The 55,653-nt window shown below is 55.4% G+C and carries 63 protein-coding genes and 1 pseudogene (2 of these 64 only partly in view); 21 read left to right on the forward strand and 43 right to left on the reverse strand.

Translation table 11 applies throughout. From position 1 onward, the window contains the following. Positions 1–296: the 3' portion of a hypothetical protein gene (locus AC1RKC_RS11270; protein ID WP_020831834.1), read on the forward strand. 184 nt of this gene lie to the left of the window's left edge; 296 of the gene's 480 nt are visible here — the last part of the coding sequence; its start codon lies off the left edge, out of view; its stop codon occupies positions 294–296. A gap of 66 nt (positions 297–362) precedes the next feature. On the opposite strand, the gene sspB is transcribed toward AC1RKC_RS11270, so the two are convergent. The 5 genes from sspB to zapE all read right to left on the reverse strand — a co-directional run bounded on the left by sspB (position 363) and on the right by zapE (position 4,084). Further along, positions 363–860 (reverse strand): ClpXP protease specificity-enhancing factor, encoded by a 498-nt coding sequence (sspB, locus tag AC1RKC_RS11275; RefSeq protein ID WP_046372555.1) that lies wholly within the window; start codon positions 858–860, stop codon positions 363–365. Between the two features lie 5 nt (positions 861–865). Further along, positions 866–1,507, reverse strand: coding sequence for a stringent starvation protein SspA (sspA, locus tag AC1RKC_RS11280; protein ID WP_012147043.1), 642 nt, complete (start codon positions 1,505–1,507; stop codon positions 866–868). A gap of 337 nt (positions 1,508–1,844) precedes the next feature. Then, positions 1,845–2,237: a 30S ribosomal protein S9 gene (gene rpsI, locus AC1RKC_RS11285; protein WP_020831838.1), complete on the reverse strand. Its 393-nt coding sequence runs from the start codon at positions 2,235–2,237 to the stop codon at positions 1,845–1,847. Positions 2,238–2,252: 15 nt separating this feature from the next. Further along, complete coding sequence (gene rplM, locus AC1RKC_RS11290; RefSeq protein WP_020831840.1) at positions 2,253–2,681, reverse strand: 50S ribosomal protein L13; 429 nt, start codon at positions 2,679–2,681, stop codon at positions 2,253–2,255. A 275-nt stretch (positions 2,682–2,956) separates the two neighbouring features. Next, positions 2,957–4,084: a cell division protein ZapE gene (gene zapE, locus AC1RKC_RS11295; RefSeq protein WP_493092474.1), complete on the reverse strand. Its 1,128-nt coding sequence runs from the start codon at positions 4,082–4,084 to the stop codon at positions 2,957–2,959. Positions 4,085–4,315: 231 nt separating this feature from the next. Here zapE and zapG point away from each other — a divergent pair, with 231 nt between their 5' ends. The 3 genes from zapG (at position 4,316) to degS (ending at position 7,438) form a co-directional block, all read left to right on the forward strand. Further along, positions 4,316–4,717, forward strand: coding sequence for a Z-ring associated protein ZapG (gene zapG, locus AC1RKC_RS11300; protein ID WP_020831844.1), 402 nt, complete (start codon positions 4,316–4,318; stop codon positions 4,715–4,717). 195 nt (positions 4,718–4,912) lie between these two features. After that, the gene (degQ, locus tag AC1RKC_RS11305) at positions 4,913–6,283 is read left to right on the forward strand and encodes a serine endoprotease DegQ (RefSeq protein ID WP_493092475.1); all 1,371 of its coding nucleotides are present in this window, start codon (positions 4,913–4,915) and stop codon (positions 6,281–6,283) included. Positions 6,284–6,379: 96 nt separating this feature from the next. Continuing rightward, positions 6,380–7,438 (forward strand): outer membrane-stress sensor serine endopeptidase DegS, encoded by a 1,059-nt coding sequence (gene degS / locus AC1RKC_RS11310; protein ID WP_020831847.1) that lies wholly within the window; start codon positions 6,380–6,382, stop codon positions 7,436–7,438. A 722-nt stretch (positions 7,439–8,160) separates the two neighbouring features. Here the strand turns inward: degS and murA are convergent. From murA to mlaF, 7 genes are all read right to left on the reverse strand, one after another. Then, positions 8,161–9,420: a UDP-N-acetylglucosamine 1-carboxyvinyltransferase gene (murA, locus tag AC1RKC_RS11315; protein ID WP_020831849.1), complete on the reverse strand. Its 1,260-nt coding sequence runs from the start codon at positions 9,418–9,420 to the stop codon at positions 8,161–8,163. A 55-nt stretch (positions 9,421–9,475) separates the two neighbouring features. Then, a complete protein-coding gene (gene ibaG, locus AC1RKC_RS11320; protein ID WP_020831850.1) occupies positions 9,476–9,730 on the reverse strand; it encodes a BolA family iron metabolism protein IbaG in 255 nt (84 codons plus the stop codon). 140 nt (positions 9,731–9,870) lie between these two features. After that, complete coding sequence (gene mlaB, locus AC1RKC_RS11325; RefSeq protein ID WP_493092476.1) at positions 9,871–10,173, reverse strand: lipid asymmetry maintenance protein MlaB; 303 nt, start codon at positions 10,171–10,173, stop codon at positions 9,871–9,873. Next, positions 10,173–10,802 (reverse strand): phospholipid-binding protein MlaC, encoded by a 630-nt coding sequence (gene mlaC / locus AC1RKC_RS11330; protein ID WP_044553666.1) that lies wholly within the window; start codon positions 10,800–10,802, stop codon positions 10,173–10,175. Before mlaC ends, mlaB begins: the two co-directional genes overlap by 1 nt. A gap of 14 nt (positions 10,803–10,816) precedes the next feature. Continuing rightward, on the reverse strand, positions 10,817–11,368 hold the full coding sequence (mlaD, locus tag AC1RKC_RS11335; RefSeq protein WP_041415008.1) for an outer membrane lipid asymmetry maintenance protein MlaD: 552 nt from the start codon (positions 11,366–11,368) through the stop codon (positions 10,817–10,819). A gap of 4 nt (positions 11,369–11,372) precedes the next feature. Continuing rightward, positions 11,373–12,155, reverse strand: a complete 783-nt coding sequence (gene mlaE, locus AC1RKC_RS11340; RefSeq protein ID WP_020831857.1) for a lipid asymmetry maintenance ABC transporter permease subunit MlaE — start codon at positions 12,153–12,155, stop codon at positions 11,373–11,375. Positions 12,156–12,159: 4 nt separating this feature from the next. Next, positions 12,160–12,975 carry a phospholipid ABC transporter ATP-binding protein MlaF gene (gene mlaF, locus AC1RKC_RS11345; protein WP_020831858.1) on the reverse strand — a complete coding sequence of 272 codons (816 nt, stop codon included), beginning with the start codon at positions 12,973–12,975 and terminating at the stop codon, positions 12,160–12,162. On the opposite strand from mlaF, the gene AC1RKC_RS11350 reads away from it, so the two are divergent. The 12 genes from AC1RKC_RS11350 to npr all read left to right on the forward strand — a co-directional run bounded on the left by AC1RKC_RS11350 (position 12,974) and on the right by npr (position 21,439). After that, positions 12,974–13,258 (forward strand): hypothetical protein, encoded by a 285-nt coding sequence (locus tag AC1RKC_RS11350; RefSeq protein WP_153263146.1) that lies wholly within the window; start codon positions 12,974–12,976, stop codon positions 13,256–13,258. The genes mlaF and AC1RKC_RS11350 overlap by 2 nt on opposite strands. Before the next feature lie 20 nt (positions 13,259–13,278). Continuing rightward, positions 13,279–14,265 (forward strand): calcium/sodium antiporter, encoded by a 987-nt coding sequence (locus AC1RKC_RS11355; RefSeq protein ID WP_020831860.1) that lies wholly within the window; start codon positions 13,279–13,281, stop codon positions 14,263–14,265. Between the two features lie 130 nt (positions 14,266–14,395). Continuing rightward, positions 14,396–15,382, forward strand: a complete 987-nt coding sequence (kdsD, locus tag AC1RKC_RS11360; protein WP_020831861.1) for an arabinose-5-phosphate isomerase KdsD — start codon at positions 14,396–14,398, stop codon at positions 15,380–15,382. Between the two features lie 17 nt (positions 15,383–15,399). Next, entirely contained in the window at positions 15,400–15,954 is a 555-nt protein-coding gene (gene kdsC / locus AC1RKC_RS11365; RefSeq protein ID WP_020831862.1) for a 3-deoxy-manno-octulosonate-8-phosphatase KdsC, read from the forward strand. Next, positions 15,951–16,529, forward strand: a complete 579-nt coding sequence (lptC, locus tag AC1RKC_RS11370) for an LPS export ABC transporter periplasmic protein LptC (protein ID WP_020831863.1) — start codon at positions 15,951–15,953, stop codon at positions 16,527–16,529. The genes kdsC and lptC overlap by 4 nt, the downstream gene beginning before the upstream one ends. Further along, a complete protein-coding gene (gene lptA, locus AC1RKC_RS11375; RefSeq protein WP_020831865.1) occupies positions 16,498–17,037 on the forward strand; it encodes a lipopolysaccharide ABC transporter substrate-binding protein LptA in 540 nt (179 codons plus the stop codon). The genes lptC and lptA overlap by 32 nt, the downstream gene beginning before the upstream one ends. 6 nt (positions 17,038–17,043) lie before the next feature. After that, on the forward strand, positions 17,044–17,769 hold the full coding sequence (lptB, locus tag AC1RKC_RS11380) for an LPS export ABC transporter ATP-binding protein (RefSeq protein ID WP_020831867.1): 726 nt from the start codon (positions 17,044–17,046) through the stop codon (positions 17,767–17,769). A 50-nt stretch (positions 17,770–17,819) separates the two neighbouring features. Continuing rightward, on the forward strand, positions 17,820–19,253 hold the full coding sequence (gene rpoN, locus AC1RKC_RS11385; protein WP_020831868.1) for an RNA polymerase factor sigma-54: 1,434 nt from the start codon (positions 17,820–17,822) through the stop codon (positions 19,251–19,253). Between the two features lie 23 nt (positions 19,254–19,276). After that, a complete protein-coding gene (gene hpf, locus AC1RKC_RS11390) occupies positions 19,277–19,564 on the forward strand; it encodes a ribosome hibernation promoting factor (protein ID WP_004948547.1) in 288 nt (95 codons plus the stop codon). 158 nt (positions 19,565–19,722) lie between these two features. Further along, positions 19,723–20,184 (forward strand): PTS IIA-like nitrogen regulatory protein PtsN, encoded by a 462-nt coding sequence (ptsN, locus tag AC1RKC_RS11395; protein ID WP_115060613.1) that lies wholly within the window; start codon positions 19,723–19,725, stop codon positions 20,182–20,184. Positions 20,185–20,315: 131 nt separating this feature from the next. Continuing rightward, positions 20,316–21,170: an RNase adapter RapZ gene (rapZ, locus tag AC1RKC_RS11400; protein WP_012147065.1), complete on the forward strand. Its 855-nt coding sequence runs from the start codon at positions 20,316–20,318 to the stop codon at positions 21,168–21,170. Next, on the forward strand, positions 21,167–21,439 hold the full coding sequence (gene npr / locus AC1RKC_RS11405) for a PTS phosphocarrier protein NPr (protein ID WP_020831874.1): 273 nt from the start codon (positions 21,167–21,169) through the stop codon (positions 21,437–21,439). The genes rapZ and npr overlap by 4 nt, the downstream gene beginning before the upstream one ends. 51 nt (positions 21,440–21,490) lie before the next feature. Here npr and AC1RKC_RS11410 read toward each other — a convergent pair whose 3' ends face one another. The 10 genes from AC1RKC_RS11410 to AC1RKC_RS11455 form a co-directional block, all read right to left on the reverse strand. Then, positions 21,491–23,407 (reverse strand): BglG family transcription antiterminator, encoded by a 1,917-nt coding sequence (locus tag AC1RKC_RS11410; protein WP_493092477.1) that lies wholly within the window; start codon positions 23,405–23,407, stop codon positions 21,491–21,493. Between the two features lie 51 nt (positions 23,408–23,458). Continuing rightward, a complete protein-coding gene (locus AC1RKC_RS11415) occupies positions 23,459–24,676 on the reverse strand; it encodes a lactonase family protein (RefSeq protein ID WP_046372551.1) in 1,218 nt (405 codons plus the stop codon). A gap of 151 nt (positions 24,677–24,827) precedes the next feature. Then, positions 24,828–25,568, reverse strand: a complete 741-nt coding sequence (dagF, locus tag AC1RKC_RS11420) for a 2-dehydro-3-deoxy-phosphogluconate aldolase (protein WP_044553680.1) — start codon at positions 25,566–25,568, stop codon at positions 24,828–24,830. Beyond that, positions 25,565–26,683 (reverse strand): DgaE family pyridoxal phosphate-dependent ammonia lyase, encoded by a 1,119-nt coding sequence (locus AC1RKC_RS11425; RefSeq protein WP_020831886.1) that lies wholly within the window; start codon positions 26,681–26,683, stop codon positions 25,565–25,567. The genes dagF and AC1RKC_RS11425 overlap by 4 nt, the downstream gene beginning before the upstream one ends. After that, the gene (locus tag AC1RKC_RS11430) at positions 26,667–27,806 is read right to left on the reverse strand and encodes an amidohydrolase/deacetylase family metallohydrolase (protein WP_020831888.1); all 1,140 of its coding nucleotides are present in this window, start codon (positions 27,804–27,806) and stop codon (positions 26,667–26,669) included. Before AC1RKC_RS11430 ends, AC1RKC_RS11425 begins: the two co-directional genes overlap by 17 nt. 66 nt (positions 27,807–27,872) lie before the next feature. Next, positions 27,873–28,523 carry a DUF4310 family protein gene (locus AC1RKC_RS11435; protein WP_017894152.1) on the reverse strand — a complete coding sequence of 217 codons (651 nt, stop codon included), beginning with the start codon at positions 28,521–28,523 and terminating at the stop codon, positions 27,873–27,875. Between the two features lie 11 nt (positions 28,524–28,534). Further along, positions 28,535–29,311 carry a DUF4311 domain-containing protein gene (locus tag AC1RKC_RS11440; protein WP_265555896.1) on the reverse strand — a complete coding sequence of 259 codons (777 nt, stop codon included), beginning with the start codon at positions 29,309–29,311 and terminating at the stop codon, positions 28,535–28,537. A gap of 30 nt (positions 29,312–29,341) precedes the next feature. Beyond that, a complete protein-coding gene (locus tag AC1RKC_RS11445) occupies positions 29,342–29,638 on the reverse strand; it encodes a DUF4312 family protein (RefSeq protein ID WP_020831890.1) in 297 nt (98 codons plus the stop codon). Then, entirely contained in the window at positions 29,638–30,003 is a 366-nt protein-coding gene (locus AC1RKC_RS11450) for a glycine-rich SFCGS family protein (RefSeq protein ID WP_012147075.1), read from the reverse strand. Before AC1RKC_RS11450 ends, AC1RKC_RS11445 begins: the two co-directional genes overlap by 1 nt. A 35-nt stretch (positions 30,004–30,038) precedes the next feature. Further along, positions 30,039–30,386, reverse strand: coding sequence for a glycine dehydrogenase (locus tag AC1RKC_RS11455; RefSeq protein WP_490635783.1), 348 nt, complete (start codon positions 30,384–30,386; stop codon positions 30,039–30,041). Positions 30,387–30,811: 425 nt separating this feature from the next. Between AC1RKC_RS11455 and rnk the strand changes: the two genes are divergently transcribed. Beyond that, positions 30,812–31,222, forward strand: a complete 411-nt coding sequence (gene rnk, locus AC1RKC_RS11460; protein WP_020831894.1) for a nucleoside diphosphate kinase regulator — start codon at positions 30,812–30,814, stop codon at positions 31,220–31,222. Between the two features lie 39 nt (positions 31,223–31,261). On the opposite strand, the gene AC1RKC_RS11465 is transcribed toward rnk, so the two are convergent. Further along, positions 31,262–32,050 (reverse strand): sulfite exporter TauE/SafE family protein, encoded by a 789-nt coding sequence (locus tag AC1RKC_RS11465; RefSeq protein WP_493092478.1) that lies wholly within the window; start codon positions 32,048–32,050, stop codon positions 31,262–31,264. Positions 32,051–32,170: 120 nt separating this feature from the next. Between AC1RKC_RS11465 and AC1RKC_RS11470 the strand changes: the two genes are divergently transcribed. After that, complete coding sequence (locus tag AC1RKC_RS11470) at positions 32,171–32,956, forward strand: AraC family transcriptional regulator (RefSeq protein WP_142816306.1); 786 nt, start codon at positions 32,171–32,173, stop codon at positions 32,954–32,956. On the opposite strand, the gene cybC is transcribed toward AC1RKC_RS11470, so the two are convergent. From cybC to AC1RKC_RS11490, 4 genes are all read right to left on the reverse strand, one after another. Beyond that, positions 32,953–33,339, reverse strand: a complete 387-nt coding sequence (gene cybC, locus AC1RKC_RS11475; RefSeq protein ID WP_115060628.1) for a cytochrome b562 — start codon at positions 33,337–33,339, stop codon at positions 32,953–32,955. The two genes, AC1RKC_RS11470 and cybC, sit on opposite strands and share 4 nt — an antisense overlap. 192 nt (positions 33,340–33,531) lie before the next feature. Next, complete coding sequence (gene pmbA / locus AC1RKC_RS11480; RefSeq protein WP_020831900.1) at positions 33,532–34,872, reverse strand: metalloprotease PmbA; 1,341 nt, start codon at positions 34,870–34,872, stop codon at positions 33,532–33,534. A gap of 176 nt (positions 34,873–35,048) precedes the next feature. Further along, on the reverse strand, positions 35,049–35,387 hold the full coding sequence (locus tag AC1RKC_RS11485) for a helix-turn-helix domain-containing protein (protein WP_261136036.1): 339 nt from the start codon (positions 35,385–35,387) through the stop codon (positions 35,049–35,051). After that, positions 35,384–35,734, reverse strand: coding sequence for a type II toxin-antitoxin system RelE/ParE family toxin (locus AC1RKC_RS11490; protein WP_122080305.1), 351 nt, complete (start codon positions 35,732–35,734; stop codon positions 35,384–35,386). The genes AC1RKC_RS11485 and AC1RKC_RS11490 overlap by 4 nt, the downstream gene beginning before the upstream one ends. A 189-nt stretch (positions 35,735–35,923) precedes the next feature. On the opposite strand from AC1RKC_RS11490, the gene yjgA reads away from it, so the two are divergent. Further along, positions 35,924–36,472: a ribosome biogenesis factor YjgA gene (gene yjgA, locus AC1RKC_RS11495; RefSeq protein WP_020831901.1), complete on the forward strand. Its 549-nt coding sequence runs from the start codon at positions 35,924–35,926 to the stop codon at positions 36,470–36,472. Between the two features lie 30 nt (positions 36,473–36,502). On the opposite strand, the gene AC1RKC_RS11500 is transcribed toward yjgA, so the two are convergent. From AC1RKC_RS11500 to aaeX, 5 genes are all read right to left on the reverse strand, one after another. Continuing rightward, positions 36,503–36,802, reverse strand: coding sequence for a barstar family protein (locus AC1RKC_RS11500; RefSeq protein ID WP_020831902.1), 300 nt, complete (start codon positions 36,800–36,802; stop codon positions 36,503–36,505). Between the two features lie 5 nt (positions 36,803–36,807). After that, positions 36,808–37,257, reverse strand: coding sequence for a ribonuclease (locus AC1RKC_RS11505; RefSeq protein WP_020831903.1), 450 nt, complete (start codon positions 37,255–37,257; stop codon positions 36,808–36,810). Positions 37,258–37,500: 243 nt separating this feature from the next. Further along, positions 37,501–39,468 carry a p-hydroxybenzoic acid efflux pump subunit AaeB gene (gene aaeB, locus AC1RKC_RS11510; RefSeq protein ID WP_020831904.1) on the reverse strand — a complete coding sequence of 656 codons (1,968 nt, stop codon included), beginning with the start codon at positions 39,466–39,468 and terminating at the stop codon, positions 37,501–37,503. Beyond that, positions 39,468–40,403, reverse strand: coding sequence for a p-hydroxybenzoic acid efflux pump subunit AaeA (aaeA, locus tag AC1RKC_RS11515; protein WP_020831905.1), 936 nt, complete (start codon positions 40,401–40,403; stop codon positions 39,468–39,470). Before aaeA ends, aaeB begins: the two co-directional genes overlap by 1 nt. 7 nt (positions 40,404–40,410) lie before the next feature. Further along, positions 40,411–40,614 (reverse strand): p-hydroxybenzoic acid efflux pump operon protein AaeX, encoded by a 204-nt coding sequence (aaeX, locus tag AC1RKC_RS11520; protein WP_004936952.1) that lies wholly within the window; start codon positions 40,612–40,614, stop codon positions 40,411–40,413. A gap of 440 nt (positions 40,615–41,054) precedes the next feature. Between aaeX and aaeR the strand changes: the two genes are divergently transcribed. Further along, positions 41,055–41,966 carry an HTH-type transcriptional activator AaeR gene (gene aaeR / locus AC1RKC_RS11525; protein ID WP_048759905.1) on the forward strand — a complete coding sequence of 304 codons (912 nt, stop codon included), beginning with the start codon at positions 41,055–41,057 and terminating at the stop codon, positions 41,964–41,966. Here the strand turns inward: aaeR and AC1RKC_RS11530 are convergent. Together AC1RKC_RS11530 and AC1RKC_RS11535 are read right to left on the reverse strand one after the other, a co-directional pair. Continuing rightward, entirely contained in the window at positions 41,929–42,306 is a 378-nt protein-coding gene (locus AC1RKC_RS11530) for a hypothetical protein (protein WP_258090348.1), read from the reverse strand. The genes aaeR and AC1RKC_RS11530 overlap by 38 nt on opposite strands. Further along, positions 42,303–42,590, reverse strand: a complete 288-nt coding sequence (locus AC1RKC_RS11535) for a zinc ribbon domain-containing protein (protein WP_071888887.1) — start codon at positions 42,588–42,590, stop codon at positions 42,303–42,305. The genes AC1RKC_RS11530 and AC1RKC_RS11535 overlap by 4 nt, the downstream gene beginning before the upstream one ends. A 208-nt stretch (positions 42,591–42,798) precedes the next feature. On the opposite strand from AC1RKC_RS11535, the gene uriH reads away from it, so the two are divergent. After that, complete coding sequence (gene uriH, locus AC1RKC_RS11540) at positions 42,799–43,743, forward strand: uridine-preferring nucleoside hydrolase UriH (RefSeq protein WP_493092479.1); 945 nt, start codon at positions 42,799–42,801, stop codon at positions 43,741–43,743. A 140-nt stretch (positions 43,744–43,883) separates the two neighbouring features. On the opposite strand, the gene AC1RKC_RS11545 is transcribed toward uriH, so the two are convergent. The 9 genes and pseudogenes from AC1RKC_RS11545 to AC1RKC_RS11585 form a co-directional block, all read right to left on the reverse strand. Continuing rightward, positions 43,884–44,180 (reverse strand): immunity protein CdiI family protein, encoded by a 297-nt coding sequence (locus tag AC1RKC_RS11545; protein ID WP_493092480.1) that lies wholly within the window; start codon positions 44,178–44,180, stop codon positions 43,884–43,886. 384 nt (positions 44,181–44,564) lie between these two features. Next, positions 44,565–45,017, reverse strand: a pseudogene (locus tag AC1RKC_RS11550) (VENN motif pre-toxin domain-containing protein); the annotation flags it as partial. A 262-nt stretch (positions 45,018–45,279) separates the two neighbouring features. Then, positions 45,280–45,471, reverse strand: coding sequence for a DUF4926 domain-containing protein (locus AC1RKC_RS11555; protein WP_071888886.1), 192 nt, complete (start codon positions 45,469–45,471; stop codon positions 45,280–45,282). Positions 45,472–45,490: 19 nt separating this feature from the next. After that, the gene (locus AC1RKC_RS11560) at positions 45,491–45,961 is read right to left on the reverse strand and encodes a DUF6883 domain-containing protein (protein ID WP_493092481.1); all 471 of its coding nucleotides are present in this window, start codon (positions 45,959–45,961) and stop codon (positions 45,491–45,493) included. A gap of 95 nt (positions 45,962–46,056) precedes the next feature. Further along, entirely contained in the window at positions 46,057–46,407 is a 351-nt protein-coding gene (locus tag AC1RKC_RS11565; RefSeq protein WP_493092482.1) for a hypothetical protein, read from the reverse strand. Positions 46,408–46,571: 164 nt separating this feature from the next. Further along, positions 46,572–46,931: a hypothetical protein gene (locus AC1RKC_RS11570; protein WP_493092483.1), complete on the reverse strand. Its 360-nt coding sequence runs from the start codon at positions 46,929–46,931 to the stop codon at positions 46,572–46,574. Beyond that, positions 46,928–53,158 carry a hemagglutinin repeat-containing protein gene (locus AC1RKC_RS11575; protein ID WP_493137995.1) on the reverse strand — a complete coding sequence of 2,077 codons (6,231 nt, stop codon included), beginning with the start codon at positions 53,156–53,158 and terminating at the stop codon, positions 46,928–46,930. The genes AC1RKC_RS11570 and AC1RKC_RS11575 overlap by 4 nt, the downstream gene beginning before the upstream one ends. A gap of 54 nt (positions 53,159–53,212) precedes the next feature. Continuing rightward, positions 53,213–55,597: a hypothetical protein gene (locus AC1RKC_RS11580; RefSeq protein ID WP_493137997.1), complete on the reverse strand. Its 2,385-nt coding sequence runs from the start codon at positions 55,595–55,597 to the stop codon at positions 53,213–53,215. Continuing rightward, positions 55,480–55,653: the 3' end of a POTRA domain-containing protein gene (locus AC1RKC_RS11585; protein WP_493137999.1), read on the reverse strand. It continues 396 nt past the right edge of the window; only the last 174 of its 570 coding nucleotides appear in the window; its start codon lies beyond the right edge, outside the window; the stop codon is at positions 55,480–55,482. Before AC1RKC_RS11585 ends, AC1RKC_RS11580 begins: the two co-directional genes overlap by 118 nt.

A 55,653-nucleotide genomic window follows, 5' to 3' on the forward strand; every position in this document is an offset into this window, starting at 1 on the left:
ACGATAACTGGATCGCGCTGGCCCCTAAACTGGCCAATGGCGGTAACGCCTCATTTACCGCCGGCGTGAAGTCAGCCCTGTCTTCCGCGTTGGTCTATAACCCCGCGGCGGTGCTGCATGCCCTCGACAAAGGCAATAACTTACCGATCAACGATATCTGTACCGCGCCGCCGGAAGTGCAAGGTGATACCGCTATCACCACGTTCAAGCAGCGCGCCACCCATGCACTCACCACCGTCCGTATCGGCGATCTCAGTGCACCGCGTGACGCCTGTATCGCCTCATTGAAAAGCTAAGCCAAGCTGGATCGCAGGCAATAAAAAAGGTCGCCGAAGCGACCTTTGGTGTTCACTACCGCGAGGTTATTTCACCACGCGCAGTGCCGGGCGGCCACCACGTGGCGGCGGAGGCGGTTCATCGTCCGAATCGTTATCTTCACTCAGATCCGGCCGATCGCCATCAATCACCGACATCAGGCTTTCCGATGGGATCGTCTCATTGTCCAGGCCTTCAAACGCGCCTTCCGCTTCATAAGCGGCTTCCGGTTCGAACATGGTGCCTGCACCGTTCTCACGCGCATAGATCGCCAGCACGGCTGCCATTGGCACAGAAACCTGACGCGGCACACCGCCGAAACGTGCGTTGAAATGCACTTCGTCGTTGCCCAGTTCCAGATTGCCCACCGCACGCGGCGCAATGTTCAGAACAATCTGTCCATCGCGGGCGAATTCCATCGGCACTTGCACATCAGGACGCGTCACATCTACCACCAGATGCGGTGTTAGCTGATTGTCCAGCAACCAGTCATAGAACGCCCGTAGCAAATACGGACGGCGTGGTGTCATCTGAGACATATCCATAACGCTTAGCCCCGAGTCTGCAGGCGCATTTCGCGCTCGGCTTCGGTCAAGGAGGCCAGGAAGGCATCGCGTTCGAACACGCGGGTCATGTAGCCTTTCAGCTCTTTGGAGCCAGCACCGCTCAGCTCAATGCCTAACTGCGGCAAACGCCACAGCAGCGGCGCCAGGTAGCAATCCACCAGGCTGAACTCTTCGCTCATGAAATACGGCGTCTGACCAAAGATAGGGGCAATCGCCAGCAGCTCTTCGCGCAGTTGACGGCGAGCTGATTCAGCTTCCTGACCGTTGCTCTGCTCGATTTTGTACATCAGCGAATACCAGTTTTTCTCGATACGCAGCATCATCAGGCGGCTCTCGCCACGCGCGACCGGATAAACCGGCATCAACGGCGGGTGCGGGAAGCGCTCATCAAGGTATTCCATGATGATACGGGATTCATACAGGGTCAGTTCGCGATCGACCAGCGTAGGCACCGTCTGGTACGGGTTGAGGTCAATCAGATCCTGCGGCAGGTTATCCAACTCAACCTGCTCAATCTCGACGCTGACACCTTTCTCCGCCAGTACGATACGTACTTGATGGCTAAAAATGTCGGTCGGGCCAGAGAACAGCGTCATTACCGAACGTTTGTTGGCAGCGACAGCCATGAAAACCTCCAAGTTATCTAGAAAATACTGCGAATAGCCCACTGACAGGCTGCTATCCTGAATGATCTTGACCGCAGGCCAGCAACTCGCAGCTAAACCTTAGGTCTTAAAAACCGGCCTCGGAGGTAAACTGATAACTGCTGCATGGCGAACAGGCGCAAAAGTGGATGATAGTTTACCAGATTTTGCTTGTTTTGTGGGGGCTGTGCGGCGAATTCGTATTGAATTGTCTGATATACCAAAGATTTTAGTAGCAGCGACGTGATTTTCAGGCATAAAAAAACCCGGTGAAGCACCGGGTTTTTTGCGTAAATTCCACTGCCGAAGCAGTAAAAAATTAACGCTTGGAGAACTGCGGACGGCGACGTGCTTTACGCAGACCGACTTTCTTACGTTCAACCTGACGGGCGTCACGAGTGACGAAGCCAGCTTTACGCAATTCTGCACGCAGAGTCTCGTCGTACTCCATCAGTGCACGGGTGATACCGTGACGGATAGCACCAGCTTGACCAGAGATACCACCACCTTTAACGGTGATGTACAGGTCAAATTTACCAACCATGTCAGTCAGTTCCAGCGGTTGACGAACTACCATGCGGGCAGTTTCGCGACCGAAGTACTGTTCCAGGCTGCGCTGGTTAATTACGATGTTACCACTGCCCGGCTTGATGAAAACGCGAGCGGCGGAGCTTTTGCGGCGACCAGTGCCGTAGTATTGATTTTCAGCCATTGCCTATAATCCCGATTAGATGTCAAGAACTTGCGGTTGCTGTGCCGCATGAGTGTGCTCGTTGCCCGCGTAAACTTTCAGTTTACGGAACATTGCACGACCCAACGGACCCTTTGGCAGCATGCCTTTAACCGCGATTTCAATCACGCGCTCAGGACGGCGGGCAATCATCTCTTCAAAGGTCGCTTGCTTGATACCACCGATGTGGCCGGTGTGGTGGTAATACACCTTGTCTGTACGCTTGTTGCCGGTTACAGCAACTTTTTCTGCGTTCAGAACGATGATGTAGTCACCGGTATCAACGTGCGGGGTGTATTCCGCTTTATGCTTGCCGCGCAGACGACGAGCCAGTTCAGTAGCGAGACGGCCTAAAGTTTTACCATCTGCATCAACAACGTACCAGTCGCGTTGAACGCTCTCTGGTTTAGCTGTAAAAGTTTTCATTAGAAAGCTTACCCAATAATTAGTTACACGTTGGTGAACACCCAAACGCTCGAAAACAGTTGAGGCTCACACGACCATACAAGTCCAGCAAACCTACCCCTTCGAATAGCCATTGCCGGCACTATAAAGTTTTTGGGAAAAAAAACTTTGTTGTAACGTGGGGTCGCAAGATTATAGAGAAGTCGCTCACAAAGATCGAACGCTTTTTGAATGGAAACGCAATTAATCACCAGCAGCAGAAAATCGGGGACACCGGCGGTGGCGCCCCCGGGCAATCAAGGCAGATGCGGCAACTTGAGATACTCCTCGCTTTGCATCTCCTGCAGCCGCGACAGGCAGCGCTGGTACTCAAACTTCAGCCGCTCGCCCTGGTAAATCTCGAACATCGAGGCTTCGGCAGCGATCACCAACTTGACGTGACGCTCGTAAAATTCATCCACCAACGCCAGGAAGCGGCGTGCGGTATTTTCCTTCAACGGCCCCATCACGCGCACATTATACAGGATAACGCTGTGGTAGAGGCGCGATAAGGCGATGTAATCGAGCTGGCTGCGTGCTTCCTCGCACAAGGTATGAAAATCAACGGCCAGCACGCCGTCTACCGCGTGGATAACCTGCAGCGGCCGGTGATTGATCTGCAATACCGGTGCCGCCTCGCCTTTCTTGCCGGCCAGTTTCACGAACATCTGATCCATGGTCTGCCGGGTTTGTTCATCCAGCGGCGTCAGATACAGGTGCGCCTGAGTCAGGGTGCGCAGACGATAATCAATGCCGGCGTCAACGTTCATCACATCGCAATACTCGTTAATCAGGTCGATCGCCGGCAGGAAGCGCGCGCGCTGCAGACCGTTGCGATACAGATCGTCCGGCGGAATATTGGAGGTGGCGACCAGCGTGATGCCACGGGCAAACAGCGCTTGCAACAGCGTCGCCAGCAGCATGGCGTCGGTGATATCGGAAACAAAGAACTCGTCGAAACACAGCACGTCGGTTTGCGCCTTGAAACCATCAGCGATGATTTCCAGCGGATTTTCCTGCCCCTGCAATTCGGTCAGCTCTTCGTGCACCCGCAGCATGAAGCGGTGGAAATGCAGCCGTAGCTTGCGGTCACCCGGCAGGCTGTGGAAAAACATATCCATCAGCCAGGTTTTGCCACGCCCGACCCCGCCCCACATATATAAGCCCTGCACCGGCCGCTGTTTTGCCGTTTCGCTGCTTTTGCCCAGCAAACGGCTCAGCTTGCCGCGCAGACCGCCGGCAGGTGCACTGACGGCCGGTATTTGCTGCAAGGTCTGATAGATATGATCCAGTTGAGTGACGGCCTGGCGTTGAACCTCATCGGCCTGGTATTCCCCCGCAGCAAGCAGCCGCTGGTAGCGTGATAACGGTGATTGTGCCTGCATCTGTTCGATGTTCCCTAAGAACGCTTAGAAATTATTTAGCCCATTTTCGCGACATATTACGGCTGGTTAGCACTCATATCGCCACAAATGCCCACTCTGAGCGGCGCTGAAAACCCTGTAAAAATCAGGTCAAAGCTCATCAGGATTCCACTCGGACAAGGTTAACGGTTATAGTGGATATTATTAAGTGAAAAATCCCTGCGGAACAACGAAGTCAAAATAGGAGTCATCATGACCTGGGAGTATGCGCTGATTGGTTTGGTGGTCGGTATCGTCATTGGTGCGGTAGCGATGCGTTTTGGTAACCGTAAATTACGTCAACAACAAGTTTTGCAGAACGAGTTGGATAAGAGCAAAACCGAGCTGGAAGAGTATCGTCAGGAGTTGGTCGGTCATTTTGCCCGCAGCGCCGAGCTGCTGGACAACATGGCACGCGATTATCGCCAGCTGTATCAGCATATGGCGAAAAGCTCAAACAACCTGCTGCCGGATCTGCCGATGCAGGAAAATCCGTTCCGCTATCGCCTGACCGAAGCCGAAGCGGATAACGATCAGGCGCCGGTAGAAATGCCGCGCGACTACTCCGAAGGCGCATCAGGCCTGCTGCGTGGCGAACGCCCACGTCGCGACTAAACGCCGTTCTTCGCCCGTGGGCCAGTCCCACGGGTTTTTGATCCTCCTCATACTTCTTCCCCCACGCTGAGCTATCCTTAACGCAGACGTTTGAGTGAACTTTTCACGCAAATTCACGGTCTTACCCTTCACTATGGTATTGCTGCTGCTTTATCATCACTATTCCACCGGCAGGTATTGAGAGAGCTATTATCAATGAAGAAAAAGTCGTTAATTCTTAGTGCATTGGCAATGAGTATTGGCCTCACACTGACCTCCGTACCGGCTGCCACCGCCGCGATGCCCGTCGCCGTTCAAGGGCAACCGCTGCCAAGCCTGGCGCCGATGCTGGAGAAGGTCTTGCCCGCAGTGGTCAGCGTGCATGTTGAAGGAACCCAGGTACAGCGCCAGCAAGTTCCGGAGGAGTTCAGACGCTTCTTTGGCCCTGGTGGCCCTGGGCAACAGCAAAGCTCACGCCCGTTTGAAGGCTTGGGTTCCGGCGTCATCATCGACGCCGCCAAGGGCTATGTGCTGACCAACAACCACGTGATCAACAACGCCGATAAAATCAGCGTACAGTTGAACGATGGCCGTGAAGTGGATGCCAAGCTGGTAGGCCGTGACGAACAGTCCGATATCGCCCTGCTGCAGCTCAACGACGTGAAAAATCTGACCGCTATAAAAATGGCGGACTCCGATAAACTGCGGGTCGGTGATTTCGCCGTGGCCGTCGGCAACCCGTTTGGCCTTGGCCAGACCGCCACTTCCGGTATTATTTCCGCGTTGGGCCGTAGCGGCCTGAACCTGGAAGGGTTGGAAAACTTTATCCAGACCGATGCATCCATCAACCGCGGCAACTCCGGTGGCGCGCTGGTTAACCTTAACGGTGAGCTGATCGGCATCAACACCGCCATTTTGGCGCCAAGCGGCGGCAACGTGGGGATCGGTTTTGCCATTCCGAGCAACATGGCGCAGAACCTCAGCCAGCAGTTGATCGAGTTTGGCGAAGTGAAACGCGGGCTACTGGGCATTAAAGGCAGTGAAATGACCGCCGATATGGCCAAGGCCTTTAATACCGACGCGCAACGCGGCGCGTTCGTCAGCGAAGTGCTGCCGAAATCCGCCGCTGCCAAGGCGGGCATCAAGGCCGGCGATATCCTGATTTCGGTGGACGGCAAGCCTGTCAGCAGTTTCGCCGAGCTGCGCGCCAAGGTCGGTACGACCGCACCGGGCAAAACCATCAAGGTTGGCCTGCTGCGCGACGGTAAACCGCAGGAAGTTTCCGTTACGCTGGATAACAGCGAAAGCGCCTCAACCAATGCCGAAACGCTTTCCCCAGCTCTGCAGGGGGTTTCACTCAGCAACGGGGCAATCCCAAGCGGTGAAAAAGGCGTGAAGATCGATAAAGTGGACAAAGGCTCTGCGGCGGCACAAATCGGGCTGCAGAAAGACGATGTGATCATCGGCGTCAACCGCCAGCGTATTGAGAACATCACTGCACTGCGCAAAGTGCTGGAAGCCAAACCACCGGTCATGGCGCTGAATATCGTGCGCGGCGGCGAAACCATTTATCTGCTGTTGCGCTGATCGTATATTTGTTTAAAAACCGGGCGCGGTGACATACTGCGCTCGGTATTCTCATGTTATCCTCCCGGTATCTTTCACCTCACGTACTAAAACTCCATGTTTGCTAAGCTTTTGCGCTCTGTCGTTATTGGTCTAATCGTTGCTGGCCTACTGCTGGTTGCGTTGCCTGTGCTACGTTCTTCCAATGCCTTGTTCGCAGACAAACATGACAATACCCGTGATGAAACGCCCGTCAGTTACAATAAGGCGGTGCGTCGTGCCGCGCCTGCCGTAGTCAATATCTACAACCGCAACATGAACGGCACCGCCAACGTGCTGTCGCTGGGTTCTGGCGTGATCATGAATGAACGCGGCTATATCCTGACCAATCGACACGTGATCAAGGATGCGCAACAAATTACCGTGGTCGTCCAGGACGGCCGCCGCTATGAGGCGCTGTTGGTCGGCTCCGACAGCCTGACCGATCTGGCAGTGCTGAAAATAGATCAGGGCAACCTGCCGGTGATCCCAATTAATAACGCGCGCACCGCGCACGTAGGTGACGTCGTGCTGGCGATTGGCAACCCTTATAACCTCGGCCAGACCGTGACTCAGGGGATCCTCAGCGCCACCGGCCGTATCAGTATGAGCACCACCGGGCGTCAGACCTTCCTGCAGACCGATGCCTCGATTAACCGCGGCAACTCCGGCGGCGCGTTGGTCAACTCCCTGGGCGAATTAATCGGTATCAATACCCTGACCTACGACAAAATCACCGACGGTGAAACGCCGGAAGGCCTGGGTTTCGCCATTCCTATCGAGCTGGCCACCAAGATTATGGACAAACTGATCCGCGACGGCCGCGTCATTCGGGGTTATTTCGGCATTCAGGGCAAAGAGATTATTCCGTTGCGCTCGTCCAATTCCGGCATCGATCGCCTGCAGGGCATTATCGTGACTGAAATTACTCAGGGCGGGCCGGCAGGCAACGCCGGGTTCCATATTAACGACGTGATCATCAACGTGGACAACAAGCCTGCGGTATCGGTGCTGGAAACCATGGACCAGGTAGCAGAAATCCGACCGGGTACAGAAATTCCGGTGGTGGTCCTGCGCGAAGGCAAACGCATCACGCTGAAGATGACGGTGGGCGAATTCCCGGAAGATAACAATTAAAAAGACCCGGCAATGCCGAGCCCTCAATACTAATGCCGTTCACTTAAGGTGTTTTTTAGGCCAGTTCAATGTTCTTTTCGGTCGATAAACGGGCAAAGCTCCATGAGGTTCTGAAGCTCCGACCGAGCAAGGGTCCGTAGGCGCGGCCCCTTGCAACCCGCGCCTTTGCCCTATCAGACGGTTGGCTGCGCCAACGACTCTCACTTCATCACGCCGCATCACTGCCGGCTACGACAGGCGTCCCTGCCTGTCTCGCCTGAAACCGCCGTCCATGGCGGTTTCGCCTATGCGCCGCTCCTGCGTTCGACGTCTTCAAGGGCACCCAACAACGTGCTCATTTCACCATTTTCACCGTCTTTCATCACTCAACGTCAAACTCAGGGGATAAGTTGCCCGGTGGCTGCTGATGCGGGTGTTGACCTTGGCGCGCATCACCCTCTGCCGAGCAAGGCGGCGTTGTCAGGGGCAACCGGCCAGGGAAGGCCGGTTGAGGCGAGACTAACAGGGAGGTTTGTCGTAGCCGACCCGCCCGACAACGCGGGTGCAGCGAGGGTATCCGCGCAGCGGACAGAGGGTGTTAAGCGAGAGCGCGGGTGGAGGGGCCGCGCCTACGGCCCCTCCAATTGCCGTTCATTGCGGTGGCAGAGAAATGCGGGATATTGACGGCAATTCTGCCTGCACTGAGCCTTCAGGGACCGAATAAAAAATGCCCGTCAGACAAATTACTCGCCTTTCACACGCTCGATATTAGCACCCAGCGCGCGCAGCTTGTCTTCGATACGCTCATAACCACGGTCGATGTGATAGATACGATCGACGACGGTCACGCCATCGGCGATGCAACCGGCCAATACCAGGCTGGCTGAAGCACGCAGATCGGTCGCCATCACCTGAGCCCCTGACAGTTGCTCAACGCCGTGGCAAATCACGGTGTTGCTCTCGATCTCAGCGTGTGCACCCATGCGGATCAGCTCAGGCACATGCATGAAGCGGTTTTCAAAGATGGTTTCGGTGATCACACCGGTGCCTTCCGCAACCAGGTTCAGCAGGCTGAACTGAGCCTGCATATCGGTCGGGAACCCCGGGTGTGGCGCAGTACGCACGGTCACCGCTTTAGGGCGTTTGCCATGCATATCCAGACTGATCCAGTCTTCGCCCACTTCGATATCCGCACCGGCTTCGCGCAGCTTGGCCAACACGGCGTCCAGCGTATCAGGACGGGTATCTCGGCACATCACCTTGCCACCGGAAACGGCTGCAGCGATCAGGAAGGTACCGGTCTCGATGCGGTCCGGCAGAACGCGATAAACACCGCCGCCCAGACGTTCAACGCCCTCGATAGTAATGCGGTCACTGCCGGCACCGGTGATTTTTGCGCCGAGCGTGTTGAGGAAGTTAGCGGTATCGACAATTTCCGGTTCGCGGGCCGCATTCTCAATCACGGTGGTACCGGTCGCCAGGGTGGCAGCACTCATGATGGTCACGGTAGCGCCAACGCTGACCTTGTCCATAACGATGTGTGCGCCCTTCAGGCGGCCATCGACGGAAGCTTTAACATAGCCTTCTTCCAGTTTGATCTCTGCACCGAGCTGTTCCAGACCGGTAATATGCAGATCGACCGGACGCGCACCGATGGCGCAGCCGCCCGGCAGAGAAACCTGACCACGGCCGAAACGGGCAACCAACGGCCCCAACGCCCAGATAGAGGCGCGCATGGTTTTCACCAGATCGTAGGGCGCACAGAATTCGTTCACGCCGCTGGCGTCAACAAATACGGAACCGTTGCGTTCAATCTTGGTGCCTAATTGGCTGAGTAGCTTAATGGTGGTGTCGATGTCCTTCAGCTTCGGGACATTCTGCAACTCGACCGGCTCTTCCGCTAACAATGCGGCGAACAGGATCGGCAGGGCGGCGTTTTTAGCCCCGGAAATAGCCACTTCACCGCTGAGGCGGGTCCGGCCCTGCACACGAAATTTATCCATTTGACTACTCTCTGTTATCTAAACTGACGCTGCCCGCCCCGCTGGGCAAACAGCCTTAAAATCCGTTGAGTTTGCGATCTCGCTGCCACTCTTCAGGGGTGTACGCCTTAATCGACAAGGCGTGAATACGGTTGTCCGCAATGTATTCCATCAACGGCGCATAGACCGCCTGTTGTTTCTTAACGCGGCTCATGGCGGCAAACAGCTCACCGACCACGATCACCTGAAAATGGCTGCCGTCGCCGGTAACATGTGCTTCTTCCAGTGCCAATGCGCGCATCAGCACATCTTTAATCTCGCTATTTTCCATAGTATCCAGTTCTGTATCAAAAGGATCATAATCAGCCTGATATCTTAGTGGAATACGACGTTTTCTTAAACTAAAGAAAAAGCCCCTGTACAACAGGGGCTTTCTGGGGAGAAAACGTCTTCATCCAGTCGAAAATCGGGCTAACCAGCGGTATCGACAGGCATTATTGCTTGCAGATTGTACAGTGCGATCAGCGTTTTCAAGCGATCGCCGGCGCCAGAAATTTTTAATTCCACGCCATGTTGGCGTTGCTGTTCGCGCAGATGCACCAGCAGTGCCAACCCGGACGAGTCCACCCGCTGCAGTTGCACAACGTCGATAGCGGTTTTATCCGCCAGCAACGTTTCCCGCTGTTCCCACAGCGGCAACAGGGTTTCCCGATCCAACGCACCGCGCAGGATCAGGGTCTGTTGCTGCGATTCAAAGCTGAGTGCAGCTGACATCAGTTTTTCTGATCCAGAGTAATCGGCTGAGCCGCCGCCGCCTGCAGTTGCTTGGTCAGGCCGTCGATCCCCTGGGTACGCAGCGTAGAAGCCCACTCGTTCTGCTTGGTGGTGATCATGCTGACGCCTTCGGCGATCATGTCATAAGCCTGCCAGTGGCCGGTTTTGGTGTTTTTGCGCCACTGGAAGTCCAGACGCACCGGCGGACGACCGCCATTGTCGATGATGGTCACGCGGATCGCCACAATGCTGGCGTCGCCCAGCGGCTTCTCTGGCTCAATCTGATAAGTTTGGCCGTGGTACATCGCCAGCGCCTGGCCGTAAGCCTGTTCCAGGTAGGCTTGGAATGCGGTGAAGTAGGCTTCACGCTGCGCCGGCGTCGCTTCTTTGTAAAAACGGCCCAGCACCAGCGCACCGGCGTATTTGACCTGCACAAACGGCATCAGCTCCTGATGCACCACGGAACGCAGGTAGTTAGGGTCCTGCTTGATCTTCGGCTGTTCGGTTTTCAGACGGGTGAAGGTCTTCTCAGCCGCGTCTTGCATCAGGCTGTAAGGATTGGTCTGATCGACCGCATTCGCCAGCGGTGCGACCACCAGCAGGGCAACCATAAGTAAACGTTTAAACATGCAGGTTTCCTCTCTTAATGAATAGGGGCAGCGGCTTGTGGAGCTGCACCGGCAGCCGGCTGAGCAGCCGCGTCTCCCGTTTTGGCAGCATCATCCTGACCGCCGCTCTTATACAGGAACTGGCCGATCAGATCTTCCAGAACCATGGCTGATTTGGTGTCCTGAATCGTGCCGCCATCTTTCAAGATGGCCGTGCCCATATCCGGATCTTCAAAACCGACGTTCAGCGCCAGATATTGCTCCCCCAACAGGCCGGAGGTACGGATCGCCAGTGAGCTGGTGTCCGGGATCTGGTCGTATTTATCCTGGATATCCAGGGCTACGCGCGGCGTATAGGTTTTAGGATCGAGCGTAATATCAGCCACTCGGCCAATCATCACACCGCCGATTTTCACCGGAGAACGCGCTTTCAAACCACCGATGTTATCGAAGGTCGCGTAGATGCGGTATGTTGGCTCGTTACCGATCGACTTAATGTTCGCCACTTGCAGGCACAAAAACACGATGGCGCACAGCGCAATCAGCATAAATGCCCCAACCCAGATTTCACTCTTCTTCGTTTGCATCGAATCAATTCCCAAACATCAGTGCTGTCAGCACGAAATCCAATCCCAACACCGCCAGTGACGAATGTACCACGGTACGGGTCGTTGCCCGGCTTATCCCTTCAGAGGTGGGTACGGCATCATACCCGTTGAAGATGGCAATCCAGGTCACGGTGATGGCAAATACCACGCTCTTGATCAGGCAGTTGAGCAAGTCTTTTTTCCACTCAACGGCGCCCTGCATGGCCGACCAGAAGAAGCCACTGTCAATACCCTTCCAGTCTACGCCCACTACCGAGCCGCCCCAGATGCCGATAGCGACAAAAATCATCGTCAGCAATGGCATGCTGATCAAACCGGCCCAGAAGCGCGGCGCAACGATACGCCGCAGCGGATCGACGGCCATCATTTCCAGGCTGGAGATTTGTTCCGTTGCCTTCATCAGGCCAATTTCGGCCGTCAATGCCGAGCCGGCACGCCCGGCAAACAGCAACGCGGTGACCACCGGGCCCAGCTCACGCAGCAGCGATAACGCCACCATCATGCCCAGGCTGGCTTCTGCGCTGTAAGTGGTCAGTACCAGATAACCCTGCAGCCCCAGCACCATACCGATAAACAACCCGGAAACCACGATGATCAGCAGCGACTGCACGCCCACGCTGTGTAATTGCTTGAGCAACAGTGGCCACTGCCTGCGCGGCTCAGGCCGCCCGACCAGCGCGTTGAACAGCATCAACCCGGCACGCCCAAAGCTGGCGCTGGTGTTGATGCCACGGCGTCCTAACGACGCTAACGCCTGTAATAACATCAGCTTATTTACTCCCTAAACCTAACAGCTCGGCCTGATAATCACCGGCCGGATAACGGAAGGGTACCGGCCCATCGGCAATACCATCCAGGAACTGGCGCACGCGTGCATCAGGATTGTTCTGTAATTGTTGCGCCGTGCCTTCGGCTATCACCCGATGATCGGCCACAATGTAAGCGTAGTCGGCGATGCTCAGCACTTCCGGCACGTCGTGCGAAACCACGATACAGGTAATGCCCAGTGCGTGATTCAGCTCATCGATCAGCTTCACCAGCACGCCCATGGTGATGGGATCCTGGCCGACGAAAGGTTCGTCGAACATGATCATCTCCGGATCGAGCGCAATCGCTCGCGCCAGAGCGGCACGGCGCGCCATACCGCCGGACAATTCATTGGGCATCAGATCGGCTGCGCCACGCAGTCCAACCGCTTCCAGCTTCATCATCACCGTGCTGCGCAGAATGGGCTCCGGCAAACGGCTATGTTCGCGCAGCGGGTACGCCACGTTTTCGAACACCGTCAGATCGGTGAACAGCGCACCAGACTGAAACAGCATGCTCATTTTCTTGCGCGCTTCATACAGTTGATGGCGAGACAACGCGGGAATGTTATCGCCATCAAACCAGATTTCACCGCTGTCCGGTGCCAGCTGACCGCCAATCAAACGCAGCAGCGTCGTTTTGCCAATGCCGGACGGCCCCATGATCGCCGTGACCTTGCCACGGGGAACCGTCAGGTTGATATCTTCGAATATCAGTCGATCGCCGCGCGTGAACGTCATGTCGCGAACTTCGACCAGATTCTCTGCCTTCTGGTGCATGTTAATTGATCCTTCACGGGTCATTTTTGCCAAATCTACCCACGATGTTAAAGCAACGGGCGCAATGCGTCTCATCTTTACAAAAACTTACCGCCATTTCGCTACCAATGGTGCCATAGGTTTTACTTTTACGCGTCACCCGGTCAAAATTGGCGCCATAACGAAAAAAAACGAAAGTGTTCATATATTAGCCGGGAAAACCCGTTGCTGCGGCTTTAACCTGCGCAACGGAGGGCAAAGCAAGATAGCCGAATTACGGCTTTTAACCAACGAACCGGGATGATACCCAACAAAGGACCCTGCATGTTTCTCGCGATAGCTTTATTAATCGTTGGTTTATTTTTACTGGTATATGGGGCAGACCGCTTAGTTTACGGTGCTGCGGTAATTTCGCGTTCACTCGGTGTGCCACCGCTGATTATCGGTATGACCATCGTCGGCATAGGCACTTCACTGCCGGAGCTGTTCGTGTCGACCACTGCGGCACTGAACGGGCAAATCGATATGGCCGTGGGGAACGTATTAGGTTCCAACATCACGAATATTTTACTGATCCTCGGCGTTGCCGCGCTGATACACCCGCTGGCGGCGCGATCCGAAGTGTTGCGGCGCGAACTGCCGCTGATGTTGGCGGTCACAGTATTGTGCGGTTTCGTGCTGATGGACGGCACGCTGAGCCGTCTGGATGGCGTGCTGCTGTTGGCCGCCGCCGCGGTATTTATTCTGTTGATGTTGAAAATTGCCCGGTTGGCGCAGCGCGAAGGCAGCGACAGCCTGACCGTGGAGCAAATCGCCGAACTGCCGCAGGACAGCAGCAACACCGTGGCGATACTGTGGCTGGTGCTGGCGTTTATCATTCTGCCGCTGTCTTCCAAAATGGTGGTCGATAACGCCACGGTCATCGCGCACTATTTCGGTATGAGTGAGTTGGTGGTCGGCCTGACCGTCATCGCCATCGGCACCAGCTTGCCAGAGTTGGCTACATCCATCGCCGGGGCACTCAAGGGCGAAGATGATATGGCGATTGGCAATATCATCGGCTCCAACATTTTCAACACGGTGATAGTACTGGGCGTGCCCGCCCTGCTGTCCCCGGGTACCGTCGATGGCGCTGCCTTCCATCGCGATTACTGGGTGATGCTGGCGGTCAGCATTGTGCTCAGCGCCCTGTGCATCGGGCGGAAACATCGCATCGGCCATCTTGCCGGCGCTCTGTTATTATGTGGTTTTATTGCGTATCTTGCGGTGCTGTTTTTTAACCCTTTCGATTCATTTAGCTATACCCAATAGCCTTCGGGAGGCAGGACAGCGGCAAAAGAATGCATCCCTGCGAGCTTAGTCCGCTAAGTGACCAGACCAAACGAAAGCAGCCAACGCCCAGTATCCTGAAGGATGAAGGGTATAACCGACGGGAATGAGTATGTCGAACATTCAGTTGCAACCAGGCTTTGATTTTCAGCAGGCAGGCAAAGAAGTGCTGCAGATTGAGCGTGACGGGCTGGCCCAACTCGATCAATACATTAATGCAGACTTTACCCGTGCCTGCGAGTTGATTGCCGAGTGCAGTGGCAAAGTGGTGGTGATGGGTATGGGTAAATCCGGGCACATCGGCTGCAAAATTGCCGCCACCTTCGCCAGTACCGGAACGCCTTCGTTCTTTGTTCATCCTGCAGAGGCCAGCCATGGCGACCTCGGCATGGTGACAACTCAGGATATCGTGCTCGCCATTTCCAACTCAGGTGAGTCCAACGAAATACAGGCGCTGATCCCGGTGCTGAAGCGTCAGCAAATCCCGCTGATCTGCATGACCAACAACCCGGAAAGTTCGATGGGCAAAGCGGCGGATATTCATCTGTGCATCAAGGTGCCACAGGAGGCCTGCCCACTCGGCCTGGCGCCGACCACCAGCACCACCGCTACGCTGGTGATGGGGGATGCGTTGGCCGTCGCACTGTTAAAGGCGCGCGGTTTCACACCGGAAGATTTTGCTTTATCGCACCCCGGGGGCGCACTGGGTCGCCGCCTGTTGCTGCGCGTCTGCGACATCATGCACAGCGGCGATGAAATTCCTCACGTCAGCGCCGATGCATCGCTGCGCGATGCGCTGCTGGAGATCACCCGAAAGAACCTTGGTATGACGGTTATCTGCGATGATTTGATGAAAATCGCCGGTATCTTCACCGACGGTGACCTGCGCCGGATTTTCGATATGGGCATCAATCTCAACGAAGCGCGGATCGTCGATGTCATGACGCTCGGCGGTGTACGAGTTCGCCCGAACCTGCTGGCGGTGGACGCGCTGAATCTGATGCAGCAACGTCATATCACCGCGCTGCTGGTTGCCGATGGCGACCAATTGCTGGGTGTGGTACATATGCATGACATGCTGCGCGCCGGCGTCGTTTAACTATGGAAGAGAACTCAATGAGTCTGGTTGAAACCTGCTACGGGCCTGTAGAGCAAGACGTCATGGCGCGTGCCGGCAAAATCCGCCTGCTGATTTGTGATGTTGATGGCGTACTGTCAGACGGCCTGATTTTCATGGGCAACAATGGCGAAGAATTAAAAGCGTTCAACGTGCGTGACGGCTACGGCATCCGTTGCCTGAAAACTTCGGATATCGAAGTAGCTATCATCACTGGTCGCTCCGCCAAACTGTTGGAAGACCGGGCTAAAACACTCGGTATCACCCACCTTTATCAGGGGCAATCCGATAAGCTTTTGGCCTTCCGCGAACTGTTGGATACACTGTCGCTGACGGCAGATCAGGTCGCCTATATCGGCGATGATCTGATCGACTGGCCGGTGATGGCGCAGGTTGGCCTGGCGGTCGCGGTGGCAGATGCGCACCCGCTTCTGTTGCCACGAGCCCACTATGTTACCCGCATTGCCGGCGGCCGCGGTGCGGTACGCGAGCTGTGCGACATTATTCTTTTGGCTCAAAACAAGCTGGAAGACGCCAAAGGGCTATCGATATGAGTAAAACCAAACTTTGGATCACCCTGTTGCTGGCGGTGATCGCCTTGGCGCTGATTGGCTGGAACATGACGGATTTCAGTGATGATACTACGCCGGGGCCGGTGAACAGCCAGGACCCGACTTATCAGAGCCAGCACACGGTCACCATAGTGTACAATCCGACCGGCAAGCTGAGTTACAAGCTGGTGGCCGAAGACGTAAAATACTACACCGCCGATGAATTAAGCTGGTTCACCCAGCCGGTGATGACGCTGTTTGATGAAAACGCGGTGGCCACCTGGTCAGTTCGCGCCGACCGCGCCAAACTGACTAAAGACCGGATGCTGTATCTTTACGGCCACGTCGAGGTGAACAGCCTGACCACCACGTCGCAGCTGGAAAAAATTAAAACAGACAATGCTCAGGTGAACCTGGTGACCCAGGATGTGTCTTCGGATGACGAAGTGACACTTTACGGGACGAACTTCACCTCTAACGGCATGAAAATGCGTGGGAACCTGCGGGCCAAAACCGCTGAGCTGATTGATAAGGTTAAGACCAACTATGAAATTCAAAACCAACAAACCAAGCCGTAATCTGTTAATCGGCAGCTTGATTTTGGCCGCCAGCGCCCCCGCATGGGCGCTGAAGTCCGACTCCAATCAGCCGGTGAGCATCGACTCGCTGAAACAGTCTCTGGACATGCAGAGCAACGTCAGCACCTTTACCGATAACGTGGTGATCAAGCAAGGCACCATCGATATCAAAGCGGACAAAGTCGTGGTCACCCGCCCGGGCGGCGATCAGAACAAAACCTATATTGAAGCTTTCGGCAACCCGGTAACCTTCTATCAGATGCAAGACAGCGGCAAGCCGGTGAAAGGCCACGCTCAGAAGGTGCGTTACGATGTGGCGTCTCAGTTGGTGACCCTGACCGGGAACGCCTACCTGGAACAGCTCGACAGCAACGTCAAGGGCGATCGCATCACCTACCTGGTGCAACAGCAGCAAATGCAGGCGTTTAGCGATAAAGGCAAGCGCGTGACTACGGTTCTGGTACCGTCGCAGTTGCAAGACAAAAACGGGCAAAACAAGAGTAACTAATCACTTATGGCTACACTCATCGCAGAAAACCTGGCGAAAGCCTACAAGGGCCGCAAAGTCGTTGAAGACGTCAGCCTGAAAGTGAAATCCGGCGAGATCGTCGGCCTGCTGGGGCCAAACGGCGCCGGCAAGACCACCACGTTCTACATGGTGGTCGGTATCGTTCAGCGTGACGCCGGACGTATCGTGATTGACGAAGAAGACATCAGCCTGCTGCCACTGCACGCCCGTGCGCGTCGTGGCATCGGCTATCTGCCGCAGGAAGCCTCGATCTTCCGCCGCCTGAGCGTTTACGACAACCTGATGGCGGTGCTGGAGATCCGTGACGATCTCAGCAGCGAACAGCGGGCAGACCGTGCGGTAGAACTGATGGAAGAGTTCCATATCTCCCATCTACGCGACAACCTGGGCCAGGCGCTGTCCGGTGGCGAACGTCGCCGCGTGGAGATCGCACGTGCGCTGGCGGCTAACCCGAAATTCATCCTGCTGGATGAACCCTTCGCCGGGGTTGACCCGATTTCCGTTATCGACATTAAAAAAATTATCGAGCACTTGCGTGACAGCGGCCTGGGCGTGCTGATCACCGACCACAACGTGCGCGAAACGCTGGACGTGTGTGAACGCGCCTATATCGTCAGCCAGGGCAAACTGATTGCTCACGGTACGCCGGATGCTATTCTGGCCGATGAGCAGGTAAAACGCGTTTATCTGGGCGAAGAATTCCGCCTCTGAGTACCGGCGCGTCCTGATGGGCGACTGTTAACGGAAGTAGACTGAAGAATATGAAGCAAGGTTTGCAACTCAGGTTTAGCCAACAACTGGCCATGACCCCCCAGCTCCAGCAGGCCATACGCCTGCTGCAGTTGTCCACGCTTGAGCTCCAGCAGGAGATACAGCTGGCGTTAGAGAGCAATCCACTGCTTGAACAGACCGATCTGCACGAAGAAATCGACGCGAAAGAGACGACCGAAACCGAAGGTTTGGATACCCGGGAGGCGCTGGAACAAAAGGACATGCCCGAAGAGCTGCCGCTGGACGCCACCTGGGACGAGATCTATACCGCCGGAACTCCGTCAGGAACTCGCACCGATTACAGTGACGACGAACTGCCGGTGTATCAGGGTGAAACCACCCAAACCCTGCAGGATTACCTGATGTGGCAGGTGGATCTGACGCCGTTTTCCGATACCGATGCTGCCATTGCCACCTCGATCGTCGACGCCGTCGATGACACCGGCTATCTCACCGTGCCGCTGGAAGACATTCTGGAGAGCATGGGTGACGAGAATGTGACAATGGACGAAGTCGAGGCGGTATTGAAGCGCGTACAGCGGTTTGATCCGGTTGGCGTCGCGGCGCGCGACCTGCGCGATTGTCTGCTGGTTCAGCTATCCCAATACGCCCAAGACACGCCTTACCTGGCGGAAGCGCGCCTGATCATCAGCGAACATCTGGACTTGCTGGCTAACCACGACTTTCGCAGCCTGATGCGAACAACGCGCTCAAAAGAAGATACACTGAAAGAAGCGATGTTGCTGATCCAGTCACTCGATCCGCGTCCAGGCCAGTCGATCAACACCGGCGAATCTGAGTACGTGATCCCGGACGTGCTGGTCCGCAAAGTGCAGGATGTGTGGACGGTCGAGCTCAACAGCGACAGCATCCCAAGGCTGAAGATCAATCAGCAGTATGCTGCGCTGGGCAATAGCGCGCGTAACGACAGCGACGGTCAGTACATCCGCAGCAATTTGCAGGAAGCGAAATGGCTGATCAAGAGCCTGGAAAGCCGCAACGACACCCTGCTGAAAGTTTCGCGCTGCATCGTCGAGCAGCAGCAGGCGTTCTTTGAGCAAGGCGCGGAATTTATGAAGCCCATGGTGCTGGCGGATATCGCTCAGGCCGTGGAGATGCATGAATCGACAATCTCACGCGTGACCACGCAGAAGTTTTTGCACAGTCCGCGCGGCATTTTCGAATTGAAATATTTCTTCTCAAGCCACGTGAATACCGACAGCGGGGGCGAAGCTTCCTCTACGGCGATCCGGGCGGTGGTGAAGAAATTGATTGCGGCGGAAAACCCCGCCAAACCGCTCAGCGACAGCAAGCTGGCTACCCTGCTCTCCGATCAGGGGATCATCGTGGCGCGGCGTACCGTCGCCAAGTACCGAGAGTCTTTGTCCATCCCGCCGTCCAACCAACGTAAACAGTTGGTTTGACCTCTATTGAGAAGGAAGACACTATGCAGCTCAACATTACCGGACACCACATCGAAATCACCGAACCCTTGCGTGAGTTCGTGAACACCAAGTTCGCCAAACTCGAACAGTATTTTGACCGCATAAATCAGGTGTATGTCGTGCTTAGTGTGGAAAAAGTGCAGCAGATTGCGGAAGCGACGGTGCACGTGAATGGAGGCGAGTTGCACGCCACCTCGGAAGACGAGAACATGTATGCGGCAATTGATACCCTGATCGACAAACTGGCGCGTCAATTGAACAAACATAAAGACAAACTGAAACAACACTGACATTCTGGGCCGTTTCCGTCAGCGGGTACGGCTCAAACGTAGCCTCGGCCATCGGCGCGTTACCTGTTTGGGTACGCGCCGATAAGCCATCAGGGTTAAACAAGGCGAAAAATCACCTCACAAGCCTGCTTGCTGGTGTGGTTTTAAGTGAAGATGAGATGAACAACGAAACAATGCAGTTAAGCTCGGTATTAAATATCGAGTGCACCAGAAGCTCCGTACATTGCACCAGCAAGAAACGGGCTTTGGAAATTATCAGCGAACTGGCCGCCAAACAGCTCAATCTGCCACCCCAGGTGGTATTTGACGCGGTTCTCACCCGCGAGCGCATGGGCAGCACCGGTATCGGCAACGGTATCGCCATCCCCCATGGCAAACTGGAAGAGGACACACTGCGGGCCGTTGGCGTGTTTATTCGTCTCGACCAACCTATCGCCTTCGACGCCATTGATAACCAGCCGGTCGATCTGCTGTTCGCCCTGCTGGTGCCGGCCGACCAATGTAAAACCCATCTGCATACCCTGTCTCTGGTCGCCAAGCGTCTGGCCGACAAAACAGTATGCCGCCGCCTGCGCGCGGCGCAAAGTGACGAAGAGCTTTACCAAATCATCACCGAGTAACGCCCGGCTGGCGTGACTTCCAGCCCGGATAACGATACTGTTTAGCCATGATGGATTCCGGTTCAGGCCGGAATAATAAAGTTTCTAACGGTGGCGATAAACGCCACTGAGATGCCAGGGGGAGTTGCCACATGGTGCTGATGATTGTCAGCGGCCGTTCCGGTTCAGGGAAATCCGTCGCCTTGCGGGCGCTGGAAGACATGGGTTTTTACTGCGTTGATAACCTGCCCGTGGTACTGCTGCCGCAGCTTGCCAATACGCTGGCGGAACGCAACAGCTCCGCGGCGGTAAGCATCGACGTGCGTAACATGCCGGAATCGCCGGAAGTGTTTGAATATGCAATGACCCAACTGCCGGACAGCTTTTCGCCGCAGTTGCTGTTCCTTGATGCCGACCGTAACACACTGATTCGTCGTTACAGTGATACTCGTCGCTTACACCCGCTGTCCAGCAAGAATCTGTCGCTGGAAAGCGCCATCGATGAAGAAAGCGATCTGCTGGAACCACTGCGTTCACGAGCCGATCTGATCATCGACACCTCGGAAATGTCGGTGCATGAACTGGCCGAAATGCTGCGTACCCGTTTACTGGGCAAACGCGAGCGCGAGCTGACCATGGTGTTTGAATCCTTCGGCTTTAAGCACGGTATACCGATCGACGCCGATTACGTGTTCGACGTACGTTTCCTGCCGAACCCACACTGGGATCCTAAACTTCGCCCGATGACCGGCCTGGATAAACCCGTCGCCTCATTCCTCGATCGCCACACTGAGGTGCACAACTTTATCTACCAGACCCGCAGCTATCTGGAACAGTGGTTGCCAATGCTGGAAACCAACAACCGCAGCTATCTGACGGTGGCCATTGGCTGTACCGGCGGCAAACACCGTTCAGTCTACGTAGCGGAACAGTTGGCCGATTACTTCCGCTCTCGCGGCAAGAACGTACAGTCACGCCACCGCACGCTGGAAAAACGCAAACAATGACGGTCAAGCAAACGGTTGAAATCAAAAACAAACTGGGCATGCACGCCCGCCCGGCGATGAAGCTGTTCGAGCTGGTGCAGAGTTTTGATGCCGAAGTGATGCTGCGTAACGACAGCGGCACCGAGGCCGAGGCCAGCAGCGTGATTGCGCTGCTGATGCTGGACTCTGCGCAGGGGCGCCATATCGAGGTGGAAGCCACCGGCCCGGATGAGGTGAAAGCGCTGGCCGCGGTGATTGAACTGATTAATTCCGGTTTTGACGAAGACTAAAATACTGGGGGCGCTATTGCGCCCTTTTCATTAGACCTAACCCCTCCAGTCCTAGATCCGGCTCAAACAGTCCAGCGCCACCGCCTTGAAGCTATCGAAGTTGTTGCTGCCCAACAGGCGGCTCATTGACCGCTCGCGTACAAAGGTGACAAACAGCTCATAAATAGCCATCGCTTCTTCGTAATCGCTTTTGCTGATCGCCAACAGGAAGATCACGTGGGCGATTTCGCCCTCTCCCCAGACCACACCCTGCGGCGCCAGCAGCGTCACCACCACGGTTTTTTTCGCCAACAGGCCCAGCGAGTGCGGCAGTGCGATCCCCTCGCCCAGCAGCGTGGAAACAATCGCCTCGCGCTCTACGACCGACGGATAAAAGTCATCACCTACGTAGCCTTCGCGCTCAAGTTGGCTGCACACTTTCTGGAACAATTGCGCCTGAGTCAGCGGCTCGTTCACCACCATAAAATGGTCGGCGTCGAAAAACTTCTCCAGCATATAGGGCTTGGTGCGATCCACCAGCACCAGCTTACCCAACTGTTCTAGCTGGTATTCGGTCGGGAACGGTGACATCACCACCACCGGTTTGTTCTTTTCACTGACCCGCGCGTTGGAAATGACAAAGTCTTCGTCGATATGATTGAGCACCTCGTAATCGCGTAGCGAAACGATGCGCGTCATCACCAACTGCGGGTATTTGCGTGCGATTTGCGCCTGGATCATCCGGACCGTCGAGTTGCCGGTATCGCAGACCAACATCACCTGCGGATGGCGCTCATAACCGATGTTGTAATGCCGCTCCAGGCCAACGCCAATGTGCAGCACCAAATAGCCGATCTCGTTTTCACTCAGGGTATAAGGCGTGTATTTTCCCCAGCTCGATACGGCCGCCAGCGTCACGTCGTAGGCCATCGGGTAGTGCTGCTTGATGTTCGCCAACAGCGGGTTGGGGATATTAATCTGGTATTTCACCCGGGTGATCATGGTTTTGATGTGGGTGAGCAGATCGGCCCGCAGCTGCTTGTCCCCTTGCAGGTTGTAGTTATAGTGCGAATTGATATACGACAGGATGTAATCCACCAGCGCTTCTTCATCGTCGGCGTTGATCTCGGTCGGCTGCACCTCCTGCACACGACGCGCGGCGATGTTGACCCGTAGATAAGCCTCCTCCGCCATCGAGACCTCTTTGCCGCTGGCTTTGCGTAACTCCCCGGCTAGCCAGGTAGAAGCCTTACGCACAGCGTCATCACCGTCCTCAACGTCAAAATCCGGCAACGGATAGCCGTCGGTAATGCGCCGCAATGCCACCGCACAGTAGAAAATCAGGTACTGTTCACCTTCGTCGGTCAGACGAATAGCATATTGAGACAACAGCGGATGCAGCAGCCCGGCAAAGGTCACCACCTGCGGTTGCTGCAGGATCTCATTGTTAAGCAATGGGTTTTCGGCGTCGGCCAAATGCAGTTGGAATAACAAGTCGGTCAGGCAGGCGCGGATCGCCATCTCCGAGCCGAACAGCTTCATGCCGTAGCGCGGCTTGGTCTCGATGGTCAACTGATAGTGCGCCAGGCGCTCCCTCACCTCAGCCATGTCGTTTTGCAGCGTGCCGCGGCTGACAAACCATTCGTCGGCTAAATCTTCCAGCTTCAGAGAAAAGGCTGAGGTCAAAAAACGAACCAGCAGATAATGTACCCGCTCCTGTGCGCTGCGTGGCGTGGCGTGTTTTTTACGCTCCTGATGCTGCAGGGCGCTGAACAACCTGGCATCATCCACCTGCAGGCGATAGCCCGCACCGCGGCTATGCACAAAGTGCGCACCATATTTTTCCAAAATATCGTTCAGCGCGGTGATATCAGCACGCACGGTTCGGGTGGACACGGCAAAACGCTTCGCCAACTCGTCCTGCGGCAAGGTTTCAGACTGCAAAGCATCGAACAGATAGGCCAAACGCGGGTAGGGAAATCGCACCATTCTCTTTCCGTCAATTAGAGTGCCCGCCAGGTGGATCCGGCGGGCAACAAGTTACTTGGCTAGCGGCAAGAACACCATTTGCGAGGGGCTGCCGACCGGCGTATAGCCTTCAACAAAGCTGAGTTTGCCACTGGCCTTATCCACGCTGAAACGGGTGACGTTATCGCTGCGTTGATTCATCGCATACAGATAGCGCCCGTCCGGACTCAGCGTTAACGAGCGCGGATAATCCCCGCGCGTCCAGGTTTCCGCCACCGAATGCAGCTCGCCTCCACTGCCAACGCTGAACTGCGCGATGCTGTTATGCAGCCGATTGGCCACGTACAGATTTTTGCCATCCTCGCTCAGCACCAGGCCGGCGGCGAAGTTGGTGCCCTTATAATCGGCTGGCAGCGAAGAGATCACGTGCAACTGTTTCAGAGTACCTTTTTGATTATCAAAACGGTAGCTGGTCAGCGTGGAAGCCTCTTCGTTCACCAGCAGCAAGGTTTTCCCGTCCGGATGAAACACGAAATGACGCGGCCCGGCGCCGGCGGAAGATGCCGCGATCCACGGCGGATCGTTCGGCGTTAACTGGCCGCTGGCATCGTCAAAGCGCCATTGATAAATACGATCCAGCCCCAGATCGGTGGAGAACACAAACTTGCCGCTCGGATCGCTGGCGATCATATGCGCATGCGGGCCGTTGTGATCGCTGATGGCAAAGCTGCCCTCCACCGCCGCCTCCGGCTTGCCAGCCCCTGCCGGTCCTTGCTGTTGCTGCACCGAACTGGCCGTGCCCAGCTTGCCGTCGCTTTCAACCGGGAAAGCCGCTACGGTGCCACTGACGTAGTTTGCCACCAACAGATGACGACCGTTTGGCGTCAGGAAGAGATAAACCGGCCCCGCCCCCTGCGCATCAACCTGATTGAGCTGGGTCAGGCTGCCGTCCGTCGGATTGATACGGTAAGCAATAATGCCGCCATGCTGAGTCCCGTTAAAGTCCGCCACTTCGCTGGCGACATACAGCGTCTGGCCTTTGGCATCCACGGTAAGCTGTGCTGGGTTCGGCTGGCTGCTGGCCAGGGTTCTGGCGCTCAGTGCGCCGCTGACCGGATCGACCTGCACCCGGTAAACGCCTTCGCCGTTAGGGTTGTAAGTACCGATATAAGCAAAATGAGATGACGTAGATTTCATTGCATCCTCAGCATGAAGCGCCGGGCTAGCCATCGCCAGCAGCGCCAGAGTGACTGCAGTTCGCAGGGTGGAAGATGTTTGCCAGTTTCGCATAGTTATCCTGATGGTATACCCGTCATCTTTCAAGCCACAGCGTTGTTAGCTGCAACTTGAAAGCCAGAGGGGAAAGATAGCGGCGCGGTGTGCCCGCGCCTGGGGATACAGAGCCTGCGCCTCCCTGCCTTACGTCATCCGATAATGCGCTTTAACCCACCAGCTTTTTGGTGGTCGCCAGCAGGGCTTTCACGTCCTGTGGGCGGGTGTTACCGGTGCTGGAGTCGATGATTGAGCTATAGATGTGCGGGATCACGCGCTTCACGCCGGCAGCCAATGCGATCTCGACGATCGGCTCGAAGTTTTCCAGATCGATACCGCCGGTCGGTTCCAGCATAAAGTCATGCTCGGCACAGGCTTTGGCGACATACTCGTATTCCTCTCTGCATGCCAGTCCGCCCATCGGGAAATATTTGATTGAGCTACCGCCCATGTCTTTCAACAAGGCGATGGCGGTTTCCACCGGCACAATGCCGTCCGGCGCGGCAGCGCTCAGCGGCCCCGTCGAAATTTTTACCCAGCCAACGCGGCCGGTTGGCGACACCAGACCGTTCACCACGCTGTCATTCTGCCCCAGCAGCGCACGGCTAGCGCCCACGCCGGTAAACACCTGATTGACGTGCTGCGGCTGTACCCGCTGGGAAATCAGGCTGACCATTGCCGATTGTTTAGGATCGCCTGCGCCCAACCCTACCGACAGCGCATTTTCTATCAGACGCGCATAACGCTGCATGTCCGCAACTGCACTGTCGACGTCCGGGTAGTTCTTGGAAAGCACCCCCACCAGCACATGCCCTTCTGCCGCCGCATAAATCTCCTGCGCGTTGTCTTTCGAACCGGCCAACACGTTGAGGCACACGCGATCGCGATAGTAGTTAGGTTGCAGCTTCATGCTTGTTTCTCCGTGAACAGATTTTTAATACAGGTGAAAACGGTCATCAGCTGTTGCTGATCAACGCTGCGCACGTCCACTTCAATCTTGCCTTCGTTAGCTTTATAGCCACGGAAGTAGATAGCGATCTCGCCGGTTTTCAGCGCCTGCACAATGTCGTAGGTCGACCATCCCAGCACCGCTTCGTCGAACGTGATTTCTGCCCGTGCGATATCACGCCCGGCGCTGTCCCAGACGGTTTTGGCGCTGATACCGGTCAGGGTATTCAGACTGTCGATAAACGGCGTCATTCTTTCCACCATCTGCTGCCCGGTGGTTTTCTCCAGCCGCAGGTAGCTTTCTATCGCCTGCGTCAGGCCGAGGATGCCCTCTTTGCCGACCTTCATCGCCCGGCCGATACCACCGGTTTGCAGCTTCACCCATTCGACGTACTGTTTCTTGCCAATCACCAGACCGCTGGTCGGGCCTTCGATGGCCTTGGCTCCGCTGTAAACCACCAGGTCGGCTCCCATCTGGTAGTAGCACAGCAGATCTTCTTCCGCCGCGGCATCGACGATCAGTGGCAGGTTATGTTTGCGCGCCACCACCACCGCCTGCTCAACGGAAAGAATGCTTTTCTGCACGCAGTGGTGTGACTTGATATAGAGGATCGCCGCCGTTTGCGGCGTAATGCAGGCCTCGAGCTGCTCGGCGGAACACTCGTTGGCGTAACCGGCTTCAACCACCTTGCCGCCACCCAGCGCCACCATGGTATCGACCGGCGCACCAAAGTTGACGTTATGACCGCGCGGCAACACGATTTCGCGCGGAACGGTAATAGGTGCGGAGTGCAGGTTCACCAACAGGTTGGCGTTGTCTTTGACGATCAGCGCCGCCACTGACTGGGCAATGCCCGCCGAGGCGCAGGAAACCACCACCGCGCTTTCGACATTCAGCAAATTGGCGATGTAGGCGCCGGTTTTGTCGACCAGATCCTTGATTTCGAAGTAGTGGTTCATGCCGTAATCCACGGCATCAATGACGTCCTGGCGCGGCGTAGACACGCCGAGTGCAGTCATGCGACCTGAAGTGTTGATGACCTGTTTTAAATTATATTTTTCATAAATCGAAGACATGAGCGGCTTTCCCTTCATCGGTTAATAGGATTTCCCCGGCCACCACGGCGGCCAGCGGAACCAGCAATTGTTGGCCCTCGGCCGACTGCCCTTCTGAATCGGCGAACACCTGTGGCCCCTGACGGAGCTCGAACAGCGTGAAATCGGCATCGCAGCCCGGTTCTAGTCGCCCCTTATGGGACAGATGCAGCGCCGAGGCGGCATTTTCCGTAACGCAGGCAATCACCTGCGGCAGCGATAACCCAACGCTGAAGAATTTGGACATCACCGTCGCCAGGCTGTGTACCGGCCCGGCCATCCGGTTGCGGCAGTAGATATCGGAGCTGATGGTATGCGGCAAAATGCCAAGCGCTATCGCCTGGCGCGCCACCTCGAAGCTGAAGCTGGCGGTGCCGTGGCCAACATCCAGCAGGACGCCGCGCTTTAGCGCGCGCTGGATAGACTCACGCAGCGTGCCCGCCGGCGTCAGAATGCGATTCGGTTTGCCGTTGTAGCAGTGAGTGATAATGTCGCCACGGGTTAGCAGATCGGCTATTTCATCCAGATCCGGCGGGTTATTGCCGATATGAACCATCAACGGCAACAGGTTATTTTCTTGCTGGATCTCTTTGGCCAGCACCAGCGGCCGGATGCCGTTCTGGCCAACGACGCTGCTGCTCATGCGCGCCTTGATGCCGATGACAAAACCGGCATGTTTGTCGATCGCCCGGCTGACTTTCTGTTTGTCGATGTCTGCCAAATCAGCCAGTTCGTTCTGACGCAGCAGGCCGATGCGCGAAATGTTCAGGAAGGCGAAAACGTTGGTTTTGCTGCTGCGCGTCAGCGTATAAAACGCATCCACGTCGTCGGTGCCGGTGCTGCCGGCATCCACCACCGTGGTGACGCCACAGGCCGTCCCGACCAAGTCCGGTTGGTCATGGTAAATCGGCGAAGAGGGGTAGCAGTGCACGTGGGAGTCGATCCAGCCAGCGCTCAGGCGGCAGTTACCCGCCAGATCCAGTCTTCGATGGGCGTGGACGTCGTCGGCCAATTGACCCACTTCGGCAATCTTGCCGTCTTTGACCGCCAGATCCACCAGCCGATCATCCGCCAGTCTGGCGCCTGTGATTACTAAGTCATACATACCGCATTACTCCTTTTACAGCCTGGGGACGGCACCGCGTACCGCCCCCAGCAATCACGTTCGTGATTAGGCGATAGCTACCGGGAAAATGGCCCCTAACAGCATCGCACCGAGGATCGCCCCACCGGTGATCGGCTTATTCCAGATATAGAACAGCAAGGCGCCAAGCAGCGAGCCGATACCGATCGGAATGGAAGCGGTCATCGCCGACAAGATGATCAACGGCCCCAGGAAACGCCCCGAGGAGTTACCGGCGCCCATCATCACGTCCGCCCCGTAGGTGGAGTTGCTCTGATTGATGGTAAATTTACGCGCCAAAATGATCAGGTAGCCAATCGCCAGGCCAATCACCAGGCCGGTCACCAGCGAGGCGGCAAAGTTAGCGACCGGGAAAATGATCCCCGCCCCCAGCAGCAGCGCCGGAACCCCCAGCCCCACGCCGGTCTGGATCGCACCGCCGATGTCCAGGATCCCCACCAGCGAACCTTCAATGATGCGCGCAAACAGGAAGCTGGCCCCGAAGGCCGCCACGGCACCGTAAACGCCAGTGTCCATTCCCGCACGCAGCATGGAAACAAAGGCCACTTCGTTAAACGCGCCGATGCCGTACAGGTAGTACATATGTGTTCCGGCGAACACGCCTGAGGAAAGCAGACCGACAAAAATCGGGAATGACCAGTCGGCATACCAGAAGCCTTTTTGGGTTTGTTCTTCCATTATCCAGCTCCTTATTTACCGCTCAGGGTGTTGTGAATGGCGTCCAACCAACCCGGCACGCCAAGGCTGAAGGACTCGAGGGCTTTCATGTCGAAGCCGCGGAAGAACCCGCTCAGCACGAACAGCAGCACGATCACCGCCATCATGATCTTGGTGATTTTGTTCCAGCCGCTCTCTTCCACGCCTTTACCGATCAGGATGCCCAGCACCAGCCCCGGAACGGCGTTGCCCATAATCAGCTGCGCCAGGCCGCCGAAGATGGTGCCCCAGAAGCCGGAACGGCGTCCGGCGTCGATCGCCGCCAGCCAGAAGATCACCGGCATCACGGTATTCACCAGCAGGTTTGCTGCCGGCACCAGCACCTTGATCGCCGTCACCTGCAATGCGGCAGGCACGGCGGAAGCGGTGGTATTCAGGAAGGCCACAACCAGCATGCCGATGATGCCGCAGGCGATAGCCATTTTTTTCGGATCGTGCAGCGTTTGCGCCAGGTTGCGGTTTTTGACCATCAACGCAGCCGCGCCCCAGTGTGGAATAATGCGGTGGTCAACGTCCTGCGTGAAGGCCCCTGCTGCCACGGAAGACGCCCAGGCGTTGAAGAAGAAGCCCAGACCGAATGAGAAGTGGGAAGCCGGGTCACCCTCGCAGGAGTTCAACTCGCCCAAGGTGCGGAAAGCCCCCATGCCCTGTGTCGTCGGAGCATGGAACATACGTGCGGCGCCGGCCCCTACGCCAACCCCCACCAGTCCGCCGATAATAAGCGACTTAAATAAGATGATTAAAAACATCAGTATACCCTTTGATTTATGCTAACGTTTTTATTTCGCGACGAAGACAACTTTTTCTGTATTGATCATTGTCACGTTCACGGTTATTTCCAGAGCCACGAAGTAGCTTTTTCTTTCGCGCGGCAGAAAGAAAAACAGAAACTTTTCTTTTGTTATTTTCTCTTCTGCTTTTAATACGCTGACATCCTGCGGTTCAATACGCAGCAGAATATTACCGGTGGATTTTAATACCGCGCCCTGCACATTGGCCAAGGCGGAAGCAAAAGCTTTCGCTTTGCTGTCGCCCTTACCCTCCACCTTTACCGACGTTGTATATTGTTCTTTCATTACGGGTTGCCGTGTTTTTTGACGTAGGCTTCAACCAGTCTTTGACCCAGCTCTTCTTTATCCATAAAACCAAAACCCAATACGGTGCAGCCTTCGTTTATTGCCGTCACGCCCTCATCAATGGAACGCATGCCGTATTTGGCTTTGTAGCCGTATTTAGTCTGGGCGGTAATGGCACCAGCGCCGCCGCTGCCGCAGAAAGAAATGCCCAGCTGCGCGCCTTCCGCTTTCATCACGTCACCCAGCTTCATGTCGGCCGCCACACCGGGGATCACGATGGCTTTTCCGCCTGCGTTTTCAATGCCCTGACCCACTTTCTGACCTTTACCCAAACGATCGCCAATCACTACGGTAATCTGACCCATGGTATTTTCTCCTGATTAATTTAATTCGGTAACTGCTATTGGTTATTATCTTTTGCCACTTCAAAATGGACGGAAAGCAAATAAGCCTCTTCAATCGGCAGAGTGGTAAATTGGTCGACTACCCGCTCCGCCATTTGCATGGATTCCGCCGAGATCTCGTCAAACAGTGATTTATCGACTTCCGGTAATGGCTCGCCGGTTATTGAGCGTAACACCATGGCGCGAATATGCGACTCCAGCATCTGTTGCTGCACCGCATTGGTATAAATATCTTCGGCGTTTAGCATGACGGTAATATCAGTCAGCACCCGTTCGGTTATCGCCCCGGCCGTGCTGACGTCAGGTTGTTCACTATTTTCTCTCGCAGCAGATCCATCATTCACTTTTCAGTACCCCTAGATCCAAACATGATTCCGTAAGTCGCACAGCACATCACCTGAATAAGCCGCCTTCTCTGATGCCTTTACCCTAACCCCGGGGAGATATTCTGTGTACTCTGTTTTTTTCCAGTTGAAAGTGGAAATTCAATGACCGTCAGGGATCCATTTCGCAAAATAAGCATCTGCCAGATAATTCAATTAGATTACAAAAAGATATCGCCACAAAAGGTTTCCAGTTGAGCCAAGGGAGGTGAAAAGCTTCGTGATCGGGATCTCTTTCTTTTCCCGGCTTAACCGCCTACTATCGGTAAGACAATTCGACATCAACAACACCCCCGTACCTCTGGCGCGGGGGTTTTGCTTTTGTGCTGTTTTTCCGAATTTATGGGCGCGTTACCCGACGCCTTTTGATTTGACTGGAGAGTGGAATGACCAAGCCAACCATTACTATTAATGAGCTGGATGCGGAACGCCTGGATGCGCTATTGGAACAACCGGCCTTTGCCAACACCGATGTCGCGGCTGCGCTGAACATCGAGTTGGATCGCGCCGAAATTCTGCCGCCGTCCCAGATCCCGGCCAACGTAGTGACCATGAACAGCCGCGTACGTTTCCGCGATCTGCATACGGCAGAAGAACACGTGCGTACGCTGGTTTACCCGGCTTCGCTGAAGGATAGCCACGAACAGCTGTCGGTGATGGCGCCGCTGGGCGCAGCGCTGCTGGGCATGCACATCGGCAACCAGATTACCTGGCAGTTGCCGAACGGTGAAGAAGCGCGTATCGAAGTGCTGGAACTGTTGTACCAGCCGGAAGCGGCGGGTGAATACCACCGCTAAGCGGTTTTCAGGGCGGTGACCAGCCGCCCTTTCTGTCTCTTACACACCGATGGCGATCAAAACCAGGATCAGCAACAGCACGTAAATTCTGGCATGCAGCCGATCATTGACCTCCGGCAGCCACTTCCTGGCAACCACCGTCCCCACGACACCGCTCGTCACCAACTGCCCGAGCAGGGCCAGATTGACGTAACCCAGATAGTGCGGCCCTGTCATTTCCCTCCATCCCAAACCGACGTACATCAATGCCCCCACGAGGGCGACAGGGATCGACAACGCATTGGCCGAACTGACGCAATGCCGCATCTCGAACCCATGGCGACGCAACAGAGGCACCGTCATCACGCTCCCCCCTACGCCGAGCAGGGTCGCGATGACACCAATCAGCGGGCCGCCGATCAACAGAGTCGATGGTGAAAGTGCAGCGCGTACCGGCTTAACCAAAAACCCCGGCCTGAACAGACAATCCGCAATCGTCACCAGGATGTAAATCACAAACAACAAGCGCACCGTGCCGTCCGCCAACAGGCTGGATGCAAAAGCCCCCAGCACCGCCCCCATCCCGATATAAAAAATGAGCGGAACCAGAGTTTCACGCAGCAGGTTGCCACTGCGCCACTGGGCAAAAGTGGCGTAACCTGCCGTGAAAATCATCACCGCCGTCGAGGTGGCCACTGCGATATGCATCGCCTGACCAGGCTGTTCCCCCGAGGCGATCACCAGATGGTAAACCAGTGGCACCACCACAAAACCACCGCCAAAACCGAACACGATGGTCGTCATACCGGTAACAACGCCGGTCAACAGCACGAAAATAATATCCACCATAGCCGCAGGCGCTCCTGAGTAAAGATGTCGAGCGGCAGCATAAAACACCGGCTTTTGGCTTGCTTCATATCAAAGGCCAACTATCATTGCGTTTCGGCCAACTGTTCAGCGAAAAGCTTTATGCGCAATCGACATATTGACGATCTCGACTCGGTGCAAAGGCCCGTAATTGCTATTGGCACCGACTACCCAAGGGGTTACCTGCTGCCTATGCACCAGCATCGGCGCGCTCAATTGCTTTACGGCGCCACCGGGGTAATGCACGTGTTCACCCGTCAGGGGAACTGGATTGTGCCGCCTCAGCATGCGGTGTGGCTGCCCCCACAGATGGCGCATGAAGTAAGAATGGTCGGCGTCACGACCCGCAGCCTGTACATTGAACCGGCCGCGTTGCTGATTGATCCACCACAGGATTGCCAGGTGGTCAGCGTAACGCCGCTGATGCGCCAACTGTTGATGGCCGCCGTCGATATGCCACTGGATTACGATGAGCAAGGCCGGGATGGCGCGCTGGTTAGCCTGCTGCTGCATGAGCTGGCCAATCTACCGCCTCTGCCACTGCATATCCCCCTGCCGGCGGACCGGCGGCTGAGTGAACTCTGCCAGCAATTCCTGCAACACCCTGACGCGCACGATTCACCTCAGGCATGGGCTTCGCGGCTGTATATGAGCATCCGCAGTTTCAGCCGCCTGTTTCGCGCTCAGACAGGAATGTCCTTCTCACAATGGCGTCAGCGTGCCTGCGTGGTGTTGGCGCTGGCCCAATTGGCCGAAGGCAGCAGCGTGACGCAGGTGGCTCTGGAATTGGGGTATGAAAGCAGCGCGGCGTTTGCCACCATGTTTCGCCGCGTGCTGGGGCAGGCGCCGTCCTGCTATCTGGCTTCAGAACGGCGCGAAAGGGGTTAGCGGAACTTCTTGTGGTTAGCGTCGCGGGTTTGTTTGAAGCCCTGCGCGACCTGCTTGGCTTCGGCCAGCTTGCCCTGGTTGGCCAGCGCCAGCGATTGGTCGATCTGACCGATCAGCGTGTCCAGCCCGTGGTGGAAATCTTTTATCTCCGGGCTATCGGCCGCTTTGTCCTCCAGCTTGGGCGGGGTGCTTTGCTTTGCATCCACTGCGGCGGCGCGCATGTTCTGCAAACTTTGCTTCAAGGTATCCGTGGAGTCAGTGCTCAGCACCGTTTTGTAATTGCCTGCGATGGTATCCATATCGTCGGCCAGATCGGCCGCGACCGCCAGTGAACTGGCGCCCAGCAGCGCCAGCGCCATCAGCGCTTTCAGTTTGTTCGACATGCTTGCTCACCTTCCAGTTATTGTTTTAGTGGTCCCCTTTTAGGGCCGTGCGCCGCCATTGACCACGCCATGACGCAGCACAGCCTAAACATAGGCAAGGGAGCAGAAAACCGAAACCGGAGATTTGTAAGCAAGGTTAAAACAGAGGAAGGGGAAACGGCTGGCAACCGGAGCGGCCAGCCGTGGCGAACATTATTGACCGGCGATTTTCATGTCCGGCAGTAAAACGGAGCCGCACTGAATATTGCTGCGGGTTTCGATGTCGCTGCCCACGCTGACAATATTGCGCAGCATATCCTTGAGGTTGCCGGCGATGGTGATCTCGCTGACCGGATACTGGATCTCGCCGTTTTCCACCCAGAAACCGGCGGCGCCACGCGAATAGTCACCGGTAATACCGCTAACGCCCTGGCCCATCAGTTCGGTCACCACCAGGCCCGTGCCCAGTTGCTTCAGCATGCCGGCAAAGTCATTACCCTGCCCGGCAATGCGCCAGTTGTGAATACCGCCTGCGTGTCCGGTGCTGTGCATACCGAGCTTGCGGGCCGCATAGCTGGTCAGCAGCCAGGTTTGCAGTACGCCATCTTTAACGATGTCGCGCCGTTGGGTGCGTACGCCTTCGCTGTCGAACGGCGTGGAAGCCAGGCCTTTCAGCAGGTGCGGGTGTTCTTCAATGGTCAGCCAGTCCGGCAAGATCTGCTTGCCCAAAGAATCCAGCAGGAAGGTGGATTTACGGTAAACGCTGCTGCCGCTGATGGCGCCAACCAAATGCCCGAACAGGCCGGTCGCCACCTCGGAAGCGAACAGCACCGGGGCGGTCATGGTAGACAGCTTGCGCGGTGCCAGACGCGACAGCGTGCGGCGGGCACATTCCTGACCCACCCATTCAGGGCTTTCCAGATCGCCCATCGCACGGCCGATGGTATAGGCGTAGTCGCGCTCCATATCGCCATCCTGCTCGGCAATCACGCAGCTCGACAGCGAGTGCCGGCTGGAACAGTAGCTTTGCAGCATGCCATGACTGTTGCCGAACACCTTGATGCCGTAGTGGCTGTTAAAACTGCCGCCTTCGGTATTGGTGATGCGCTTGTCAGCCGCCAGCGAAGCCTGCTCTGCGCGAGCAGCCAATTCGATACCGCGTTCGGCGTCCAATTCTGCCGGGTGGAACAGATCCAAGTCCGGTGCATCAAACGCCAACAGGTCCTTTTCCGCCGGGCCGGCGTTCGGATCTACCGAGGTGTAACGGGCAATATCCAGCGCCGCCTGCACGGTGCGGGCAATGGCATCCGGGCTGAGATCGGTGGAAGAAGCGCTGCCTTTGCGTTGCTGGTGATAGACGGTAATGCCCAACGCGCCATCGCTGTTGAACTCAACGTTCTCCACTTCGCCAAAGCGAGTGCTGACGCTGATACCGGTAGATTTGGTCACGGCAACTTCTGCCGCATCAGAACCGGCGCGCGCCAGTTCCAAAGCCTGTGAAACGGCCTGTTCCAGCGCCTTGCGCTGTTCTGCAACTTGAGTGACTACTTTCATCAATCTGCCATACTTAATCAGAAAATCGTTGAGAAAAGTGCCGTGGTGGCGTGGTTGCGCGCGGAGTCACGCGCAAAAATCATGTGATTTATACTTTTGAGTCTAACAGGAACCGCGTGGAATTTCGCATAAAGCGAGAACAGGGACACAGAATGATCGCTAAAACAGCAGGCTTATCACTCAATCACCAATTTTACTGATTTGCCTATATTGGCGAGCATGTTGATCAATGCATCAAGCGTAAATTTATCTGTTTTCCGGTTTACCACATCAGACACGCGCGGTCGTGAAGTGTGTAAATACCTTGCGGCTTCCTCTTGCCGATACCCTTCGTCCTCTATCCACGCGCTTATTTCTCCCATCAGTTGCCTTTTAAGCGCGATGATGTGTTCAATCTCTGCGTTGGATTGCTTCTGCAACTGCCGAGCCTCGTCAGGGGCAAAACCCAGGTCAGCGAACACATTGCCACCTTGTGGTGTAACATGCCTGGAATGGGTATCAATTGGCTTGATCATTTTTTCTTACCCCGCTCTTCTATCACTGCGTCATAACGCGCTTTGATAATCTGAATATCGTGCTGGCTGGTTTTCGCCGTTTTCTTCTGAAAACTGTGCAAAACATAAATAACTTCATTAAATTTAGCCACGTAAATCACTCTAAAAGCTCCTGCAAGGGCATATAAGCGAATTTCGCAAACGCCGGTGCCACACCCCTTCATCGGTTTCCAATTGCCGGGTTCTACTCCCTTTTGCACTTTGCTTAATTCAAACCCGGCCGCTCTACGTGCGTCCGCCGGAAACGCTAATAGATCCGCCAACGAGGAGCCACGCCAGTCTATGGCCTTTTCATTCTCATCATCCATGAGCCCCACCTCCATATGTATAAAATTTTATACGCACGTGGTGATAAAAACAACAAATCAAAAAATAACTGTCGGTGAATAAGGCGGATTTCTTGTCGCATCGGCAGCTATACTCAATCTGCTCTGGCGCGCAATTGGCGGGTTGCTGGACAACCTGTTAGGATTAGCCTCTTTTTAACGGAGCCTACCATGAACAAACAGCCTGAAGACTGGCTCGACGATGTCCCGGAGAACACGGACGAGGACGATGACGAGATTATCTGGGTCAGTAAAAGTGAAATTAAACGTGATGCCGAAGCCCTGAAAGACCTGGGGACCGAACTGGTCGAACTGGGTAAAAACGCGCTGGAACGCATCCCGCTGGACGAAGATTTGCGCGCCGCAGTTGAGCTGGCGCAGAAGATCAAGAAAGAAGGCCGCCGCCGTCAGCTGCAGCTGATTGGCAAAATGCTGCGCGCCCGCGATGTAGAGCCGATCCAAACCGCACTCGACAAGCTGAAGAACCGCCATAACCAACAGGTTTCGCTGTTCCACAAGCTGGAAGCGCTGCGTGACCGTCTGGTGGAAGAAGGTGATGACGCGATCCCGTCGATTCTGGCGCTGTATCCGGAAGCCGACCGCCAGCAGCTGCGCTCACTGGTGCGTAACGCACAGAAAGAGAAAGCCGCTAACAAGCCGCCGAAAGCTTACCGTCAAATTTTCCAATACCTGCGCGATCTGGCCGAAACCGCCGAATAATCGCCGCCGTCACCACGGGATGAACCCGATTCATCCCCGGTGATGTGCAGGTTCACCGCTGCTTTCACGGATATTGAAACGCAGGCTGCCTTCCAGTTCTTCTTCCGCCTCTTCAAACAACAGGATAATCGCACCAAAGCGACGTTTGCTGCGGGCATTGAGATGGGTAAACTCAATCTCGACCGGCAGGCCGATATCCGCCGTCACCACGTCCCACAGCGCGTCAAGATTGGCACCAAAAGCCTCATCCAGTGCAAACTTATGCGCAAAATCGCGGTAAAACGCCGGCAGATCGCTAATCTGATTAAAATCGAACTCTACTTTTGCCATCAAGCTCACTCCACCCGAATGAAGTTTTTATAATGGTCACGCGTGACAAAAATCAGGCCATCACTGGAATACAGCAGGCGATCGGCACCACGCCGGCCGCATTGGTAATTGATATCCGCCTCGCGCCATACCCGGCTGCGGGCCGCAGGCAGTTGTCCTTCACGGTTTGAGAAACGGTCGCCACCAATTGCCTTGCCCGGCAGCACCGAACACAGGTTGCCGTTACGTGCATCCCATCCCTGCTCGCGCGCCTGTTTTTTGGTGATGTAATAGTCCGGCAGCCGCTGATGCTGCTGCAGGTAGCTCACCACCCTTTTCTGCTGCGTCAGTTGGTCAATACTCTGGCCTTCGGCCACCGCCGGTACGTTGGTAATCGCCCGATCGTTACCACGCAGTGCGCTAAAACCGGCTATCACAATGGCGATAACTACCGCCACGAGGATCCGCTTATTCATTGCTGTCCCTGAATTATGGCCGACAAGGGTGCACCGGCACCCATGCTAGTTGGATTTATAGATGAAGAGGATGAAGCAGAGATGACTGGTATGTAACGTTTTCACTTCAGGGAAACCACGCCCCACAACCTGCAACACCCATTCAAGCTAATCATGCCATTGTGCAGCGCGTCTGGCACTCAGTGCAACTCTGAAACAGGCCTCTATCAGGCAAGTATAGCCCCGGCAGGGGCGTTTGGCGTATCAGTCGATCAACGCGTGGCGGTAGCGATGCAGCATGCCGGCCAGGCGTTTTACCGGATCGGTAACGCTGAGCGGTGCGTGATAATCCACCAGCTTTTGCTGATAGTCATTCATTTCGTCCAGCAGCCGATCGTAATAGTAAGCGCGCTTCACGTCGTTCTTGGCCGAAACCACATGATCGGCAGTGTTGCGAATCTGCTTGTGGAACGCCGAAAGTTCCTCGCTAACCGGGATCTCCGCCCGCTGCATGCGCTGATGAGCAATGATCAGATTCAGCGCCAGCCGGTATTTGGCAATGTCGTTCGGGAACATCATCAGCAGTTGGTTAAGCTGCTGATACAGCGCCGGCAGATGGTTTTGCCGACGGCGCGACGCCTTGGTGGTCAGTGCCGATACTGCGCTGCTGACAAACTGGTTCAGCAGCGTGCGGCCGGTGCGTTCACGTGAATTATCGCGGATCAGCAACAGCACCATCAACCCCACGCAGCTACCGAGGAACTGGCCAAGCGCACCGTCGAGAAACTGAGTGACGTTGAATTCCATCGGGTTACTCAACACCAAAATGTTGATGGTCCCCGCCAGCAAGCCGAGCGAACCCAGCCGCCTTTTCTGCACTTCGATACCGATGAAAAACGCCAGCAGCCCGAGGCTGAGGCACAGCAGCAAAATGCTTTGCTGGGTCGCCGGCAGGATCACCATAAAGAACAGCGAACCGACCGGGATTGCCGCCAGCATGCCCAGCACAAAATCCATTGCGACCATACGTGGCGCGGGGGTACGCATCGCCAGCGAGGTGATCACCGCAATGATCACCATAAAACCGCTGCCGGAGGTCCAACCGGTCCACAGCCACAACAGGCTGCCGAAGGTCGTCGCCACAAAGGTACGCAGACCGTTGATCATCGCGTGATGACCTTCCGCCGACGTCGGTTTGATCACCACCTCACTGCTCAGCACACTTTCTTCCACCGCACTGATGCTGCTGTTGGTGTGCACGCCTTTAGCCAATAACAGATAACGCGTGGCCGCCCCGACCCAACTGCTGATGGTCAGCAAGGTTTCGTCGGTGCGGTTGGTGGTCAGCACCTGGCGCAACAGCTTCATGCGCTTGTGAATTTCCTGCGGGGTATCCGCCGGCACCATCAGCAGTTCGCGAATATTCTCTTTCACCGCATCCGGATGATTCAGCAGGATTAAATACGTCTCGCAGGCCTGGGTAATCAGCGTCAGCGACAGCGTATGCAACGCCTGAACACGACGGTTCACCTTTTGCCAGCGTGAAGACTCCATCATCAGGTTGCTGCGCATGCCGTTCAGCGCAGTGGTGCTTTTCACCAGGTTGCTCCAGGCGCGGTCAATGTCTTCTTTCTCGGCATCGCTGATGCACATCTGCATCAGGCGGTACTGATCCACCAACAGTTGATCCACCGCGCGATCGATATCCTGCTTGATCGATCGCGGCGAGAACAACAGATCCGCCAGCACTGCGCTGACGATCCCCAGCACGATCTCGCTGCAGCGCTCAATGGCGAACTGCGGCGCTTCCAGCAGGTGGGATTCGCTGGTGGCGACCGTCACGATAATGATCAGCGCGGTATAACCGGCCAACCCCCAGGCGTAAGAATTCTCGACTTTAATCAGCGAGGACAACCAGGTACAAAAACCGGCCCAGATACAGCACAACAACAGCATCACAACGGGCGCACGCGCCGTAGTGACGATAATCGCCAGGCCGACGAAACACCCGATAAAGGTACCGATGATACGCAGCCAGCCGCGGTGGCGGATAGCGCCGGAGAAGGGTTCGCCACCGGCGGCAAAGGCCGGGCCGGCGGCCACGATGGCGGCGGTCATCGCCGACCAACGTGGCGTTTCCAGATTGAGGTGGAAGCCGACAAACAGGGCAAACACAATGGCAAAGCTGAGCTTGAAGGCAAATCTCAGCCTGATAAAGGTTGGGTTATTCATTAACCGAACTCACGCAGCCGATGCATCAAACGCACAAAAGGCGAACCGCTGTCGGTAGCGCGATCGTTCTTGCCGGTGATCACCACGGTAGCCGTGGTGCCTGCCGGGTACGGATGCAATTGGTCTTTGTCATCCAGCAGAATTTTCACCGGCACGCGCTGTGCCAGGCGCACCCACTCCAGGTTGCTGTCGATCGACGCCAGCCCTTTACTGTTCACGGTGCTGCTGCTGTTATTGACGGCGGCAGCCACGCTGTCGACGGTGCCATGCATGATACGGTTACTGCCCAACGGGGTAATTTCCGCACGATCGCCTTTGTTCAGACCATGCAGCTTGGTTTCTTCCAGATAGGCCAAAATATAGAAACTGTTTTTCTTCACCAGCGCCACAGCGACTGAACCGCGGGTAATGTACTCACCGGCATGCACGTTCAGGTTTGTGATCCAGCCATCGGCCGGTGCGCGCACCGTGGTACGTTCCAGGTCCAGCTTCGCCAGTTCACGCGTCGCTACAGCCTTCGCCAACTGATGTTCTACGGTTTGCAGAACGTTATTCGCCTGGTCTATTTCTTCCTGCGACATCGCCTGCACGCCCAAGCGAACACGACGGCCCGCCTCCCTTCTTTTTTCCGCTGCCAAGGTCTGGTAGTAGGCCACGTCGGCGTTAGCTTCCGCCAGAGCCTGCTGGTAGCGCGGCTGGTCGATCACCAACAGCACCTGCCCTTTCTTGACCAACTGGTTATCCACCAGCGGCACGTCGGTCAGCAGCCCGGTAACGTCCGGCGCTATCGCCACCACGTCGGCAGTAAACTTGGCATCACGCGTCCAGGGGGACTCGGTGTAAAACACCCAGGCTTTGAATACGGCGACGATCCCCAGCAGGACCAGAATCAGAGTGATCGCGATTCGGGTTATTTTTATTGAAAAATTTTTCACAGCGACCTCAAACGAAAAGACATGAAATCAGATAGAACAAACAGCAGTACAGCGCGGTATTGAACAGCGCTGGATGCCAGACAAAATCGTAGATCCCGGTAGGCTGCAGCAGACGGCGCAGCAAGAAAAACAGCGCCAGCGAGACCAGCAATTCAAAAAATACCGGGGGGAACGACAGTCCGAAAATGACCATAACCGGAAGCAAACTCATCAATTTTTCCTTATTACTCACTGCACCGGGCGTAACCCTTTATACCCGTCATCTTTCAAGTTGCAGCGCTGTTATCTGCACTCGCTCACCTCAGTTACTTACTAAAGTAAGCGCCTGGGGTGAGCGAGCTGGTCGCCTAGCTGCAACTTGAAAGCTATAGGGTATATTTCATTCACATTCTCTTTACATTTTAGCCGACACGCACCACAAATTCCGCCCCAGACAGGATGTCCAGGCCACGAACCTGAAAAAAAGGTAAACTCTGGAACGTACATCCGCGATAGGGAATGCGAGGATACCGGAGGGATCGGCCACGACGTCGGCGCCGATCGCACTCGCGCGTTGATAAGGTCTTTCCACCCGACCTCGTTATATTAGCGTGCTTACTATCAACTCATCAACAATCTGTGATCTAAATCACTTTTAAGCCAGAGTGAATAATGGAACGATTAAAACGGATGTCGGTATTCGCCAAAGTGGTTGAATGCGGGTCATTTACTGCGGCGGCGCGCCAACTCGATATGAGCGTTTCGTCTATCAGCCAGACCGTCTCCAAACTGGAGAATGAGCTGCAGGTTAAACTGCTTAACCGCAGCACCCGCAGCATTGGCCTGACGGAAGCCGGAAAAATCTATTACCAGGGTTGTCGTCGCATGTTGTTGGAAGTGAGCGAGGTGCACGAACAGCTGTACGCGTTTAACAATACCCCGACCGGCACGCTGCGCATTGGCAGCTCGTCCACCATGGCGCAAAACGTGCTGGCGACCATGACTGCCGATATGTTGAAGGAATATCCTGGCCTGACGGTGAACCTGGTGACCGGTATTCCGGCGCCGGACCTGATTGCTGACGGGCTGGACGTGGTGATCCGTACCGGTGCGCTTCAGGACTCCAGCCTGTTCTCCAAACGTCTGGGATCCATGCCGATGGTGGTCTGCGCCGCCAAAAGCTATCTCAGCCAGCACGGTACGCCGCAGAAGCCCAGCGACATGGTCAACTTTTCCTGGCTGGAATACAGCGTGCGGCCGGATAGCGAATTCGAACTCATCGCCCCTGAAGGCATCTGCACGCGTATTGCGCCGCAGGGACGTTTTATCACCAATGATTCACAGACCATGATCCGCTGGCTGAAAGCCGGGGCCGGTATCGCCTATGCGCCGCTGATGTGGGTGATCGAAGAGATCAAACGTGGTGAGATCGAGATCCTGTTTAAAAGCTATCATGCAGATCCTCGCCCGGTGTACGCGGTGTACACCGAGAAAGATAAGCTGCCGCTCAAGGTGCAGGTGTGCATCAACTACCTGAGCGATTACTTCAAGCGCGTGGCGGAAGTTTATCAGGAGTATCGCTGAGCAAAATACGGCGTGCCAACGCGGCAAGCAACAGCAAGGCCAGCATGCCCAGCCCCCAAACCAGCCAGACAAGGTACCCAGCCCAGGTGATCAACTGCGGGAAATAACTCGCCAGCCAATCCCCCAGTTGCTGCAACAACGGTAACCAGCTTTCCAACAGCGCCTGCGGCACCAGGCTAAGCAACCCCGCCAACGGGGGCGCCAGCTCCGCAGAACCTCTTTGTGCCAGCCCCGTCAACGACGGCAGCCAGGCCAACACGCCGGAAGCTCCCCAGGCCAGCAGCGTCCATAACGCCATGGCCGCCAACAGGACGACCAGACTCCATCCTGATTTGGTCATGGTTGCCCTCCGCTGACCGCCGTACCACATTGCTGGCAGAAACGGCTCCCCGGCGGCAGCCGCGCCGTACACCCGCGGCAGGACGCTGACTCCGTTTCGAAAGGTTGGCCGCAGCGGTGGCAGTAACGGGCACCGGGCCGGTTAGGCGCCTGACATTGCAGGCATTGCGGGCCCTGATCGCCATGCTGGTTATAACGGTTACCATGGTGTCCGCCCCCGTGCCGCGAACGTGAGTGGCCACCACCAAAGCCACCTTGTCCCAAAAGCTTTTTCAACATGCTCATCGCTCTTCACCTCTTTGCTGTACGCCAGGACTCAATGTAAACCCTGGAGTAAACTCCAGGGTAAAGCGCTGCGAGAGGGATTTACGTTTAATTACATCCTAAGATCAGCAACGCTTTGATGTGGCTAGCAAAAAGCATCATCTGTCATTACCTGGCCTGCTGCCGGTGCGCTATGCTGCGGAGACCTCTCACTGCATCAGGAATAAAAATGAAAAAAATCATACTGGACTGCGATCCGGGGCATGACGATGCTATCGCCATGCTGCTGGCCTGGGGCAATCCGCAGATCGAGCTGCTGGCCGTCACCACCGTGGTGGGCAATCAAACGCTGGATAAGGTGACCCGCAACGCGCTGGCTGTTGCACGTATCGCCAATATTACCGGCGTGCCCTTCGCCGCCGGCTGCACACGGCCGCTGGTGCGGCAAATCGAGGTTGCGCCCGATATTCACGGCGAGTCCGGCCTGGACGGCCCGGTTTTACCTGAGCCAACGCTGACGCTGGAAACGCGACACGCGGTAGATTTGATTATCGACACCATCATGGCCCATCCGCCAGGCAGCGTGACGCTGGTCCCCACCGGCGGCCTGACCAATATCGCCATGGCAGTTCGTAAAGAACCACGGATTGCCGAACGTGTGAAGGAAGTGGTGCTGATGGGGGGTGGCTACCACGTGGGTAACTGGAGTGCAGTAGCGGAATTCAATATCAAGATTGATCCGGAAGCCGCGCACATCGTTTTTAATGAGAAATGGCCGCTGACCATGGTCGGGCTGGATCTGACCCATCAGGCGCTCGCCACCCCAGAGGTGTGTGCACTCATTGCCGCCATCCACACCGGACCAGCCAGGTTTGTCGGCGAATTGCTCGAGTTCTTTGGCAAAATGTACCAGCAGGCGCAGGGGTTCAGTGCACCGCCGGTGCACGATCCCTGTGCGGTGGCTTACGTTATTGCCCCCGATGTGATGACGGTGCGAAAAGTCCCGGTAGATATCGAACTCACCGGCACCCTGACACTGGGCATGACGGTAGCCGATTTCCGCACAGCACCACCGCCCGACTGCCATACGCAGGTAGCAGTAACGCTGGATCAGGATAAATTCTGGGGTTTGGTGGTGGATGCTCTAGAGAGGATTGGGGACGTGAAAATTTAATAAACGGTTAACAAGCCGGGCATTACCGATGCCGAACAACTGGAGCTCACCGCCGCCCCCGGTGTTATTCGGTTGCAGTGGCGGGAGGACGAAGTTTTAGGGTATCGATGTAAAAATCCCGGCCAGTTGGCCGGGAATTCTTAAAACTCGGAATGGTAAATAATATTATAACTATCTCCAAGCTCTTCCTGAAGAAGAAGAGCCAGTTTATAACCATCATCAATAAATTGTTTCTCTTCATTTTCATTTTTGAAACCAGACGATACAGGATCATCCATATTAAGTATGGCATCATACCGTTCAGCCCATCTTCTGAGACTGCGTTTTAACTCCGATGATATCGGCAGCTCTTCAGGAGATATATCACCCAAGTCTTCCGGAGTTGTCCCCCATAATGGGTGACAATGATAATCAGCCATCAATTTTATAGTCTTCACTTGACTGAACCTCGCAAGTTAGCACCTACAATAAATCCGTTATTGCCTACAGTAACGGCTATATTGTACTTCTTACCATTTATCATAGTTTCATATATTGGCTATTGGCCGACCAGTACCAGTCCCTTGATAACCAACTATTTTACCATCAGTGACGGCCTTCATTACCACATCAGGAATACGCGCCTCTGATACACCTATTTGTGAAAATTGATCGCCATGTTCTTTGACAATATGTTGTAGTCCTGCTTTAGAATTACCCTTTTCAAGGAAAATAATTTTTCCACTACTATCTTTTCCTGCTCCAACAACATTTTCAGGTGTAAATTTAATACCTTGAGTCGTCATTTCTTTAAATAAAGATTTTGTCACAACGGTATTTTTAGCTATCGAAACAAGATCTTTACCTAACATCCCCAAAGATGCTACCGCTGCTTGATTTTCCGGGTCAGATGCGAACGCTGCAAACTTCGTCCAGCCAGGGCTGTTTACATCAATATTCGCCAGATCTTGAGAGTTCCACTGCTGAACATAGGCTTTCGCTTCCTCGCTGGCCATTGCATCTACACCCGGCAATTTCCCCACCCAGCCCGGACGATCTGCCATCTCCAACCCTCCTTGAACCAGCTCTTTATCAATCACCTGGGCCTCTAGAGGATTGTCATTCAGCTTGCTGTCCAAAGCGGCACTCAGCACGTCTTTAGCGCTTAAGAAGTTATTCTCCACCGCATTCTTACCGGCCTGCGAAGCCGTTACTGCTCCTGCCGTACTGTCTGAAGCTATCCCCCCTGCCAATCCTGCGGCCAGTTGGCTCAAAGCACTCACATCTTGCTGCTGGTTGGCCCCATCGCGAATAACCACGCTACCGCCCGACACCGCAGCCTTGGTCGTGCCTTCTGCATGCCTTTTAGAACGGCAATCTGATCATCGACGATAACTGGCTCACCGAGTACGGAATTACCAACCCGAAACCTCTGAAGATCACCGCCGCACCCGGTCTTATTCGGTTGCAGTGGCGGGAGGACGAAGTTTTTAGGGTATCGATGTAAAAATCCCGGCCGGTTGGCCGGGATTTTTGAGTATTATTAAAAATATATTATTACCTTGATGATTCAATGTCGTCAGGGTAAACAGTCAAAACATCTAATGTATCGCCTTCACTATCAACGAACTCTACTTCATAAGCTAAAGTAGGTTCTTGATATATCATAACAACTGCCCCACTACATCCTTCGAGTACAGTGTCAGACAAGTCTTTTTTTGCTTTAACAACATCGTATTCTTTAATCATAAAGTAAATACCAAAATATTTATTTCTTAGCTGGAATAGCTGTTACGAGCCTAACCACGCCATCATTATTCTCGATCCAACCAAATTTAACGTTAATTGCTCTACCATTCTTACCAGTTATTGGTATTAGCTGATCATATTTAGTACCGAACTGCGTTTCTGCTGTTTTAACAGCTTTACTGGAGTCAAAAACGATTTGTTTCGCAAGCTCGTTTAAGTTTGTTTTGTTAAAACCAAGAGCACTATCGAACCATTCCGCCTTGCTTCCTCCGATAGGATGTTGTTTATCCAACAGATAGTTAGCTAACTTTTGATCAACACTAACTTGTGTTTCTACTCTATTTGTAATCGAATTTATGGCGCTGCCATTTCCAACATTCTTAGCAGCATTAGCCGCCACAGCTTCAGCTTTCGCCGCCGTTACCTCTGTCTTACCAATACCTACCGCACCGCCAGCGCCAACACCGCCCGGTACGATAGCTTCCGACATCTGGATACCGGCATTATTCAGGCACAGCACCATATTACCCGCACAAGCCTGTATCGCTGCTTTCGCTGCCGCTGCTATTTCAGGCGTGGCCGCTGTCAGTAAACCACCGCCAACGCCTGCAGCGCGCCCGTTACCGCCTGCGCGGCCCGTTGCATATCGCTGCCGGTGCCGTATTTCTGCATCTCAGCCTGATATTCCGGCGTTTTACGCAACGCTGTCGCATCCAGCCCCGGATGCTTGTCCTTTGCCTTCTGCAAGCCATTGATATCACCCTGGGTGCGGACAATATCCATCGTCTGCCCGGCGATTTCGTCGATCAGCTGCGCCTGCTTCCGCCGGTTCTGCTCTTTCTCCTTGTCGAAGATCGGCCCAATACTGCTGGTTGGCCCGATCGCGAATAACCACGCTACCGCCCGACACCGCAGCCTTGGTCGTGCCTTCTGCATGCCTTTTAGAACGGCAATCTGATCATCGACGATAACTGGCTCACCGAGTACGGCATCACCAACCCGAAACCTCTGAAGATCAGTGATCCGGTTGCAGCGGCGGGAAGAAGAAGTTTTTAGGGCTTAGAAGCAGTAGCCCCGGCCTTGGCCGGGGCTACGTTTTTTTATTTATGTGGATAGTTATAATGCTCAGGAACCTGATAGTTTTCTGGTATATCAGGCCAGACTGATACTTTTAATAACATATCGGTATCATCTTTGATATCCTCAAAAAAACCAGATAAGCGTATTGAGTAAACTCTTATATAGACCAGCGCAGCCTGAACGGTAAGTTCATCACCAGCAGATTTGGCATTTCTTAATAGCATCACTGCGTCATTAAGCTTATGTAAATACTGACAAAAAACCTCATCAATGTCTGATTTTTCATCTATGAGCAATTCATCTTCGACCTCAGAAGACAAGCACTCCATCATCTGTACATAGCTATCTTTAATATCGTTGAAGAAAGTAGTTTTTGTCATTTTGGTAAAGTTCTCCCTTCTGCGGAAGCTTTTTTAGTTTTATCAATATTAATACTGCCATCCAGATTCAGCACATGAACAAACTTGTTTCTTTTATCAAAGACCTCAAGATGATTTTTATGCTCACCATCCAGATAAAACTGGTCCCCCTTCCGAATATTTTCACTAACATCTGATGAAGCTTTATAAACTGTTTGGCCTTGATATATTTTACTTGTTTTCTGTGAGTTGCCTTTAGTTGCTTCACCAAAACCAGCTTGCTTGAAGAACTCGCCCATGTTCCCTACAGCACCTTTATTCGGTTCATAAGGCTGTTTACCGGCTTTACCTATAACCCCAAGCGCCGCCAAGGCCTTACCACCAACCGCAGCACCCAGCCCTATCGCTTCTACCGCTTCCTTACCGTTCAGCGCCACCTTCACATAGTCCGGCATCGCCTGGTAAATCGCTCTGGCGCTATCTTCATTCTCTGCCAGCACGAACCGGTCAAGCTGCGCCAGGTCGTCACTGCTCAGATTAGAGAATACTGGCAGACGTTTCAGGCTGTTGGCAATATCCGAACCTGCACCGGCCTCTGACAACGCTCCGTTTGCACAGAACGGATTCCCGGAACAACCTTCCGCTACCGCTTCTTCTCTGTTTTTCTTGCTGACCTCAGCATATTTCTCGTAAATATCCTGTTTGTCAGCACCGGTTTTATCAGCGGCCTCAAGCTCTTTGTGCAGATTCAGCACGTCTTTAGCGCTTAAGAAGTTATTCTCCACCGCATTCTTACCGGCCTGCGAAGCCGCTACCGCCCCTGCCGTACTGTCTGAAGCTATCCCCCCTGCCAGTCCTGCGGCCAACTGGCTCAAAGCACTGACCTCCTGCTTCTCACCTTCTGTCAGACTGCTTATGTCACGGCCCGGGAACCTTATCTCAACTATCACCCGCGCAGCCAGCTCGCCACCGCCCGCACCCACCGCACCGGCTACCGCAGACTGGTTGTTCAGTTGCGCAGTTATCGCCCCCAGTAACGCATGCGCCATTGCGTTCGCTGCCACGTTATTTTCACCGACCCGCGCCTTGATTTCTCTCGCCAGATACGGTGCCGCTCCGCTCGCCAAAGCGCCGGCCAGATTGTTCCCCGCCAACGCCTGCAGCGCGCCCGTTACCGCCTGCGCGGCCCGTTGCATATCGCTGCCGGTGCCGTATTTCTGCATCTCGGCCTTATATTCCGGCGTTTTACGCAACGCTGTCGCATCCAGCCCCGGATGCTTGTCCTTTGCCTTCTGCAAGCCATTGATATCACCCTGGGTGCGGACAATATCCATCGTCTGCCCGGCGATTTCGCCGATCAGCTGCGCCTGCTTCAGCCGGTTCTGCTCTTTCTCCTTGTCGAAGATCGGCCCGATACTGCCATTAGCGTTATCCGTATCCCGGCTCAACGCATTCACATCTTGCTGCTGGTTGGCCCCATCGCGAATAACCACGCTACCGCCCGACACCGCAGCCTTGGTCGTGCCTTCTGCATGCCCTTTATTGCCCGCGCCGGAAAGGGCCGCGCCCGCCAGATTGGTCAGCAGATCTGACCCCACCGGGCCGCCGCTGCTGATGCTGCCCCCTTGATGCTCGGCCTTGAAATCCGCCTGATTATGGATATCACTGAAGCCCAGGGTGCCGGTATCAAGACGGTTTTTCTCTGGCGCGGCAGTACTGGCGATGACCGCGCCGTCCAACTGCGTATGCTGGTTAACCTTAATATCATAGCCGCCCTTGCCGGCAAATATACCCGTTTGTTCCTGCACGCTGTCATAATTGCTGTGCAATTTGTCACGGCTCATACTCAGACTCGCCGAGCCGCCAGCACCGAAGATAGCCACACTGACACCACCACTGACGCTGCTTTGTTTGGCGTCATAGTTGTCGCTATCCTGCTGGCTTTGCATTATCAGGTTACCGGCGGTATCCACCTCCACCCTTTCGCCACTGATTTGTGCCCCTGACAAAAGGGTATCCCGGGTACTGCGCATTGACATCACGCCACCGGTGTCTATCGTCGTCTCAGTCCAAAACGTTCCATCACCATGCTCACTGCCCTGGCTTTTGTTGGCATTGGCGAAGACGCTCAATCCCGTCTGTTTTCCCACACCAATGCTGACGCCGATATTGCCGCCGCTGCTCTTGTTACTTCCTTCGGTCTTCTGAGTATTGGCTGCGCCCAACAGCAAGATGTCACGCTCGGCGGCCAGGGTGGTGTTGCCCGCCACTTTAAACTGACTGCCGACAACGACAATGTCACCGCTGTCAGCAGTATTGCCCTTGCCGGTTGCAGTCACCTGCATATTATTACCGGCACTGAATGTTGAACCGGCGATGCTCGTTTGTTCCTGATGCTGTTTCGACGACGATTTCTGGCCGCCAAGAGAAATACTGATCCCCACCATGCTGCCTTCTTCAGTATCGGTATCGCCGACTTTTGCCAGTCGACCCGCCTGAGCGGCCTGCACGCCGGATAATGCCGCTTTAGCCCCCTGCAAGGCAGCCAGTCGACCGTCGGTCTCCTGCTTTGCCTGTTGAGCCGTTGTCACCGCACTATTAATCGCACTGCCCACCGTACCGGACAGCGCCAGACTCAGGCCACTCTGTTTCTGTTCGAAGGCTTCGTCACGACGACGAACATCCTTACCCGGGTCGATATGGACGCTATCCCCCGTCACCGACAGGTTCTTATCCGCAATCACATCTGCGCCACTGATATGCACCTTGCCGCGCGCTTCGATATCCACGCTGCCGCCGGTCGAACCTATGGTGCTGACGCTCTGGCTTTGGGTAGTGCCATCTTCGTTCAATTGATGACGAGAAGATTTACTGCCGATGGTCACGCCGATGCCGCCGCCGCTGAACACGCCGCTGGTTTTTTTCTCGTTCAGAAGGTAAAGGGATTGCTCCTCGGTGGCGGCAAAAATATCGATGTTATTATCGGCCTTTAATGTGACCTGGCCGTCCCCCACTACCGTCGAGCCCCGTACTGTCAGGTCGTTACCGGCGTTGAGTAAAACGTTGTCGCCACTCAGTACCGTTCCTTTCTCATGGGTCGCGTAGTCCTCCTCCACCGTATGGGTGGTGGTTTTGGACATAAATCCTTTTTTGACCTTAGTCTCTTCGAAGAAGCTGTAGTCCCTTTCAGCTACGCTGTCCACCACGATATTACGGTCGGCGTTAACCACCAAATCTCCACTTACCTGTGCCTGCGTACCCTCGAAGATGGCATCCTGGCCAGCATCAACGCGCAAACTGCCGCCGGCGATTTCGGTGACCTGTTGGCGTATGGACTCCTTCACCCGCTGCTGGCCGCCGCCGTGGCTTGCCTGATACTCCCGGTTTTCCACGCTGTTAAGATTTACGTCTCGCTTGCCACTCAGAAGGATGTCGCCGTCGCCCACCAACACCGCCCCCTGCGAGTTCAAATCACGCTCGGCATGTAGCGTCATATTCCCACTACTGGTGATGATGCTGCGATCGGCACCGCTGCTGATGCGCTCGCTATTACTGGTTTTATCAATGGATTCCGTGCGATTGACAAGCAGGTTGATATCACCCGTCGCCTGCAGATTCATCGTGCCATCAGAGGCGATCCTCGCGCCGATAACATCGATATTTTTGTCGGCACGCATGATCAACGCATCTTCTGCGCTGATGACAGCAGTATCGCCAACTTCTGTACGCGACAGGGACAACGTCTGGCCGCCCTGAGTCCCTGTGGCATCCCACTGGCGAGCCTGAGTTTTATTGATAATGCTGCCATCCAGACTTTCAATCGCGACCCGCTTGCCGCTGATGGTCGAGCCGATATTGCTGATATCGCCAATGGCGCTGAGCTGCAAATTGCCGTCGGCGTCGAACAGCCCCTGGTTAAGGTTGCTGATACCCGTTTTACTATTAACGTTGAGCCGTTCACCACCTTGTAGCGAGCTGCCGTCATTACGGATACTGCCGCCGTTCAGGTTAACGATATTGCCGGTGATCACGCTGCCATTGAGCTGGGCTGCGTCACCTTTGGCCAAATAGAGTTTTGGCGCCAACACCGTCTGGCCGTTAATCGTTACCTTCTCCCACCAGACGATGCTTTTATCCAACTGCGCAACCTGGCCCGGCGTCAGGCTAACGCCAAACTGCAAGTTCAGGCCGCTCTGCGCTTGTGCGGCGTTGTCGATCAACTGCTGCATCTGCGCCAAATCGGAGCCGATACCGTTGAGATAGCGCTTGCCGGTCTGGCTGAGCATGGCGTTGCTGATATAGCGGGTATCGAACGCCGCATCCCCCAGGAACCGATAGTCGTAGTCCGGATTAAGTCGCAGCCGATCGAGGAAGTAGGCCGAACCGATAAACTGTTTTTCATCGGTAAAACGGCGGTCGTTTTCACGCGGAGCGGCACCCGGCTGTTGGCCCAGCATGGCGTAGAGATCGTTGAACAGGCTGTTATCCAACTGCCCCAGGCCGTCCAGTTTCGGGTTGGTGGTGATCAGGTATGGGCTATCGGGATCCGCGCTGACGACAAAACGGCCGCTATCCCCGCCCGGCAGTGGGTAGTCCGCCAAGGCTACGGCGTTATTACCCAGCGAGCCTAGGGCCGCCTGCAGGTTGTCTTTCCACTCCGCTGAACCGAAGGCAACGCTCTGATCCGCCGCCAGATCCTGCTGTTGAACACCGCTGATAGCCTCCGGCTGCTGCAGGCTGTCCAACGTTGGTCTAGCCAGGGTATGGCTCAGGCTGCCGGCGTTCGGTGTCACCATGCTGTTGCTGATATCGTCGGTAAAATGGACGTTAACGGCACCACCGGCCTGGATCACGCTGCGATAAACAGCGGTGTTTTCGTTCTGGTACTCTGGCTGTCCGGTTAAGCGGTACTGAATGGGGGTATTGACGTTATCACGGATGTAATTGCCGCTCTTTTTGAAGTCAGCCAACGAGCGGTGCTTGTCGAAATCATACTGTGCGATTTCGCCGTCATAACGGTAATTCAGGTATTTATTCTGACTTCCTGCCTGGGTGCTCTCATTATTCAGCGAGCCGCCACTCAGCGAAATATCACCATTGGCCAGCATGTCGCTGGCAATATTGTCAAAACGCGTAATGGTGCCGACAATGTCCTTTCCTGCGGCAATTCGCCCAGCGCCCCCGTTCGCAGTGACGGTTACGCTGGATGATTCAACCAGGATCTTTTTATCAATGGCAGGCGCTTTAGGCGCTAAATAATAGTAATCATCAACGGAACCGTTGCCATGCCCCATGCTGCCGCCGGTGCGCACCGTTTTGATGTAATAACCGAGCTCGCTTTCAGCCAAATCCCCCAGTTTCATATTGACCAGCGTCTGACCATTCCACAGCGGATCTTTCGCCGTCGTCTGCTTTTCGGTGCTCACCGACCAGCCATCACGCTGATTGAGCAAATGCGCGGTGTTGATCTGAATATTGCCATTTTCGGTCTCGATGGTGCCGGAGGTGTTGACGATCTCACTGTTGGCATTGCCGGCCGCGTCTTTTTGCATCCACAGGTTGTTGCCCGCCAGGACGTCGCCACGCTGGTTAGTGATACGTTCCGCCAACAGTTGCACATCGCCACCGCCGTACAACATGCCGATGTTGAGCAGATGGTTAGCCGCGCTCAGCAGCAAATTGCCGGCGGTACCGATAAACCCGTTATTATTGATGTCGCCACGGCTCAGCAACTGTACCCAGCCACCCGACTGCAGACTGGCGGTGCTGGTTTGCGTGATGCCGGCGGCTTCGATCCGCACGTCGCCGCTTCCGCCGCGCAGGGTACCGGCATGGGTCAGTTGGCCAGCGCTACGCACATCGATGCTCTGGCCCTGGAGGGTACCCAGCAGCACAACATCGCCGTCGCTGCTCAGGGTCAGCTTTTTACCTGCCGCCAAAGTGCCATTCTGGGTGAAGGCTTCCTTTAACGTCAGCGTAATATTGCCCAGCGCCACCAGTTGACCGTACTGATTCAGCAGGCTGCTCACCAATGTCGCATCGCCACCGCTGAACAGCTTTCCGTTCTGGTGGTTATCAATCTGCCGCGCGTTAACGCTCATCTGGCTTGTCGCCAATAGCGTGCCGGTATTATCCAGGCTGCCTGTCTGCAGCGTTAAATTGCCGCCCTGCAGGGTTCCCATATTATTCAGAACATCGAGCGTAAACCGGGTATCGCCGATACCGCTCAATGTGCCGCTGTTATCCAACCGGGTGCCCCTGAACGTCAGGCTATTGGCCTGCAGCCAGCCGAGGTTATTCAGCTAAGGCGCTTGAAGATCCAGTACGCCGCCGACGATCATTTTGCCTGAGTTGATCAACTGGCGATCCAACCGCAATACGCTGCCACCATCTCCCTGCAGATCCCCAGCGTTGTTTAGCTCTGCCGCCTCTACCCGCAGGGTTCCCAGGCTGCGCACCGTGCCACCAGCCAGGTTATGGAATATGCCACTCAGCTTGGCCTCCAGATTTTTCTGCCTCTGCAGCCTGCCGGTGTTGGTCAGTTCAGCGGCTTTTAACGTCAACTCGCCCGCCTGTACATGGCCCTGATTGTTCAAGGTCTGCGCCGTCAGATCCGTTTTCCCACTGGAGAAGATCTTGCTGCTGGTTTCCGTCTTGAGGCTGTCACTGAGATCCAAATGGATCCCTCCCGTGCCCGCCTGCAACACGCCTTTATGCTCCAACTGCTGAGCCGCCAGCCTGATGCTACCGCCCTGCCATACTCCGTCGTTTTCGACTGTCGCCGCCCCTACCGTCAGTTCCCCTTCGCTGAGCAGCTTGCCGCTTACTGTGTTGTTCAGATCCTTTTGCAACTGCAACGCCAACTGCCGTAGACCAATCAGATTGCCGCTGTTGTTCACCGTGTTGGCCGTGACGGTGGTCGCCGCACCCTGCGCTTCCCCCTGATTGCTGATGCTGTCGGCCGAAAGCTGTAATGCGCCTTCGCTCAATATCTTGCCGTCGTTTTTCAGCGTGGCAGCCGTCAGTTTCAGTGGCCCCTGGCTCAGCACTTGCCCACTGTTGTGCAATGTCTGTTCAACCGTTGCCGTCAGCCCATCTTCCCCCAGGGTGCTGCCAGTGTTGGCCCAACCTTGTACGCCGATATCAATGTTCTGTCCCTGTAGCTTACCGGCGTTATTCAACCGTTCCCCCTGCAGCGCCAACGCCCCCCCGGCCAGCACTCGCCCTGCCACGCGGTTTTGCAGATCTTTCGCTGTAATCTCCGCCAGCCCCTTGGCCTGTATCAGCCCACTGTTCTCCACATCTTGCGCCGTGAGCTTCATGCTGTTTGCCGCGAGGGTGCCGGTATTGTTCAACGTTAGAGCCTTTAACGTCAGCGTATTGTCCGCCACCAGCTTGCCCGGGTTGTCCACCTTTTCACTAAAGCTCAGCTCCACCCCGGAGGCACCGATCTGCCCGCTGTTGACCAGGGTAGTGCCATTCACCGTCAGCCGTTTGCCGGCCAGCAGTTCGCCTTGTTGATCGAGCCGATTTACCTTCAGCGTGAAGCCATTATCGGCCTGCAGATGCCCTCGCTGGCGCAGTGAACCACCGCGCCAGTCAATGTTAAGTGCGTTGATTTGGCCGCTGTTATCGGCAGTCGCAGCGGAAAATTTCAAATCCCCCAAGGTGTTAAACACGCCCGCCAACTGCGCATCCTGCGTAATTTTTAACGCCATGCCCTGTTTGGCCTGGGTGCGGGCGCCTGCGGTGGTCGACAAATTCTGGCTGTCCATCGTCAGGGCGAGTTCGCTGGAAAGCAGCCCACCCAACCGCACGTCATTAGCCTGAATGACAATATCGCTATCACTCAGCAGCGATGAGCCTGCAACTGTGCTCAGTATGCCGCCGTTGAGGGTGATGCCCTGTTTGCCGCTGGCGCTGCCCGCCAGCAAGAATTCCCCGGCCTGTACGGTTAAGAGGCCATCTGCAGACAGGGAACCTGCCACGTTAAGCTTGTCGCGCACCCGCAGCTCAAGGTGCTGCCTGGCCCCGATGGCCCCCTGGTTATCGACGCTTTTGGCCGTAATCCGCTGAACACCGCCCGCTTGCAACTGCCCCCGGTTATCGAGCCGTTCGCCGATCAGCGTCTGCGTGCCCTGTGCCTGTATTCGCCCGCTGTTGTCCAGGCCCCGTGTCTGAATGTGGCTGTCGCGGTTGGCGGCCAGCTGGCCGCTGCTGCTGAGGTTATTGGCTTGCAGGTGCAGATCGCGCCCGGCGGTCAGAACGCCCTGCCAGTCACCGTCACCGTTAAGCGTCATATTGATGTCGCCTTCGGCAGTCAGGCTGCTGTCTTTAACGCTGCTCAGGCTGCCTGCGGTCAACTGCAGTTTGCCATCAGTACTGGCTTTGCCCGCCTGCAATTTGCCTGCGGCGCTAAGCTGCATATCGCCTTTGGCGTTCAACATGGCCTTGTCCAGGGCCAGTTCACCCCGGCTGTTCAGGCTCATCGCCTGGCCGGCCTTATGGTTGCCGCTCAGCGTCATTCCTGCCGCCGTAGCATTCAGGCTCCCCTCTGCCAGCGTATTATTCAGCCGCAGTTGCCCATTGGCATCCAATTGAATATCGCCCTCACGCGCGTTGAGGTTACCGAGGTTGACCCCAACGCCTTTTTCACTGGAGACCAGGTGGATACGGTTGGCGTACATGCCACCAAGCGCACCAGCAACCGCAGCTCGCCGCGCGACAGATCCTGTTCGGTCAG

It is taken from the genome of Serratia sp. GW822-FHT06E05, assembly GCF_058799445.1.

Coding starts and splice junctions, on each gene's coding strand:
- rpoN (WP_020831868.1), top strand. CDS start 17,820: ATGAAGCAAGGTTTGCAACTCAGGTTTAGCCAACAACTGGCCATGACC.
- mlaD (WP_041415008.1), bottom strand. CDS start 11,368: ATGCAAACGAAGAAGAGTGAAATCTGGGTTGGGGCATTTATGCTGATT.
- murA (WP_020831849.1), bottom strand. CDS start 9,420: ATGGATAAATTTCGTGTGCAGGGCCGGACCCGCCTCAGCGGTGAAGTG.
- lptA (WP_020831865.1), top strand. CDS start 16,498: ATGAAATTCAAAACCAACAAACCAAGCCGTAATCTGTTAATCGGCAGC.
- AC1RKC_RS11485 (WP_261136036.1), bottom strand. CDS start 35,387: ATGATCAAGCCAATTGATACCCATTCCAGGCATGTTACACCACAAGGT.
- AC1RKC_RS11555 (WP_071888886.1), bottom strand. CDS start 45,471: ATGATTAAAGAATACGATGTTGTTAAAGCAAAAAAAGACTTGTCTGAC.
- AC1RKC_RS11355 (WP_020831860.1), top strand. CDS start 13,279: ATGTTTCTCGCGATAGCTTTATTAATCGTTGGTTTATTTTTACTGGTA.
- zapG (WP_020831844.1), top strand. CDS start 4,316: ATGACCTGGGAGTATGCGCTGATTGGTTTGGTGGTCGGTATCGTCATT.
- kdsC (WP_020831862.1), top strand. CDS start 15,400: ATGAGTCTGGTTGAAACCTGCTACGGGCCTGTAGAGCAAGACGTCATG.
- AC1RKC_RS11350 (WP_153263146.1), top strand. CDS start 12,974: ATGTTAATTGATCCTTCACGGGTCATTTTTGCCAAATCTACCCACGAT.
- aaeX (WP_004936952.1), bottom strand. CDS start 40,614: ATGAGTTTGCTTCCGGTTATGGTCATTTTCGGACTGTCGTTCCCCCCG.
- yjgA (WP_020831901.1), top strand. CDS start 35,924: ATGAACAAACAGCCTGAAGACTGGCTCGACGATGTCCCGGAGAACACG.
- rapZ (WP_012147065.1), top strand. CDS start 20,316: ATGGTGCTGATGATTGTCAGCGGCCGTTCCGGTTCAGGGAAATCCGTC.
- AC1RKC_RS11580 (WP_493137997.1), bottom strand. CDS start 55,597: ATGTACGCCAACCGTATCCACCTGGTCTCCAGTGAAAAAGGCGTTGGG.
- mlaF (WP_020831858.1), bottom strand. CDS start 12,975: ATGCACCAGAAGGCAGAGAATCTGGTCGAAGTTCGCGACATGACGTTC.
- AC1RKC_RS11410 (WP_493092477.1), bottom strand. CDS start 23,407: ATGGTGCGATTTCCCTACCCGCGTTTGGCCTATCTGTTCGATGCTTTG.
- sspB (WP_046372555.1), bottom strand. CDS start 860: ATGGATATGTCTCAGATGACACCACGCCGTCCGTATTTGCTACGGGCG.
- rnk (WP_020831894.1), top strand. CDS start 30,812: ATGACCAAGCCAACCATTACTATTAATGAGCTGGATGCGGAACGCCTG.
- AC1RKC_RS11570 (WP_493092483.1), bottom strand. CDS start 46,931: ATGACAAAAACTACTTTCTTCAACGATATTAAAGATAGCTATGTACAG.
- mlaC (WP_044553666.1), bottom strand. CDS start 10,802: ATGTTTAAACGTTTACTTATGGTTGCCCTGCTGGTGGTCGCACCGCTG.
- AC1RKC_RS11430 (WP_020831888.1), bottom strand. CDS start 27,806: ATGTATGACTTAGTAATCACAGGCGCCAGACTGGCGGATGATCGGCTG.
- npr (WP_020831874.1), top strand. CDS start 21,167: ATGACGGTCAAGCAAACGGTTGAAATCAAAAACAAACTGGGCATGCAC.
- aaeR (WP_048759905.1), top strand. CDS start 41,055: ATGGAACGATTAAAACGGATGTCGGTATTCGCCAAAGTGGTTGAATGC.
- pmbA (WP_020831900.1), bottom strand. CDS start 34,872: ATGAAAGTAGTCACTCAAGTTGCAGAACAGCGCAAGGCGCTGGAACAG.
- sspA (WP_012147043.1), bottom strand. CDS start 1,507: ATGGCTGTCGCTGCCAACAAACGTTCGGTAATGACGCTGTTCTCTGGC.
- mlaE (WP_020831857.1), bottom strand. CDS start 12,155: ATGTTATTACAGGCGTTAGCGTCGTTAGGACGCCGTGGCATCAACACC.
- cybC (WP_115060628.1), bottom strand. CDS start 33,339: ATGTCGAACAAACTGAAAGCGCTGATGGCGCTGGCGCTGCTGGGCGCC.
- AC1RKC_RS11440 (WP_265555896.1), bottom strand. CDS start 29,311: ATGTTTTTAATCATCTTATTTAAGTCGCTTATTATCGGCGGACTGGTG.
- AC1RKC_RS11535 (WP_071888887.1), bottom strand. CDS start 42,590: ATGAGCATGTTGAAAAAGCTTTTGGGACAAGGTGGCTTTGGTGGTGGC.
- AC1RKC_RS11465 (WP_493092478.1), bottom strand. CDS start 32,050: ATGGTGGATATTATTTTCGTGCTGTTGACCGGCGTTGTTACCGGTATG.
- AC1RKC_RS11470 (WP_142816306.1), top strand. CDS start 32,171: ATGCGCAATCGACATATTGACGATCTCGACTCGGTGCAAAGGCCCGTA.
- lptC (WP_020831863.1), top strand. CDS start 15,951: ATGAGTAAAACCAAACTTTGGATCACCCTGTTGCTGGCGGTGATCGCC.
- AC1RKC_RS11450 (WP_012147075.1), bottom strand. CDS start 30,003: ATGGGTCAGATTACCGTAGTGATTGGCGATCGTTTGGGTAAAGGTCAG.
- AC1RKC_RS11530 (WP_258090348.1), bottom strand. CDS start 42,306: ATGACCAAATCAGGATGGAGTCTGGTCGTCCTGTTGGCGGCCATGGCG.
- zapE (WP_493092474.1), bottom strand. CDS start 4,084: ATGCAGGCACAATCACCGTTATCACGCTACCAGCGGCTGCTTGCTGCG.
- ibaG (WP_020831850.1), bottom strand. CDS start 9,730: ATGGAAAATAGCGAGATTAAAGATGTGCTGATGCGCGCATTGGCACTG.
- degQ (WP_493092475.1), top strand. CDS start 4,913: ATGAAGAAAAAGTCGTTAATTCTTAGTGCATTGGCAATGAGTATTGGC.
- AC1RKC_RS11505 (WP_020831903.1), bottom strand. CDS start 37,257: ATGAATAAGCGGATCCTCGTGGCGGTAGTTATCGCCATTGTGATAGCC.
- kdsD (WP_020831861.1), top strand. CDS start 14,396: ATGTCGAACATTCAGTTGCAACCAGGCTTTGATTTTCAGCAGGCAGGC.
- dagF (WP_044553680.1), bottom strand. CDS start 25,568: ATGAAGCTGCAACCTAACTACTATCGCGATCGCGTGTGCCTCAACGTG.
- aaeB (WP_020831904.1), bottom strand. CDS start 39,468: ATGAATAACCCAACCTTTATCAGGCTGAGATTTGCCTTCAAGCTCAGC.
- AC1RKC_RS11490 (WP_122080305.1), bottom strand. CDS start 35,734: ATGGATGATGAGAATGAAAAGGCCATAGACTGGCGTGGCTCCTCGTTG.
- rpsI (WP_020831838.1), bottom strand. CDS start 2,237: ATGGCTGAAAATCAATACTACGGCACTGGTCGCCGCAAAAGCTCCGCC.
- hpf (WP_004948547.1), top strand. CDS start 19,277: ATGCAGCTCAACATTACCGGACACCACATCGAAATCACCGAACCCTTG.
- mlaB (WP_493092476.1), bottom strand. CDS start 10,173: ATGTCAGCTGCACTCAGCTTTGAATCGCAGCAACAGACCCTGATCCTG.
- AC1RKC_RS11560 (WP_493092481.1), bottom strand. CDS start 45,961: ATGTCGGAAGCTATCGTACCGGGCGGTGTTGGCGCTGGCGGTGCGGTA.
- AC1RKC_RS11445 (WP_020831890.1), bottom strand. CDS start 29,638: ATGAAAGAACAATATACAACGTCGGTAAAGGTGGAGGGTAAGGGCGAC.
- AC1RKC_RS11565 (WP_493092482.1), bottom strand. CDS start 46,407: ATGCAGAAGGCACGACCAAGGCTGCGGTGTCGGGCGGTAGCGTGGTTA.
- degS (WP_020831847.1), top strand. CDS start 6,380: ATGTTTGCTAAGCTTTTGCGCTCTGTCGTTATTGGTCTAATCGTTGCT.
- rplM (WP_020831840.1), bottom strand. CDS start 2,681: ATGAAAACTTTTACAGCTAAACCAGAGAGCGTTCAACGCGACTGGTAC.
- lptB (WP_020831867.1), top strand. CDS start 17,044: ATGGCTACACTCATCGCAGAAAACCTGGCGAAAGCCTACAAGGGCCGC.
- uriH (WP_493092479.1), top strand. CDS start 42,799: ATGAAAAAAATCATACTGGACTGCGATCCGGGGCATGACGATGCTATC.
- AC1RKC_RS11500 (WP_020831902.1), bottom strand. CDS start 36,802: ATGGCAAAAGTAGAGTTCGATTTTAATCAGATTAGCGATCTGCCGGCG.
- ptsN (WP_115060613.1), top strand. CDS start 19,723: ATGAACAACGAAACAATGCAGTTAAGCTCGGTATTAAATATCGAGTGC.
- AC1RKC_RS11435 (WP_017894152.1), bottom strand. CDS start 28,523: ATGGAAGAACAAACCCAAAAAGGCTTCTGGTATGCCGACTGGTCATTC.
- AC1RKC_RS11425 (WP_020831886.1), bottom strand. CDS start 26,683: ATGTCTTCGATTTATGAAAAATATAATTTAAAACAGGTCATCAACACT.
- AC1RKC_RS11415 (WP_046372551.1), bottom strand. CDS start 24,676: ATGCGAAACTGGCAAACATCTTCCACCCTGCGAACTGCAGTCACTCTG.